This is a genomic window from Pseudomonas sp. Z2-11, from assembly GCF_054161305.1.
Window position 1 is genome coordinate 1,606,485 of record NZ_CP096395.1, and the last position, 56,256, is coordinate 1,662,740.

Annotated in this window: 56 protein-coding genes (1 of these 56 cut by a window edge); 31 read left to right on the forward strand and 25 right to left on the reverse strand. The window is 61.0% G+C overall.

What is annotated here, in order from left to right; all coding sequences use genetic code 11:
* Positions 1-62: 62 nt before the first annotated feature.
* From M1E16_RS07190 to M1E16_RS07200, 3 genes are all read right to left on the reverse strand, one after another.
* Positions 63-689, reverse strand: coding sequence for a LysE family translocator (locus tag M1E16_RS07190; protein ID WP_434603144.1), 627 nt, complete (start codon positions 687-689; stop codon positions 63-65).
* Positions 690-753: 64 nt separating this feature from the next.
* A complete protein-coding gene (locus M1E16_RS07195; protein ID WP_305496146.1) occupies positions 754-2,103 on the reverse strand; it encodes an NCS2 family permease in 1,350 nt (449 codons plus the stop codon).
* Positions 2,104-2,440: 337 nt separating this feature from the next.
* Positions 2,441-2,878, reverse strand: a complete 438-nt coding sequence (locus tag M1E16_RS07200; protein ID WP_458129534.1) for a MarR family winged helix-turn-helix transcriptional regulator — start codon at positions 2,876-2,878, stop codon at positions 2,441-2,443.
* Positions 2,879-2,959: 81 nt separating this feature from the next.
* Here M1E16_RS07200 and M1E16_RS07205 point away from each other — a divergent pair, with 81 nt between their 5' ends.
* Positions 2,960-4,126, forward strand: a complete 1,167-nt coding sequence (locus M1E16_RS07205; RefSeq protein WP_458129535.1) for an aminotransferase-like domain-containing protein — start codon at positions 2,960-2,962, stop codon at positions 4,124-4,126.
* Between the two features lie 142 nt (positions 4,127-4,268).
* Here the strand turns inward: M1E16_RS07205 and M1E16_RS07210 are convergent, their stop codons facing one another.
* From M1E16_RS07210 to M1E16_RS07230, 5 genes are all read right to left on the reverse strand, one after another.
* Positions 4,269-4,640, reverse strand: a complete 372-nt coding sequence (locus M1E16_RS07210; protein WP_458129536.1) for a glutathione S-transferase N-terminal domain-containing protein — start codon at positions 4,638-4,640, stop codon at positions 4,269-4,271.
* 103 nt (positions 4,641-4,743) lie between these two features.
* Positions 4,744-5,289, reverse strand: a complete 546-nt coding sequence (gene folE, locus M1E16_RS07215; RefSeq protein ID WP_305496142.1) for a GTP cyclohydrolase I FolE — start codon at positions 5,287-5,289, stop codon at positions 4,744-4,746.
* Positions 5,290-5,366: 77 nt separating this feature from the next.
* Entirely contained in the window at positions 5,367-5,924 is a 558-nt protein-coding gene (locus M1E16_RS07220; RefSeq protein WP_434603147.1) for a Smr/MutS family protein, read from the reverse strand.
* A 74-nt stretch (positions 5,925-5,998) separates the two neighbouring features.
* Positions 5,999-6,319 carry a hypothetical protein gene (locus M1E16_RS07225; RefSeq protein WP_305496140.1) on the reverse strand — a complete coding sequence of 107 codons (321 nt, stop codon included), beginning with the start codon at positions 6,317-6,319 and terminating at the stop codon, positions 5,999-6,001.
* A gap of 129 nt (positions 6,320-6,448) precedes the next feature.
* Positions 6,449-7,039 carry a cysteine hydrolase family protein gene (locus M1E16_RS07230; RefSeq protein WP_434625321.1) on the reverse strand — a complete coding sequence of 197 codons (591 nt, stop codon included), beginning with the start codon at positions 7,037-7,039 and terminating at the stop codon, positions 6,449-6,451.
* 253 nt (positions 7,040-7,292) lie between these two features.
* Between M1E16_RS07230 and prmB the strand changes: the two genes are divergently transcribed.
* Positions 7,293-8,201, forward strand: a complete 909-nt coding sequence (gene prmB, locus M1E16_RS07235; RefSeq protein WP_458129537.1) for a 50S ribosomal protein L3 N(5)-glutamine methyltransferase — start codon at positions 7,293-7,295, stop codon at positions 8,199-8,201.
* Between the two features lie 168 nt (positions 8,202-8,369).
* On the opposite strand, the gene M1E16_RS07240 is transcribed toward prmB, so the two are convergent.
* Together M1E16_RS07240 and M1E16_RS07245 are read right to left on the reverse strand one after the other, a co-directional pair.
* Entirely contained in the window at positions 8,370-9,158 is a 789-nt protein-coding gene (locus M1E16_RS07240) for a hypothetical protein (protein ID WP_434569433.1), read from the reverse strand.
* A 118-nt stretch (positions 9,159-9,276) separates the two neighbouring features.
* Positions 9,277-10,242 carry an alpha/beta hydrolase gene (locus M1E16_RS07245; RefSeq protein ID WP_458129538.1) on the reverse strand — a complete coding sequence of 322 codons (966 nt, stop codon included), beginning with the start codon at positions 10,240-10,242 and terminating at the stop codon, positions 9,277-9,279.
* Positions 10,243-10,371: 129 nt separating this feature from the next.
* Between M1E16_RS07245 and aroC the strand changes: the two genes are divergently transcribed.
* From aroC to mtnC, 5 genes are read left to right on the forward strand one after another with little or no spacing between them, the layout of a single operon-like run.
* A complete protein-coding gene (aroC, locus tag M1E16_RS07250; RefSeq protein ID WP_434653288.1) occupies positions 10,372-11,463 on the forward strand; it encodes a chorismate synthase in 1,092 nt (363 codons plus the stop codon).
* 34 nt (positions 11,464-11,497) lie between these two features.
* Positions 11,498-12,643: an MFS transporter gene (locus M1E16_RS07255; protein ID WP_458129539.1), complete on the forward strand. Its 1,146-nt coding sequence runs from the start codon at positions 11,498-11,500 to the stop codon at positions 12,641-12,643.
* Positions 12,640-13,260 (forward strand): methylthioribulose 1-phosphate dehydratase, encoded by a 621-nt coding sequence (locus M1E16_RS07260; RefSeq protein WP_434569429.1) that lies wholly within the window; start codon positions 12,640-12,642, stop codon positions 13,258-13,260. Before M1E16_RS07255 ends, M1E16_RS07260 begins: the two co-directional genes overlap by 4 nt.
* 18 nt (positions 13,261-13,278) lie before the next feature.
* Positions 13,279-13,824 carry a 1,2-dihydroxy-3-keto-5-methylthiopentene dioxygenase gene (locus M1E16_RS07265; RefSeq protein ID WP_305496132.1) on the forward strand — a complete coding sequence of 182 codons (546 nt, stop codon included), beginning with the start codon at positions 13,279-13,281 and terminating at the stop codon, positions 13,822-13,824.
* A 4-nt stretch (positions 13,825-13,828) separates the two neighbouring features.
* Positions 13,829-14,512 carry an acireductone synthase gene (gene mtnC, locus M1E16_RS07270; protein WP_434625309.1) on the forward strand — a complete coding sequence of 228 codons (684 nt, stop codon included), beginning with the start codon at positions 13,829-13,831 and terminating at the stop codon, positions 14,510-14,512.
* Positions 14,513-14,598: 86 nt separating this feature from the next.
* On the opposite strand, the gene M1E16_RS07275 is transcribed toward mtnC, so the two are convergent.
* Positions 14,599-14,877 (reverse strand): DUF3509 domain-containing protein, encoded by a 279-nt coding sequence (locus tag M1E16_RS07275; RefSeq protein ID WP_186637286.1) that lies wholly within the window; start codon positions 14,875-14,877, stop codon positions 14,599-14,601.
* Positions 14,878-15,232: 355 nt separating this feature from the next.
* Here M1E16_RS07275 and M1E16_RS07280 point away from each other — a divergent pair, with 355 nt between their 5' ends.
* From M1E16_RS07280 to M1E16_RS07295, 4 genes are all read left to right on the forward strand, one after another.
* Positions 15,233-17,056, forward strand: a complete 1,824-nt coding sequence (locus M1E16_RS07280; RefSeq protein ID WP_458129540.1) for a long-chain-acyl-CoA synthetase — start codon at positions 15,233-15,235, stop codon at positions 17,054-17,056.
* Positions 17,057-17,149: 93 nt separating this feature from the next.
* Positions 17,150-17,668 carry an ankyrin repeat domain-containing protein gene (locus M1E16_RS07285; RefSeq protein WP_434569426.1) on the forward strand — a complete coding sequence of 173 codons (519 nt, stop codon included), beginning with the start codon at positions 17,150-17,152 and terminating at the stop codon, positions 17,666-17,668.
* A gap of 90 nt (positions 17,669-17,758) precedes the next feature.
* Positions 17,759-18,289: a hypothetical protein gene (locus tag M1E16_RS07290; RefSeq protein ID WP_434653282.1), complete on the forward strand. Its 531-nt coding sequence runs from the start codon at positions 17,759-17,761 to the stop codon at positions 18,287-18,289.
* 70 nt (positions 18,290-18,359) lie between these two features.
* Positions 18,360-18,551, forward strand: a complete 192-nt coding sequence (locus M1E16_RS07295; RefSeq protein ID WP_053149901.1) for a PLDc N-terminal domain-containing protein — start codon at positions 18,360-18,362, stop codon at positions 18,549-18,551.
* A 60-nt stretch (positions 18,552-18,611) separates the two neighbouring features.
* On the opposite strand, the gene M1E16_RS07300 is transcribed toward M1E16_RS07295, so the two are convergent.
* The 9 genes from M1E16_RS07300 to gcl form a co-directional block, all read right to left on the reverse strand.
* Complete coding sequence (locus M1E16_RS07300) at positions 18,612-19,811, reverse strand: MFS transporter (protein WP_434625304.1); 1,200 nt, start codon at positions 19,809-19,811, stop codon at positions 18,612-18,614.
* A 253-nt stretch (positions 19,812-20,064) separates the two neighbouring features.
* Positions 20,065-21,063 carry a sulfate ABC transporter substrate-binding protein gene (locus tag M1E16_RS07305; RefSeq protein WP_434569423.1) on the reverse strand — a complete coding sequence of 333 codons (999 nt, stop codon included), beginning with the start codon at positions 21,061-21,063 and terminating at the stop codon, positions 20,065-20,067.
* A gap of 93 nt (positions 21,064-21,156) precedes the next feature.
* On the reverse strand, positions 21,157-21,981 hold the full coding sequence (locus M1E16_RS07310) for an ion transporter (RefSeq protein WP_434625300.1): 825 nt from the start codon (positions 21,979-21,981) through the stop codon (positions 21,157-21,159).
* A 21-nt stretch (positions 21,982-22,002) separates the two neighbouring features.
* Complete coding sequence (locus M1E16_RS07315; protein ID WP_458129541.1) at positions 22,003-22,902, reverse strand: urea transporter; 900 nt, start codon at positions 22,900-22,902, stop codon at positions 22,003-22,005.
* A gap of 124 nt (positions 22,903-23,026) precedes the next feature.
* Positions 23,027-24,442 (reverse strand): pyruvate kinase, encoded by a 1,416-nt coding sequence (pyk, locus tag M1E16_RS07320; protein ID WP_305496123.1) that lies wholly within the window; start codon positions 24,440-24,442, stop codon positions 23,027-23,029.
* Positions 24,432-25,712 carry a glycerate kinase type-2 family protein gene (locus tag M1E16_RS07325; RefSeq protein ID WP_458129542.1) on the reverse strand — a complete coding sequence of 427 codons (1,281 nt, stop codon included), beginning with the start codon at positions 25,710-25,712 and terminating at the stop codon, positions 24,432-24,434. The genes pyk and M1E16_RS07325 overlap by 11 nt, the downstream gene beginning before the upstream one ends.
* Before the next feature lie 158 nt (positions 25,713-25,870).
* Positions 25,871-26,761, reverse strand: coding sequence for a 2-hydroxy-3-oxopropionate reductase (locus M1E16_RS07330; RefSeq protein ID WP_458129543.1), 891 nt, complete (start codon positions 26,759-26,761; stop codon positions 25,871-25,873).
* Positions 26,762-26,925: 164 nt separating this feature from the next.
* Positions 26,926-27,708, reverse strand: a complete 783-nt coding sequence (gene hyi / locus M1E16_RS07335; RefSeq protein ID WP_458129544.1) for a hydroxypyruvate isomerase — start codon at positions 27,706-27,708, stop codon at positions 26,926-26,928.
* Positions 27,709-27,838: 130 nt separating this feature from the next.
* Positions 27,839-29,614 carry a glyoxylate carboligase gene (gene gcl, locus M1E16_RS07340; protein WP_305496119.1) on the reverse strand — a complete coding sequence of 592 codons (1,776 nt, stop codon included), beginning with the start codon at positions 29,612-29,614 and terminating at the stop codon, positions 27,839-27,841.
* Positions 29,615-29,880: 266 nt separating this feature from the next.
* Here gcl and M1E16_RS07345 point away from each other — a divergent pair, with 266 nt between their 5' ends.
* Together M1E16_RS07345 and M1E16_RS07350 are read left to right on the forward strand one after the other, a co-directional pair.
* Complete coding sequence (locus tag M1E16_RS07345; RefSeq protein ID WP_458129545.1) at positions 29,881-30,321, forward strand: GlcG/HbpS family heme-binding protein; 441 nt, start codon at positions 29,881-29,883, stop codon at positions 30,319-30,321.
* A 213-nt stretch (positions 30,322-30,534) separates the two neighbouring features.
* Positions 30,535-30,993 carry an REP-associated tyrosine transposase gene (locus tag M1E16_RS07350; RefSeq protein WP_458129546.1) on the forward strand — a complete coding sequence of 153 codons (459 nt, stop codon included), beginning with the start codon at positions 30,535-30,537 and terminating at the stop codon, positions 30,991-30,993.
* A 130-nt stretch (positions 30,994-31,123) separates the two neighbouring features.
* Here M1E16_RS07350 and M1E16_RS07355 read toward each other — a convergent pair whose 3' ends face one another.
* The gene (locus M1E16_RS07355; protein WP_305496116.1) at positions 31,124-31,729 is read right to left on the reverse strand and encodes a TetR/AcrR family transcriptional regulator; all 606 of its coding nucleotides are present in this window, start codon (positions 31,727-31,729) and stop codon (positions 31,124-31,126) included.
* Positions 31,730-31,860: 131 nt separating this feature from the next.
* On the opposite strand from M1E16_RS07355, the gene M1E16_RS07360 reads away from it, so the two are divergent.
* On the forward strand, positions 31,861-32,775 hold the full coding sequence (locus M1E16_RS07360; RefSeq protein WP_458129547.1) for a DUF808 domain-containing protein: 915 nt from the start codon (positions 31,861-31,863) through the stop codon (positions 32,773-32,775).
* A 132-nt stretch (positions 32,776-32,907) separates the two neighbouring features.
* Here the strand turns inward: M1E16_RS07360 and M1E16_RS07365 are convergent, their stop codons facing one another.
* Together M1E16_RS07365 and M1E16_RS07370 are read right to left on the reverse strand one after the other, a co-directional pair.
* Positions 32,908-33,696, reverse strand: coding sequence for an MlaA family lipoprotein (locus M1E16_RS07365; protein WP_434569412.1), 789 nt, complete (start codon positions 33,694-33,696; stop codon positions 32,908-32,910).
* Positions 33,689-34,987, reverse strand: coding sequence for an alpha/beta fold hydrolase (locus M1E16_RS07370; protein ID WP_434625282.1), 1,299 nt, complete (start codon positions 34,985-34,987; stop codon positions 33,689-33,691). Before M1E16_RS07370 ends, M1E16_RS07365 begins: the two co-directional genes overlap by 8 nt.
* 427 nt (positions 34,988-35,414) lie before the next feature.
* Between M1E16_RS07370 and M1E16_RS07375 the strand changes: the two genes are divergently transcribed.
* The 3 genes from M1E16_RS07375 to M1E16_RS07385 all read left to right on the forward strand — a co-directional run bounded on the left by M1E16_RS07375 (position 35,415) and on the right by M1E16_RS07385 (position 38,554).
* The gene (locus M1E16_RS07375; protein ID WP_458129548.1) at positions 35,415-36,269 is read left to right on the forward strand and encodes a glycine betaine ABC transporter substrate-binding protein; all 855 of its coding nucleotides are present in this window, start codon (positions 35,415-35,417) and stop codon (positions 36,267-36,269) included.
* Positions 36,270-36,587: 318 nt separating this feature from the next.
* A complete protein-coding gene (locus M1E16_RS07380; protein ID WP_434603183.1) occupies positions 36,588-36,899 on the forward strand; it encodes a DUF485 domain-containing protein in 312 nt (103 codons plus the stop codon).
* Positions 36,896-38,554, forward strand: coding sequence for a cation acetate symporter (locus tag M1E16_RS07385; RefSeq protein ID WP_434569409.1), 1,659 nt, complete (start codon positions 36,896-36,898; stop codon positions 38,552-38,554). The genes M1E16_RS07380 and M1E16_RS07385 overlap by 4 nt, the downstream gene beginning before the upstream one ends.
* Before the next feature lie 330 nt (positions 38,555-38,884).
* Here the strand turns inward: M1E16_RS07385 and gltA are convergent, their stop codons facing one another.
* Positions 38,885-40,174: a citrate synthase gene (gene gltA / locus M1E16_RS07390; protein ID WP_003172803.1), complete on the reverse strand. Its 1,290-nt coding sequence runs from the start codon at positions 40,172-40,174 to the stop codon at positions 38,885-38,887.
* 365 nt (positions 40,175-40,539) lie between these two features.
* Between gltA and sdhC the strand changes: the two genes are divergently transcribed.
* From sdhC to M1E16_RS07445, 11 genes are all read left to right on the forward strand, one after another.
* Entirely contained in the window at positions 40,540-40,914 is a 375-nt protein-coding gene (sdhC, locus tag M1E16_RS07395; RefSeq protein WP_003179220.1) for a succinate dehydrogenase, cytochrome b556 subunit, read from the forward strand.
* Positions 40,908-41,276, forward strand: a complete 369-nt coding sequence (gene sdhD / locus M1E16_RS07400; RefSeq protein WP_003179222.1) for a succinate dehydrogenase, hydrophobic membrane anchor protein — start codon at positions 40,908-40,910, stop codon at positions 41,274-41,276. The genes sdhC and sdhD overlap by 7 nt, the downstream gene beginning before the upstream one ends.
* Before the next feature lie 3 nt (positions 41,277-41,279).
* Complete coding sequence (sdhA, locus tag M1E16_RS07405) at positions 41,280-43,052, forward strand: succinate dehydrogenase flavoprotein subunit (RefSeq protein ID WP_458129549.1); 1,773 nt, start codon at positions 41,280-41,282, stop codon at positions 43,050-43,052.
* Positions 43,053-43,063: 11 nt separating this feature from the next.
* Complete coding sequence (locus tag M1E16_RS07410) at positions 43,064-43,768, forward strand: succinate dehydrogenase iron-sulfur subunit (RefSeq protein ID WP_039594133.1); 705 nt, start codon at positions 43,064-43,066, stop codon at positions 43,766-43,768.
* Between the two features lie 262 nt (positions 43,769-44,030).
* Entirely contained in the window at positions 44,031-46,862 is a 2,832-nt protein-coding gene (locus M1E16_RS07415; RefSeq protein ID WP_434625240.1) for a 2-oxoglutarate dehydrogenase E1 component, read from the forward strand.
* A 44-nt stretch (positions 46,863-46,906) separates the two neighbouring features.
* On the forward strand, positions 46,907-48,130 hold the full coding sequence (odhB, locus tag M1E16_RS07420; protein WP_305496107.1) for a 2-oxoglutarate dehydrogenase complex dihydrolipoyllysine-residue succinyltransferase: 1,224 nt from the start codon (positions 46,907-46,909) through the stop codon (positions 48,128-48,130).
* Positions 48,131-48,241: 111 nt separating this feature from the next.
* Positions 48,242-49,678, forward strand: coding sequence for a dihydrolipoyl dehydrogenase (gene lpdA / locus M1E16_RS07425; protein WP_434569407.1), 1,437 nt, complete (start codon positions 48,242-48,244; stop codon positions 49,676-49,678).
* 196 nt (positions 49,679-49,874) lie between these two features.
* Positions 49,875-51,041, forward strand: a complete 1,167-nt coding sequence (sucC, locus tag M1E16_RS07430) for an ADP-forming succinate--CoA ligase subunit beta (protein WP_305496105.1) — start codon at positions 49,875-49,877, stop codon at positions 51,039-51,041.
* Positions 51,041-51,925 (forward strand): succinate--CoA ligase subunit alpha, encoded by an 885-nt coding sequence (gene sucD, locus M1E16_RS07435; protein ID WP_305496104.1) that lies wholly within the window; start codon positions 51,041-51,043, stop codon positions 51,923-51,925. The genes sucC and sucD overlap by 1 nt, the downstream gene beginning before the upstream one ends.
* Positions 51,926-52,377: 452 nt before the next feature.
* On the forward strand, positions 52,378-53,691 hold the full coding sequence (gene brnQ, locus M1E16_RS07440; RefSeq protein ID WP_305496103.1) for a branched-chain amino acid transport system II carrier protein: 1,314 nt from the start codon (positions 52,378-52,380) through the stop codon (positions 53,689-53,691).
* Between the two features lie 228 nt (positions 53,692-53,919).
* The gene (locus tag M1E16_RS07445) at positions 53,920-54,657 is read left to right on the forward strand and encodes a DUF599 domain-containing protein (protein WP_434603187.1); all 738 of its coding nucleotides are present in this window, start codon (positions 53,920-53,922) and stop codon (positions 54,655-54,657) included.
* A 72-nt stretch (positions 54,658-54,729) separates the two neighbouring features.
* Here M1E16_RS07445 and M1E16_RS07450 read toward each other — a convergent pair whose 3' ends face one another.
* Complete coding sequence (locus tag M1E16_RS07450; protein WP_030138335.1) at positions 54,730-54,981, reverse strand: hypothetical protein; 252 nt, start codon at positions 54,979-54,981, stop codon at positions 54,730-54,732.
* Between the two features lie 158 nt (positions 54,982-55,139).
* On the opposite strand from M1E16_RS07450, the gene M1E16_RS07455 reads away from it, so the two are divergent.
* The 3 genes from M1E16_RS07455 to htpG form a co-directional block, all read left to right on the forward strand.
* Entirely contained in the window at positions 55,140-55,616 is a 477-nt protein-coding gene (locus M1E16_RS07455) for a PaaI family thioesterase (protein WP_434653257.1), read from the forward strand.
* The gene (locus M1E16_RS07460) at positions 55,613-56,074 is read left to right on the forward strand and encodes a PaaI family thioesterase (RefSeq protein ID WP_458129550.1); all 462 of its coding nucleotides are present in this window, start codon (positions 55,613-55,615) and stop codon (positions 56,072-56,074) included. The genes M1E16_RS07455 and M1E16_RS07460 overlap by 4 nt, the downstream gene beginning before the upstream one ends.
* Positions 56,075-56,161: 87 nt before the next feature.
* Positions 56,162-56,256, forward strand: the beginning of a protein-coding gene (gene htpG / locus M1E16_RS07465; protein ID WP_458129551.1) for a molecular chaperone HtpG. 1,810 nt of this gene lie beyond the right edge of the window; 95 of the gene's 1,905 nt are visible here — the first part of the coding sequence; the start codon lies at positions 56,162-56,164; its stop codon lies beyond the right edge, outside the window.

Here is a 56,256-nt window from a genome sequence, read left to right on the forward strand (position 1 = left end):
AAGGTTTCGTGAATACCAGTAATCCAGTGTAGGAGCGAGCCTGCTCGCGAAGCTTTTGCTTTTCAGCGGCTCAACAAAGAAGCCGCCCCCGCCCCACTGAACAACCCCGCACTGACCCGGTTGAACCAGCTCTGACCCTTGCCGGTACGCAGATACCGGGCGGCGCCGTGGGCACCCAGGCCATAGGCCAGCTTGCACAGCAGGTCGAGCACGGTCCAGGTGGCGATCATGATCAGCAGTTGCGGCAGGAATGGCTGTTCGGCGCTCAGGAATTGCGGCAGGAACGCCGCGAAGAAGAGGATGTCTTTCGGGTTGCTCGCGCCCAGCACGAATGCCCGGCCGAACAGCGCGCGAAACCTTGGAGTGGCGGTAGCCTGGGGCACTTCGGCGCCCTGGGATGGCTGACGCGATTGCTGCCAGCTCTGCCAGGCGAGGTAGAACAGATACAGCGCGCCGACGATTTTCAGGGCGCTGAACAATTGTTCCGAAGCCAGCAATAGCGCCCCGAGCCCCAGCGCTGAGGCGCTCAACAGGCAGATCGAGGCGACCACCCCACCGAGGAACGCCGGATAAGAACGGCGCAGACCGTAGTTGAGGCTGTTGCTGATCATCAGCAGCGACAGCGGGCCGGGGATGAGGATCACCACCAAGGCGGCGCCACTGAACAACAACCAGGTTTCCAGATTCATTGCTTTGCTCCTGATGCACAAAAGCCTCACCCGACGGGGTGAGGCGGATACAGACGGGGCCCGTCTACAAGAAGATGAACTTGGCGATAAAGATCGCGCATAGCACCCACAGGCTGACGGATATTTCCTTGTGTTTACCGGTGCCGGCCTTCAGTACAACGTAGGTGATGAAACCCAGCGCGATGCCATCGGCGACCGAGAAGGTCAGCGGCATCATGATGGCGGTGACGATGGCTGGAATACTGTCGGTCGCTTCGTCCCACTCGATGTGGGCCATGCCGCCCATCATCAGCATGGCCACATAAATCAAGGCGCCGGCCGTGGCGTAGGCAGGAATCATCCCGGCCAGCGGGGCAAAGAACATGGCGGCAATAAATAGCACACCGACCGTCACCGCCGTAAGCCCCGTGCGGCCGCCGGCTGCGACGCCGGCCGCGCTTTCCACGTAGCTGGTCACCGGCGGAACACCGACCATCGCGCCGAATACGCTGGAGGCGCTGTCGGCCTTGAGGGCCTTGGACAGGTTTTCGATCTTGCCGTCGGGCTTTACCAGGCCGGCGCGCTGGGCGACGCCCATCAAGGTGCCGGCGGTGTCGAACATATGCACGAACAGGAAGGCCAGCACCACACTGATCATGCTGACGTTGAACACGCCGGCGACGTCCATCGCCATCCAGGTCGGAGCCAGGCTCGGCGGCGTCGACATCACGCCGTTGTATTGCACCAGTCCCAGGCCCCAACCGGCCAGGGTCACGGCAATGATGCTGATCAGGATCGCGCCGAACACGCGGTGATAGCTCAGCACGGCGATCATCAGGAAACACACGGCGGCCAGCAGCGGTCCTGGCTCATGCAAGGAACCCAGCTTGATCAACGTCGCCGGGCTGTCGACGATGATTCCGGCGGTCTTCAGGCCGATCAGCCCGAGAAACAATCCGACCCCCGCGCCCATGGCGTAGCGCAGGCTCACCGGAATGCTGTTGAGCAACCACTCACGCACCCGCGACAGGGTCAGGAACATGAACAACACCCCGGAAACGAACACCGCGCCCAGCGCGGTTTCCCAGTTGTAGCCCATGGTCCCGACGACCGTGTAGGTGAAAAAAGCATTCAGGCCCATGCCCGGCGCCAGGCCTACCGGCCAATTGGCATACAGGCCCATCAACAGGCAACCCAGGGCGGCGGCAATGCACGTAGCGACGAATGCAGCGCCGTGATCAATGCCCGCGTCGGCCATGATGTTGGGGTTGACGAAGATGATGTAGGCCATGGTGATGAAGGTCGTCAGGCCGGCAATCAGCTCGGTCTTCACCGTGGTGCCATGCAAGCTGAGTTTGAAGATTCGCTCCAGCCAGCCACTGCGTAATGGCGGCGAAAGGTCCAAGGTCTGGGCTTCGGGTTTGCGGCTTTCCACAGCGAGTACTCCTCAAGAGTCTTATTGTTATTTCAGCACCGCGTGCTCCCTGAGGAGGGCTGCGAGGCATTGAGGCGGTAAGGCTGGCGAAGTAGTTGACCTTTTGGTCAGGAACTCGCACGAAGCGAATTATGCTTTTGTATACAAATAAAGCAAATAATGTTTTCTGTTTTGTTGACGAAATATCTGTACATAGGGATATATCGTTCTTGAAGACGCCTTCGCGAGCAGGCTCGCTCCCACATGGGGAGCCTTGTCGAACACAAATGCCGTGTTCAACGAGATCACTGTGGGAGCGAGCCTGCTCGCGAAGGGGGCGCATGGCTAAACGAGTTCCCTAGTCGCTGGATTTCCCCAACCCCAGATTCACCGCCAGCCACCCATCCACCGCCGCTTCACCCGCCTCGGCAAACACCCGTTCAAGCAATTTCACCTGCTCGCGCCGTAACGCCTGTTCAAAGCGCGCGCCCTCGGCGGTCAGTTCCAGCAGCCGCTTGCGCTTGTCGGTCTCGGAGGCAACGCTGTTCACCAGATGCATCTCCATCAATTGCCGCAGCGGCATGTTCAATGCCTGTTTGCTCACGCCAAGCAGCGCCAGCAGCTCCTTCACACTCAATGATGGATAACGGGCGATGAAAAAAACGATGCGCTGATGCACGCGGCTCAAGCCCCGGCGCTCAAGCATTTCATCGGCTTTGGCGGTGAACGCCTGGTAACCGAAGAAGAACGCTTCCATGGCCATTTGTTGGGCGGTCGGATTTTTAAGGTCAAGCATGTTGACGTTTCCAGAGGCGGCGCGGTAATTTCGGTCAAACAGTTTGACTCATTTTTCCGACGCCTCGCTACAGGTGACCCCATGGCTTTTTCCGAACGTGTCTCGCGCCTCAAAAGTTCTTTGATCCGGGAAATTCTCGCCGCGGCGCAGCGCCCGGAGGTGATGTCGTTTGCCGGCGGCCTGCCGGCCGAAGCCATGCTGCCAAAGGTGCAGTGGGAGGACATGCCGCTGTCCATGGGCCAATACGGCATGAGCGAAGGTGAGCCGGCCTTGCGTGAAGCGCTGGCAGCGCAGGCGCGATCGTTGGGCCTGGCTTGTGAGGCCGGTCAGGTATTGGTCGTGAGCGGTTCCCAGCAAACCCTCGATCTGGCGGCAAAGCTGCACATTGACGTCGGCACCGAGATCCTGCTCGAAGCGCCGACCTACCTTGCTGCTTTACAGATTTTCCAGTTGTTCGGCGCCAATTGCATCACCGTGCCCCTTGAAGCGGATGGCCCGGACCTTGAGCAGTTGCGGGCCCGGCTGCAGCAGCATCGACCGGCGTTCATCTACCTGATCCCAACGTTCCAGAACCCTTCGGCGGTACGCTACAGCGAGGCCAAGCGCGATGCGGTCGCGGCACTGCTGGACGAATTCGGCGTGACGCTGGTGGAAGACGAGCCCTATCGCGAACTGACCTTCGATGGTGGCAGCGCCACGCCAATTGCCGGCCGTTTGAAAACGGCCAGCTGGATCTACACCGGCACGGTGTCGAAGACGCTGCTGCCTGGGTTGCGTGTGGGTTACCTGATTGCCAGCCCGGACCTGTTCCCGCATCTGCTACGGCTCAAGCAGTCAGCGGACCTGCACACCAATCGCATCGGCCAGTGGCAGGCGTTGCAATGGATCGGCACCGAGCAGTACCGCAGCCATTTGAGTGATTTGAGGGCTTTCTACCGGGACCGCCGCGACAGGTTCCAGACCGCGCTGCAAAAACATTTCGCCGACATTGCCGACTGGAACGTGCCCCAGGGCGGGCTGTTTTTCTGGCTGACCCTCAAGCAACCGCTGGATACCCGGACCTTGCTTGCCGCAGCCCTGGCGGAGGACGTGGCGTTCATGCCGGGAGAGCCGTTTTTTCCCGAACCGGACAAGCATCCCGGGCACTTGCGGTTGAATTTCAGTCATATCGATCCGGCGCGGCTGGATGAAGGGCTCAGGCGACTGGCGGGGGTGGTGCGGGGGGCTTTGGCTGCCGAGGCGGCTTGAGGCTTGGGTTGGATCGAACGGCCTCTTCGCGAGCAGGCTCGCTCCCACACGGATCTCTGGGTGATTGCAAACTTGTAATCAACACCGGCCTCCTGTGGGAGCGAGCCTGCTCGCGAAAGGACCATCAACCCCGGCAAAAATCTCAGACCGCCGAAAACCGCTTGTCCAGATAATCAATGATCACCTTGGACTCATACATCCAGGTGGTCTCGCCATTCTCTTCGATGCGCAGGCAAGGCACCTTGATCCGGCCGCCCTGTTCCAGCAGCGTCTGGCGATCCTGCTCGTTGTTTTTCGCATCGCGCAGGGCCACGGGCACGTTGAGGCGGTGCAGGGCGCGGCGGGTCTTCACGCAGAACGGGCAGGCATGGAACTGATAAAGCGTCAGGCTGCGGGCCGCCTGGTCGACTTGCGCCTGGGCCTCGGCCGAGCGCTTTTTCTTGCCGGGGCGAGTGATGAAATCGATGAAGATGATGAGCTGGCCCAGACCAACTCGAAGCGCTTTGACGATCACGGTGCAAGCCTCGAAGCAGGGAAGAAGAGGGCGCGCAGCTTACCTGATTTTTGCCAGGCGAAAAAAAACCGGCGATCAATGCCGGTTTTCTTGATGCATCGCGTTACTTGATCAGGCTGAGGAATTCCATGCGGGTCGCCGCGTTTTCACGGAATTCACCGAGCATCACCGAAGTGATCATCGAAGAATTCTGTTTTTCCACACCGCGCATCATCATGCACATGTGCTTGGCCTCGATCACCACCGCCACGCCCATGGCCCCCGTCACCTGCTGGACCGCATCGGCGATCTGGCGGCTGAGGTTTTCCTGGATCTGCAGGCGACGCGCATACATGTCGACGATACGCGCGACTTTCGACAGGCCCAGCACCTTGCCACTCGGGATGTAGGCCACATGGGCCTTGCCGATGAAAGGCAACAGGTGGTGCTCGCACAGCGAGTACAACTCGATGTCCTTGACCAGCACCATTTCGCTGTTGTCGGAGCTGAACAAGGCACCGTTGGTGACTTCTTCCAGGGTCTGTTCATAACCGCGGCAAAGGTACTGCATGGCCTTGGCAGCGCGCTTGGGCGTGTCGAGCAGGCCCTCGCGGGAAACGTCCTCGCCGAGTTGGCCGAGAATCGCGGTGTAATTCTGTTCCAGAGACATGAAACTACCTGTGGGATTTTACGCAAAGGGCAAGGGTACGGTGGCGGACACGGCGCTGCAAGCTCGGCAATCGAGGGTTACTCGTCGCGACCTTCCATCATGGTGCGCTTGAGCATCACGTAGACCGCCCCGGCGCCGCCGTGCCTGGCCTGGCAGGAGGTGAAGCCGAGCACTTGCGGGTGCTGGCGCAGCCAGGTGTTGACGTGGCTCTTGATCATCGGTCGCTTGCCGTCCAGCCGCACCGCCTTGCCGTGGGTCACGCGCACGCAGCGGATTTCGAATCGGGTGGCTTCGGCGAGGAAGGCCCAGAGGGTTTCCCGGGCCTTTTCGACAGTCATGCCGTGCAGGTCGAGGCTGCCTTCGAAGGGGATCTGACCGACCTTCAGCTTGCGCATCTGGCTTTCCTGGACCCCGTCGCGCGCCCACATCAACTCGTCTTCAGGACCGACGTCGATGACGAACTGATCGGACAGGCCATCCACGGTTGTTGCATCGGTGCGCACGGTGGCGGCCTGGCGCAACTTGGCGATCTGCGCCCGATCGGCCTTTGGCTTGCCGGTTTCGGCGCGATCGTGTTTGATCGGTTTTACGCCCTGGATCGCACTTTTGAACAGGGAAAAGTCGTCGTCTTGCATGTCAGCCTCCGCGAAGGCCGGCCAGTTTACCCAACTCCGCTGGGATAGGGCGCGACAAAACGTCGGATGGCGGATCAGTCGTGTTTTTTCATCAGATGGGGAGCCATGGCCAGCTCCAGGGATTGGCGGGCGCGGCGGCGGCAACGGCGCCAGAGCCAGATGCCCAACAGCAGAACCAACAGACCGATTGCCAGGATGATCGCCGAGCCGAGCGGGGTGGCGTTCAACTCGCCCAGCGCGGGCGGACGGCCGAGCAGGCTGGCGGCGCCGGCCATCGCCAGCAGCACACCGAGCGTTGCCAGCAGCGCCGCGATCCCCGCGCCGATACGAAATCGCCAGTTGCTCGGGCCCTTGGGCCGCAAGCGACGTGCGTCAAAACCATCGGATAACTTCATTCCGACCTTCCTCAATGGGTATCGGCCCTTCGACCGGAAGATGTTCGGGTTGTTCCTGAAGCCGGGACAATTGCAGCAAATGAGACGTTTTTGCGGATGAGCGGCGCAACCAGCCGCTCATCAGCGCTGTCAGATGAAGTCGCGGGTCATGGCCAGGGTGGCGAAGTTGTCCGCCATGATCGCCATTTCAGTCTGGTGTACGTGTTCGGCGCTCAGCACGCCGCCCTTGTGCGGCAGATCACGAGTGGCGCAGGCGTCTTCGACCAGGGTGCAGCGAAAGCCCAGGTTCTTGGCGGCGCGCACGGTGGTGCTGACGCTGGAATGGCTCATGAAACCGCAGACGATCAGATCCAGTGGGCCGAAATCTTCCAGGCGCTTCTTCAGTTCGGTGCCGTGGAAAGCACTCGGCAAGAGCTTTTCGATAATGGTTTCGTCGTCCCGCGGCTCAAGGCCTGGAATGAATTCCCCCCGTTCGCCCTGTGGATCGAACAGCCCGCCGTGGGTACCGAGGTGGCGTACATGCACGATCGGCCGGCCGGCGGTGCGGGCTGCGCCGAGCAGTTGCTTGATGTTCGCGACCGCCGCATCCATGCCGCTGAGGGCCAGGGGGCCGGCGAGATACTCTTTCTGGGCATCGATGATGATCAGCGTCGCTTGACTCAGGTTGGCCGCTGCATAACCGCGGCCGCTGAGTTGAAACATCGTTTTTGGAACGGACATTCTGGGGCTCCTTCGAGTGGGGCTTTTGCGACATTCTCCTCCGGCTGAGCGGTTCTGTGAATCGCTTCCATCGCAAGGGCCGTCGTTGCTGGCCTACAGCCTTGTCAAGATCGGCATCTTATTCAACGGGCGGTGCAAAAAATGGAAAGATCCTACGGCTGGATCGGAGTTTTTCGTTTCTCGCGGGGGGTGTTTGGGAGAGTGCGGGTTTGGCTGGTAGACTCGCCCGTCGATTTCTCTGGAGTTTGCCGCTGTGATCACTTCCCGCCTTCGTACCCTGCGCGACCATATTCGTTGGGCCGTCAGCCGTTTCCATGGCGAGGATCTGTTCTTTGGCCATGGCACCGACAATGCCTGGGATGAGGCTCGCCAACTGGTGTTGGGCGCGCTGCATTTGCCTTGGGAAATTGCCGACAGCTATCTGGATTGCCGTCTCGAAGACGAAGAGCTGGTGCATGTACAGCGCCTGCTGCGCCGACGTATTGCCGAGCGCATTCCGACTGCCTACCTGCTCGGTGAAGCGTGGTTCTGCGGAATGTCCTTCATCGTCGACGAACGCGTGCTCATCCCGCGTTCGCCCATCGGCGAGCTGATTGAAAAACGCTTCGAGCCCTGGCTGGGCCAGGAGCCTGCGCGGATCCTCGACCTGTGCACCGGTTCCGGCTGCATCGGGATCGCCTGTGCCTATGAATTCCCGGAGGCCGAAGTGGTGCTGGCCGACCTGTCGTTCGAAGCGCTGGAGGTGGCCAATCAGAATATCGAGCGCCATGGCGTCGATGAGCGGGCGTTCACAGTCCAGGGCGATGGTTTCGATGGCTTGCCGGGGCAACGTTTCGACCTGATCGTGTCGAACCCGCCTTACGTCGACGCGGAGGATTTCGCCGACATGCCCCAGGAATACCAGCACGAACCTGAGTTGGGCCTGGCCTGTGGCGATGACGGCTTGAACCTGGTTCGCCGGATGCTGGCCGAGGCGGCCGACCATCTGACCGAGAAGGGCCTGTTGATCGTCGAGGTGGGCAACAGCCAGGTGCATGTCGAGGCGCTGTACCCGGAGGTCGACTTCGCCTGGCTGGACTTCGAACGCGGCGGGCATGGCGTGTTCATGCTCAGCGCCGAACAGTGCCGTGAGCACCAGGCGTTGTTTGCCTCAAGGGTTTGACGCTGGGCTGCCTTTGTGGCGAGGGAGCTTGCTCCCGCTGGGCTGCGCAGCAGCCCCCGCTTCAAAGGTTTGAGATAGGAGTCGCCAGGTTTACGACTGCTGCGCAGCCGAGCGGGAGCAAGCTCCCTCGCCACGGTCGCCGCAGTCCCTGTGGGCGCGAGCTTGGATTCAATGCCGCGTCGCAATCCAGATCAGCAATCCCGCCTGGAACATCGCAAACGCCACCAGGCAAGTGATGGTAAAGCGCAAGCCGGTGTCTTCGCGCTTGAACTTGTTGACCTTCTCTTCCTGCTTCTTGAGTTTGACTTCCTGCTCCGCCAGGTTCTGCTCGGCTTGTTGCAGCATCTGCGCGGCTTCGAGAATCTCGACGAACTGCAGCTTCTCGGTGTTCCAGTCGCCCACCAGGTCGCCAACCTGGGCGGCCTTGACGCTGCCCTTGAGATGCTGGGCGTCGGCGTAGACCACCTCGAAGCCGTGGGCCTTGAGGAAGTGATCGCGGCGCAGGCGCGTGTCTTCGTTCAGCGCGTCCTTGTTGTTCAGGTCGCTGCCGTCCACCCGATAGCTCGACCAGCGCTTCTTCGCCCAGGTGATGCCCTGAGCGGCGAGAAAGCGTCCGAGCCCACGATTCAAAGGCTCGACTTGCAAGTTGTCAGGGGAGAAAGACAGACGTTTCTCGACGTGGTCGGCCCAGACGTCCAGATGGTTCTGTTCCTTGCGCACCCGTTGGCCCGGCAACTTGATGCTCATGCGCAGCAAACTGCGCTCCTTGCTGTGACGCTCGGCGTAGCTGAACTCGACAAAGCGCAAGGGCCGCACACCGGTGGCGCGATCGGTCTTGAGCGGGGCCAGCCGGAGCATTTTATGCTGCTCAGCCTGCACATCCGCCCAAGGCTGCTCCACCGCAGGCGCGGCGGCCGGTTCGGCGACGGTGTCGGGAGAAGTTTGAGTCTCAGTCATAACGGCAAAATCCTGTCCAGGCCGGCTTGTCGACAGCCATTGCGCTGCCCGACGTCGGTTTATCGGCCGTTTTCGCCAGGACTGGAGGGCAATTGGCCGGTATGGCGATCAAGTCCGCTCAACGGGAACCGATCGAGCCGATAAAGCGCAGGATCTGCACACCCAATTCAGCCGCCAGGGGCAGATTGGGGTCTTTATAGGACGCCAGTTGCCGCTTCACGTCGTTGGGCACAATGCGCATCACATGGTTCATGCCCTCGATCAGGGCCAATTGTGCGTCAGGCTTGGCGGCTTTCAGCTGCCTGGCATCCTCGACGCTGACCTGGATGTCATGGCTGCCCTGGATGATCAGCGCCGGCATCTTCAATGCCGCGAAGGCTTGGGCCGGGTCCTGGCGGAACAACGAGATCAGGTAAGGCTGCACACTGGGACGGAAAATCACCTGCAGCTGCGCAGGAACGTCCGCGTCGGGGCGCCCGGCCTTGAGGCTGTCGAGTAGCTCGTTGCTGCGCAACATCAGCGCCGGTGGCAAGCGGCTGCTCAGTTGTTGCCGTAGCACCTGGTCGATCGGCCGTGCACTGCCGGACACCGAAATCACTGCCACAGCGTTGGCCTGGGGCGCGGCGAGGCTGGCGATCAGCGCGCCTTCGCTGTGGCCCAGCAGGATCAACGGGCCCAGTCGCGGATCGGCGGCGAGCTTGTGGCCCCAGGCCACGGCATCGGCGACGTAGGCCTCGACGCTGAGGTTGCGCTCGTCCGGCGTGGCGGCGAGGCTGGCGGCCACGCCGCGCTTGTCGTAGCGCACGCTGGCGATGTTGTGCCTGGCGAGTACCCAGGCCAGGCGCTTGAGGCTGTCGTTGCGCCCGCCCTCGGGGTTGTTTCCGTCACGATCCGTAGGACCTGAGCCGGAAATGATCAGGACAACGGGCACCGGCGTGTCGGACTTGGGCAGCAGCAGCGAGCCGAAAAGTTCACCGTTGCCGGTGTCGAGGCTGATGGGGCGTTGCAGGACGGTGGCCTGGGCCAGGCCGCTGACCAGGCCTGTCAAGAGGGCAAGACTCAAGGCAAACAGTTTTAACATCATGACGCCATTAGTTGCGAAGGTGCCGGTTGGACTGGCGCGCACCGATAAGGTTCGAGGATGAACTACTCGGGGAGCCTGCGTATACTGGCGCCCATCTCGATTTTTCAGCGATTCCACGGAGCACCCTGCATGTCCGGCAATACCTACGGCAAGCTGTTCACCGTCACCACCGCGGGCGAAAGCCATGGCCCGGCGTTGGTCGCCATTGTCGATGGCTGCCCGCCGGGCCTGGAGATTTCCCTGGAGGACCTGCAGCGTGACCTTGATCGCCGCAAGCCCGGCACCAGCCGCCACACCACCCAGCGCCAGGAAGCCGATGAAGTCGAAATCCTCTCCGGTGTGTTCGAAGGTCGCACCACCGGTTGCGCCATCGGCCTGCTGATTCGCAACACCGACCAGAAGTCCAAGGACTACTCGGCCATCAAGGACCTGTTCCGCCCGGCCCACGCCGACTACACCTACCATCACAAATACGGCGAGCGCGACTACCGTGGCGGCGGTCGCAGTTCGGCCCGGGAAACCGCCATGCGCGTAGCGGCCGGGGCAATCGCCAAGAAGTACCTGGCCAGCCAGGGCATCGTCATCCGTGGCTACATGAGCCAGCTGGGCCCGATCGAAATCCCGTTCAAGACCTGGGATTCGGTGGAGCAGAACGCCTTCTTCAGCCCCGACCCGGACAAAGTCCCCGAGCTTGAAGCCTACATGGACCAGCTGCGCCGGGACCAGGATTCGGTCGGCGCGAAAATCACCGTGGTCGCCGAAGGCGTGATGCCTGGCCTGGGCGAGCCGATCTTCGACCGTCTCGACGCCGAACTGGCGCACGCGCTGATGAGCATCAACGCAGTCAAGGGCGTGGAGATCGGCGCCGGTTTCGCCTGTGTCGCCCAGCGTGGCACCGAACACCGCGACGAGTTGACTCCCCAGGGATTTCTGAGCAACAACGCCGGCGGCATCCTTGGCGGCATCTCTTCGGGCCAGCCGATTGTCGCTCACCTGGCGTTGAAGCCGACGTCCAGCATCACCACGCCGGGACGCTCGATCGACATCCACGGCAACCCGGTGGATGTCATCACCAAGGGCCGCCACGACCCTTGCGTGGGCATTCGCGCAACGCCGATTGCCGAGGCGATGATGGCGATCGTGCTGATGGATCACCTGTTGCGTCATCGCGGACAGAACGCCGACGTTCGGGTCGGCACGCCGGTGTTGGGTCAGCTTTGATGGCTGGCCTGCCGACCGCCGTGGCCTGACCACCATGGCGGCAGTGCCGTACTGGCGGCTTTCCAGCTTCTATCTGTTTTACTTTGCGCTGCTCGGTTCGACCGCGCCGTTCCTGGCGCTGTATTTCGATCACCTCGGGTTCAACGCCGCGCGCATCGGCGAGCTGGTGGCGATTCCCATGCTGATGCGTTGCGTCGCGCCGAACCTCTGGGGCTGGCTGGGTGACTACACCGGCCGGCGCCTGGCAATCGTGCGGTTTGGCGCGATCTGTACGCTGCTCAGTTTCTCGCTGATCTTCATCGACAAAAGCTACGCCTGGCTGGCGATGGTCATGGCGCTGCATGCGTTCTTCTGGCACGCGGTGCTGCCGCAATTCGAGGTCATCACCCTGGCCCACTTGAGCGGGCAGGCGGCGCGCTACAGCCAGATCCGCCTGTGGGGCTCCATCGGCTTCATCATCACCGTGGTCGCGCTCGGTCGGTTGTTCGAATGGTTGAGCCTGGACATCTATCCCGTGGCGCTGGCGTTGATCATGGGTGGCATCGTGCTCAGCAGTTTCTGGGTGCCCAACGCCCAGCCCGTTCAGGGGCCGCGGGTGGCCGGGGACGGTTTCCTGCGGCAGTTGCGCAATCCGGGGGTGCTGGCGTTTTATGCCTGCGTCGGCCTGATGCAACTGAGCCATGGGCCGTATTACACCTTCCTGACGTTGCACCTGGAACGCCTGGGCTACAGCCGCGGATTGATCGGCGTGCTCTGGGCCGTCGGCGTGGTCGCGGAAGTGCTGGTTTTCCTGCTGATGAGCCGGATCCTGGCGCGGTTTTCCGTGCGCCGGGTGTTGATGGCCAGCTTCCTGTTGGCGGCGCTGCGCTGGTTGCTACTGGGGTCGTTGGCGGAGTTTCTCTGGGTGCTGTTGCTTGCCCAGGTCCTGCACGCAGCGACCTTTGGCAGCTTTCACGCCGCTGCCATCCATTTCGTGCAACGTAGCTTCGGCTCCCGCCAGCAAGGTCAGGGGCAGGCGCTATACGCCGCGCTGGCCGGAACCGGCGGTGCCCTGGGTGCGTTGTATTCCGGCTACAGCTGGAATGCCCTGGGCGCCGGTTGGACTTTCAACATCGCCAGTCTCGCAGCCTTCGCTGCAGCCGTTATCATTGCCACACGCATGCAAGAGGACAGGCCATGAGCCTTACCCGTGAACAACTCACCCGGGAAATCATCGACGCCGGGCGTTTTCTGTATGGTCGCGGCTGGTCCCCGGCCACCAGCAGCAATTATTCGACCCGGTTGTCTTCCGACCAGGCCCTGCTCACCGTTTCCGGCAAACACAAAGGGCAACTGGGCGTCGACGATGTGCTCGCCACTGACCTGGATGGCAACAGCCTGGAGCCGGGCAAGAAACCGTCTGCCGAAACCCTGTTGCACACGCAGCTGTATCGCTGGCGGCCGCAGATCGGCGCGGTGCTGCACACCCATTCGGTGAATGCCACGGTGCTCTCGCGCTTGACCGGCGCAGCCTTCATCGACTTCGAGGACTACGAGCTGCAAAAGGCCTTCAGCGGAGTCACGACCCATGAGTCCCAGGTTCGCGTGCCGATTTTCGACAACGACCAGGACATCGCGCGCCTCGCCGCCAAGGTTCAGCCCTGGCTCGACGCGCACCCCGATTGCGTCGGTTATCTGATCCGTGGGCACGGCCTGTACACCTGGGGGCCGGGCATGAACGATGCGCTGCGGCAAATCGAGGCGTTCGAGTTCCTGTTTGAATGCGAGCTCAAGACTCGCACAGTCCTGAACCGTTAAATTGCTGGAGCCATGACCATGAGCAGCCTGTCCGTCTATCACGTTTCAAGTCCCGAGATTCCGAACAAGGTCCTGACCCATTTCGAAGACATCGCCGCGACCCTCGCCGAAAAAGGCGTGCGCTTCGATCGTTGGGAAGCCGCGACGAAGATCCAGCCCGGCGCCAGCCAAGAGGAAGTGATTGGTGCCTACCGGACCCAGATCGACAAGCTCATGACCGAGCGCGGCTATGTCACGGTGGATGTCATCAGCCTCAACAGCGACCACCCGCAAAAAGCCGAACTGCGCGCCAAGTTTCTGGATGAGCACCGTCACGGCGAGGACGAAGTCCGCTTTTTTGTCGCCGGTCGTGGCCTGTTCACCTTGCACATCGACGACTACGTCTATGCGGTACTGTGCGAAAAGAACGATCTGATCTCGGTGCCCGCCGGTACGCCGCACTGGTTCGACATGGGCGAACACCCACATTTCGTCGCCATTCGGCTGTTCAATAACCCGGAAGGCTGGGTCGCCAAGTTCACCGGTGATGAAATCGCCAGCCGTTTCCCGCGCCTGGAGGACTGAGCCCGTGACAATCAAGGCCATTCTCACCGACATTGAAGGCACTACCAGCGCGGTCAGTTTTGTATTCGACGTGCTGTTTCCCTATGCCGCCCGACACCTGCCGGATTTTGTCCGGCACAACGCCGGGCGCGCCGACGTCGCGGAGCAACTGGACGCCGTGCGCCGCGACAGTGCCGAGCCGGACGCGGACGTCGAACGGGTCATCGCGATCCTGCTGGGCTGGATTGCCGAAGACCGCAAGGCCACGCCTCTCAAGGCCTTGCAGGGTATGGTCTGGGAGCAGGGATACACGGCCGGCCAGTTGAAAGGGCACGTTTATCCTGACGCGGCGCAGGCGCTCGAAGCCTGGCATCAGCAAGGTTACCGGTTGTTTGTCTATTCCTCAGGGTCGATCCAGGCACAGAAGCTGATTTTTGGCTGTTCCGAGGCTGGCGACCTGTCGCCGTTGTTCAGCGGTTATTTCGACACCACGTCGGGAGCCAAGCGGGACGCGCAGTCGTATCGGCGAATCAGCGAGGCGATGGGGATCGCGCCGCAGGAAATCCTGTTTCTGTCGGATATCGTCGAGGAACTGGACGCGGCCAGGAATGCCGGAATGGCAACCTGTGGATTGGCCCGCGAGGGCGGTGATCTGGCCGGCCACACGACGGTTGAAAGCTTCGCGCAGATCGAACCTTCGCGCTTCTGAACGCCTTCTCGCTGCTGAAAAAATCAGGCCATGGAACCGCTGGGTTCCATGGCCTGTCTTTGTTCAGAGCTTGAAGCTGGTTGCTGTCAGGCGCTGTGATAGGTCGGCAGCGCGAAACGGTGCTGGCTCTGCAGCATGGCGACCGGTGGCAGTTCGCTGGCCTGTTCAGCCAGATCGCGGCGAATGGCACTGATCGCCCAGGAGAGTTGATCCCCGGCATGCAACTGAGCGTAGGAAATCGTACGCTTGAACAGTTTGCCATCGCTGTTGCGCAAGGTCAGCAGAATGCCGCCGTCCGGGCGAGGCTGCGTGGTGACTTCGTAGTTGGAAAACAGCGATGCAAACTTCTCTTGAATCATGTTCATAGTTGACTGCTCCATGGTATGGCAAACCGTGGAGGGGTAGTTGCAGTGTCTATGCCAGCATTGGAATTATAAAAAATATCTTTAAAAACAATAGGTTAATCTTTTCAGGGTTTTTTGCATTCGTGCATCTTGCATGAACGGCCATCGTGCATCCTGCATTTTGCGGGGATGCTCGATTATTTTTGGAACCAAACCGCATCCTGGCGCTCCCGCTTCGCCTGTTCCCCGCAGCGGATACAAAACATTGCAAAAACCGCATGTACAGCACCGGAATCGCTGGCGTAATTTCCCTCCAGATTCGCCCAACCCATAACAAGAACCGCGGCCCACAAGGTCGAACGGGGAAGGATCGTCCATGAGTCGTACACCCAGCGACGCTATTACCTGGGGCATGATGCTGCGCAAACTGCCCGTCATCGCCAGAGTTGTTCCGCGAATCATCAAAGGCCTGAAACTCGCCAACGTCCAGGACCCCACCCAGCCTTGCGGCCTTGGTTGGTGTTTCGAACAGGCCACGCAACGCAATCCCCTCGGCCCGGCGCTGCTCTGCGGCGACACGGTGCTGTCTTATGCACAGGTCAATGAACAGGCCAATCGCATTGCCCATTACTTGCTGGCGCAAGGTATTGGCAAGGGCGACTGCGTGGCGATTGTTCTGGAAAACCGCCCGCAGTTGCTGATTACGGTGTTGGCGGTGGCGAAGGTCGGGGCGGTGAGCGCGATGATCAATACATCGCAAACCGGAGACGCCCTGGTGCACAGCCTGGCGCTGGTCGCGCCGGTGGCGGTGGTGGTCGGGGATGAACGGGTCGCTGTCTTCAACGACGTGCGCGGCCGAACGGCGCTGGCGGATGCGCGGACCTGGTGGGTTGCCGACCAGGATAGTGGCGCGGTTCCGTGCGGATTCGTCGACCTGATGGTCGGCAGCGAGGATTACCCAGGCGATAATCCGCTTGGCAGGCAGGTGTTTTTCAACGACCCCTGTTTTTATCTCTACACCTCGGGCACCACCGGGTTACCCAAGGCCGGCGTATTCCGCCATGGACGCTGGATGCGCACCTCCACCAGTTTTGGCCTGATCGCCCTGGACATGCAGCCCGATGACGTCGTTTATTGCACGCTGCCGCTGTATCACGCCACCGGCCTGTGTGTGTGCTGGGGCGCGGCAGTTTGCGGTGCCTCGGGGTTCGCCATCCGCCGCAAGTTCAGCGCCAGCCAGTTCTGGAGCGACGTGCGTCGCTACCGGGCGACCACGTTGGGTTATGTCGGCGAACTGTGTCGCTACCTGATCGAGCAGCCCGCCAGCGCCGACGACCGGCGGCATGAGGTCCGGAAGATGATCGGCAACGGCTTGCGCCCGGGCGCCTGGCTGGCCTTCAAGACCCGCTTCGGGATTGGCCATATCTGTGAACTGTATGCGGCCAGCGACGGCAATATCGGCTTCACCAACATCCTGAACTTCGATAACACGGTCGGGTTTTCCCTGATGGGTTGGGAACTGGTGCAGTACGACCATGACAGCGGTGCGCCCTTGCGCAACCTGCAAGGGCGCATGCAGAAAGTCCCAAAAGGCGAGCCGGGCCTGCTGCTGGCGCGCATCGACGACAAGGCGCCGCTGGATGGCTACACCGATCCGGCCAAGACCGAAAAAACCGTCTGCCGGGACGTCTTCGTCCCAGGCGATTGTTATTTCAACACCGGCGACCTGCTGCGCAATATCGGCTTCGGCCACGGGCAGTTCGTTGATCGCCTCGGCGACACCTATCGCTGGAAAGGCGAAAACGTCTCCACCACCGAAGTCGAAAACGTGCTCCTGCAACATCCACAGATCGCCGAGGCGGTGGCCTACGGCGTGGAGATCACCGGCACCAACGGCCGCGCCGGGATGGCCGCGATCACCCCGGCCGAGTCCCTGGCGACCCTGGATTTCAGCGAGCTGCTGCAATTTCTGCAAGGCAAGCTGCCGGCCTACGCGGTGCCGCTGTTCCTGCGGATCAAGGTGAAGATGGAAACGACCGGCACGTTCAAGTATCAGAAAACCCGTCTCAAGGCCGAAGCCTTTGACCCCTGCCTCACGGGCGAGGAACCGATCTACGCCTGGCTCCCCGACACCTCGACCTACGTGCGGGTGGACCGCCAACTGGCGACGCAGATCCAGGGTGGGCAGTACCGCTATTGATTGTGGCTATGGCTCTTGCAGAGAAAAAAGGGATGACAGGCTTTGAGTCCCTCGGGAAACTAGCGGCTTTGCAAAAGCCAGAGGAAGTTGTCCATGTCCGATACAAGCCGCCAGATGACCCCGGAAGAGGCTGCGGAGTTTGCCGAGCAGGTATTCAACGTCGCTCGTCAGGGCGATGCCGCGATGATGGCCGCGCTGTTGAGCAAGGGCCTGCCGCCAAACCTGCGCAATCACAAGGGCGACACCTTGCTGATGCTGGCCGCGTACCACGGGCACGTGGAGACGGTAAAAGTGCTGCTGGAGAATAAGGCCGATCCGGAAGTCCGCAACGACAACGGCCAGAGCCCGATTGCCGGTGCGGCGTTCAAGGGGGATCTGGCGGTGGTTTCGGCCCTCGTCGATGGCGGCGCGCAAGTCGAAGGCTCCTCGTTCGATGGCCGCACGGCGCTGATGATGGCGGCGATGTTCAACCGGGTGGAAATAGTCGATTACCTGATCAGCAAAGGCGCCGACCCGAAGGCCAAGGATGCCAACGGCGTCTCGGCGCTGGACGCGGCCAGGACCATGGGCGCGGTGGACACCACGGCGCAGTTGGAAAAGTTGTTGGGCTGAAGCCTGGCTCCCTGGCCACAGGGTTCCTGACTTGACCTGGGGTGATGCGCTATCCTGCGCGCCAGAAAATTCAGCCACAGGATCCGCCCCATGAAAGCCGCACTCGTCGAACTCATCAGCAAAATCAGCTCCGGCTGCCTGGGCGAGGCGGACATCGAGAAAATCGCCGACGAAGCGGCCCAGGCCTACGCCGACCCGGTGACGTTCCTGGCGGCGAACCCGGACATCAACTATGACGACAGCTTCCCGATCCCGCTGGGGGAGTGGGTGGTGGTAGGCAGTCTGCCGGACACCGTGCTGTTCCAGGCCGACTCCTACGTCGACCTGTTCGAGCAGATCGTCGCCTCGTTCGGCCCTGGCGTCGCGTTCAACCTCAAGCCCAAGCAACTGGCGAAGACCGAGGCGCTGACCGCGCTCAATCGTATCCAGATCCAGATGAGCAGCCTGAACAAGGAGAGCGGCGGCTACGTGCTGATGAACTTCAGCCAGTTGCTCGACGATGAATTGCAGATGGTGCTGGTGTACGGCAACGACGTGCCGCGTGTGCTGGAACTGTGTGGCGAAGTCGGCATCGCCACGGCCCCCGCCCTGGAAGCGCTCAAGATCGCGGTTCACGTCTGAAACAATAAACGGAACCCTTGCCCGGACCCCGCTATCCTAAGTGTGCATACCACCATTCGGGAGCGACACCATGGGTTCCACTTTCAACGGCCTGATTGGCCTGATCATCCTGGCGCTCGATATCTGGGCGATCATCAATGTGCTCAAGAGTGGCGCGGGCACCGGGGCGAAAGTCCTGTGGGTGCTGCTGATTCTCCTGCTGCCGGTGTTGGGCCTGATCATCTGGGCGATTGCCGGGCCGCGGGGCAACGTGCGGGTCTGACCGCTCCATGAAAAAAGCCCGACAGGTCCTGGCCTGTCGGGTTTTTTTTGCTCGACGGTATCAGGCCGTCGCCAGCGAAGCCTTCTGCGAAGCACTCAGGAAACGCAACAGGGCCAGCAACGGGAAGGCGCTACCGATGATCACTACCCACAGCCAGCCGCCATGCTCGTAGACGGCGCTGGCGATGGACGAACCGAAAGCGCCGCCAACAAAGATGCTGGTCATGTACAGCGCGTTCAGGCGGCTGCGGCTTTTTGCGTCAAGGGCGTAGATGGTGCGCTGGCCCAGGACCATGTTCATCTGCACGCAGAAATCCAGGACCACGCCGGTCACCGCGAGGCCGATCACGCTATAAGCGGGATGGATGAATGCCGGCAGGAAACTCAGGCTGGCGAACAGCATGGCCAGCAGCGAAGCAATTCGGGTGTGGCCGGCGTCCGCCAGGCGGCCGGCAATCGGCGCGGCGACGGCACCGATGGCGCCGACCAGCGCAAACAGCGCAATTTCAGTCTGGGACAGGCCATGGTTGCGCGACAGCTCCAGGGGGACGGCGGTCCAGAACAGGCTGAACGTGGCAAACATGCACGCCTGGTACAAAGCCCGCTGGCGCAACTGCGGCTGCTGGCGTAACAGGGTGCCGAGCGAGCCCAGCAGTTGCGCGTAGGAGGCGCGGTGCTCGGGCTGGCGCTTGGGCACGGTGAATGCCAGGACGATGCTGATTGCCGCCATCAACGCGGCGGCGATCATGAACATCGCCCGCCAGCCAAGGTGATCGGCGACAAGGCTGGACACCGGCCGCGCCAGCAGGATCCCCAACAGCAGCCCGCCCATGATCCCGCCCACGACCCGCCCCCGGGATTCTTCCGGCGCCAGGTGCGCCGCCAGCGGAATCAGCACTTGTACCGAGACGGAACTGAACCCCACCAGCAATGACACCAGCAGGAACACGTTCGGCTGCTCGGTAAACGCCGCGCCCAGCAGGCTGGCGATTGCCACCACGGTGGTGAGAATCATCAAGCGCCGGTTTTCCAGCAAATCCCCCAGCGGCACCAGGAAAAACAGGCCCAGGGCGTAGCCGATCTGGGTCAGCGAGACGATCAGGCTGGCCATGGTGCTGGACAGGCCGACGTCGGGCGCGATCAGTTCGATGATGGGTTGGGCGTAGTAGATATTGGCAACGATGGCGCCGCAGCAGAAGGCAAACAGCAAGACCATGCCCCGGGTCAGGGCAGCGGGCGAGGCGGGTGAATGAGCACTCATGGCAATCTCATCGATCGATTGAAAGGGATGGCGAGAGGCTAAAGACTTGCAGGGCTCTGGAACAGGGCTTGGGGTTGATAGCAGTCATGCCTGCGGTTGATGGTAGAACGCGCCAGAGGGAATGTGAAAGTGCTCTTGTGGCGAGGGAGCTTGCTCCCGCTCGGTTGCTCGGCAACCGCCTGAATGGGGCTGCTACGCAGCCCAGCGGGAGCAAGCTCCCTCGCCACAGGACCGCGTTCAGCTCACTATTGCCTTACTGCCCGCTATAGATCTGGTCAAAAATCCCGCCGTCGTTGAAGTGGGTCTTCTGCACGGTGCGCCAGTCGCCGAAGGTTTTTTCCACCGAGAGGAAATCCACTTTCGGGAAACGGTCGGTGTATTTGGCCAGCACCGCCGGGTCGCGAGGACGGAGGTAGTTGGCGGCGGCAATTTCCTGGCCTTCGGGCGACCACAGGTATTTGAGGTACTCCTCGGCGGCGGCGCGCGAGCCTTTCTTCTCGACGACTTTATCCACAACGCTGACCGGTGGTTCGGCTTCGGCGGAGACGCTTGGGTAGACCACTTCGAACTGGTCGCGACCGAATTCACGGGCGATCATTTCCGCTTCGTTCTCAAAGGTCACCAGCACATCGCCGATCTGGTTGGTCATGAACGTAGTCGTCGCGGCACGACCGCCGGTGTCCAGCACAGGGGCCTGCTTGAACAGCTTGCCGACGAAATCCTTGGCCTTGTTCTCATCGCCGCCATTCTTCAGCACATAGCCCCAGGCCGAAAGGTAGGTATAGCGGCCGTTGCCCGAGGTTTTCGGGTTGGGCACGATCACTTGCACGCCGTCCTTGAGCAGGTCCGGCCAGTCCTTCAGCGCTTTCGGATTGCCCTTGCGCACGATAAACACGGTGGCCGAGGTGAACGGCGCGCTGTTGTTCGGCAGGCGGGTGACCCAGTTATCCGGAACCAGCTTGCCGTTGTCGGCCAAGGCATTGATGTCAGTCGCCATGTTCATGGTGATGACATCCGCTGGCAGCCCATCGATTACCGAGCGCGCCTGCTTGCTCGAACCGCCAAAGGACATCTGCACGGTGATGCTTTCGTTGTGCTCGGCCTGCCAGTGTTTCTGGAACGCGGCGTTGTAGTCCTTATAGAAATCCCGCATCACGTCGTAGGAAACGTTGAGCAGAGTCGGGGCGGCGTGGGCCAGGCTGCCGAACGCCAGGCCGGCGGCGAGGAGGGATGCGCCAAAGAAATTCTTCACTGCGAGGTCCTTTTTATTGGCAAGGGATGCGGGCGATAAGCCAGCACCCTAGCGATTAGCTTATAGGTCATCAAGAATTAAAAAGTGCTTTGCTTATTCCAATTTTTTAAACAGTGCGTTACCGCAACGAGAACAGAACGCAGCGCCATGGTCGTGGTTGTTTTTGCTGCACACCGGGCAATTGTGCTTGAGCTGGTCACCGCGCATGGCGGTGGCCAGTTCCGCAGTGAAGATACCCGTCGGCACGGCGATGATCGAGTAGCCGGTAATCATCACCAGGGACGAAACCACTTGGCCCAGCGGCGTTTTCGGCACGATGTCGCCGAAGCCTACGGTGGTCAATGTCACGATAGCCCAATAGATGCCCTTGGGAATGCTGGTGAAACCATGCTCCGGGCCTTCGATGACATACATCAGGGTGCCAAACACCGTCACCAGGGTCGACACGCTGACCAGGAACACGATGATTTTCTGCTTGCTGCCGCGCAGTGCGGCCAATAGATAGTTGGCCTGCTTGAGGTAGGGGCTGAGCTTGAGAACGCGGAAAATCCTCAGCATGCGGATGATCCGTACGATCAGCAGGTACTGGGCATCGCTGTAGTACAACGCGAGGATGCCCGGCACGATCGCCAGCAGATCCACCAGGCCATAAAAGCTGAACGCATAGCGCAGCGGCTTGGGCGAGCAGTACAGGCGCAGGCCGTATTCAACGATGAAAATCAACGTGAAACCCCACTCGATGTAGGCCAGCAGGGCCGCGTAGTTCTTGTGCACGCTGTCGATGCTGTCGAGCATCACGATCACCAGGCTCGCGAGGATGATCAACAGCAGCGTGCTGTCGAAGCGCCGGCCGGCCACCGTGTCGGTCTGGAAAATGATCACGTAGAGGCGTTCACGCCAGTTGTTGTTGCTGTCCATAACCTTCGCCTGAACCAATGATCAGCGCAGCCTAGGGTGATTGCCCCGCAGAGCGCAAGGCGCGATGTCGAGACAGGCTGGGTGCCAAAGCCGCGCGGTGGCATGCACCAGCCAGCACGCGAGAATGAAAGGCGCCGTCAGCGGCGCCACGCCCAGCGCCGCGAAACCCGGTGCGAGAAGGACCGCCAGCAGCACGCCCGCCAGCGGCTGCCATGGCCCGCGTGCGTGTTGGCCCAGGGCCAGGGCCGCTAACGCCGGGTTGTAGCCGCCCAGGCCGGACAAGGCGTGCGGGCAATCGTGCAGCCAGGCAAAGGCAAAGCCTGCGACGGAACCGAACAGCGCCCAGCCGACGGCGCGACGGTTGGCGATCAGCAGGCCGATGGTGATCAGCACACCAGCCAGGGGCTGGTCGAGAAACATGACCTGGCCCAGGCCGTTCAGCGGGGCAAGCAACAGGTTGGGGAGTGTCTGCTCCAGTGCAGCGGGCAAGGGCGCAGGCGGGGCGAGACCCAGCAGCAACCAGCCGAGCCCGACAAAAGGCGCGGTGTAGGCGGGCAGGCAGCGTGGGCCTCGGGTGCGCTTGAGCCACTGCTGGGTCAGCATTGCGCTGAGGCCGCCAGCGGCGATGATCAATGGCGGCAACAGGGCTGACCAAGGCAATGCCAGGCTCAGCAGCAAACCCAGCAGGATGCCGTTATAGCTGAACAGCCCGGCCTGCCGATCCTCCTTGGCATAACCACGTCGCTGGGCCGTCAGCAATCCGGCCACGCCGCCCAGTAGCGCGCCGCCGAACAACGCTGGCGCGGTGAGCAGAATCGCCAGGAGGCAGAACAGGCCGCACAGGGGATGGCGCTGGAGGAAAATCTGGCTGAAGCCGTTGAGCAGGGCGGTGGCCCAGTCTGGGCTGTGGGTGTTGGGCATGGTTGGTGTGTGTCAGAGGGATCGGGTCGACTTCATCGCGAGCAGGCTCGCTCCCACACTGGATTTGCGGCGATCACAAAACCCTGTGGGAGCGAGCCTGCTCGCGAAGGAGCCAGTACAGGCGCTAGATGAGGGTCTCGATACGCAGCGAGTTGGTCGACCCCGGCTGCCCGAACGGCACGCCGGCGGTAATCAGCAGGGTGTCGCCACGCTGGGCCATGCCCTGGGCCTGGGCGATTTCCAGCGCGGTGGAACACACTTCGTCCACCTGCCGCAGCCGATCGTTGACCACCGAATGCACGCCCCACGCGACGGTCAGGCGACGGGCCGCCTGCAGGTTGGGCGTCAGGTTGAGGATCGGCACCGTCGGCCGTTCCCGCGCCGCGCGCAGGCTGGAGCTGCCCGACTCGCTGTAGTTGACCAGCACCGCCACAGGCAGCACGTTGCTGATCCGGCGGATCGCGCAACTGATGGCGTCCGACACCGTGGCCTCGGCTTTCGGTCGGCTGACGTCGAGTTGTGCCTGGTAGTCCGGGCCGTTTTCCACTTGGCGGATGATCTTGCTCATCATCTGCACAGCTTCGAGGGGATAGTCGCCCGAGGCGGTTTCCGCCGACAGCATCACCGCGTCGGCACCTTCGGCCACGGCGTTGGCGACATCGGTGACTTCGGCGCGGGTCGGCGCCGGGGAGAAGCGCATCGACTCAAGCATCTGTGTCGCCACCACCACCGGTTTGCCGAGGGCGCGGCAGGTGCCGATGATGTTTTTCTGAATCTGCGGCACGCTCTCGGCCGGCACCTCGACGCCCAGGTCACCTCGGGCAACCATGATCGCGTCGCTCAGTTCGGCGATTTCCCGCAGTTGCGCGACGGCCGAGGGCTTCTCGATCTTGGCCATCAGGAACGCCTTGTCGCCGATCAGTGCGCGGGCTTCGCGGATGTCCTCGGCACGCTGTACGAATGACAGCGCCACCCAGTCCACGCCCAGCTCCAGGCCGAAGCTCAGGTCGCGGCGGTCCTTGGCGGTCAGCGGGCTCAGGTCGAGCACGGCCTGGGGCACGTTCACGCCCTTGCGGTCCGACAGTTCGCCACCGTTGAGCACCTCGGTATCGATGGCGTCGGTGTGTCTGGCGGTTACCCGCAGGCGCAGCTTGCCGTCATCGAGCAGCAAGTCCATGCCCGGCTCCAGCGCCGCGATGATTTCCGGGTGGGGCAGGTTCACCCGACGCTGATCGCCCGGCGTCGGGTCCAGGTCCAGGCGCAAGGCTTGACCGCGTTGCAACAGCACCTTGCCATCGGCGAACTTGCCGACCCGCAGTTTTGGTCCCTGCAGGTCCATCAGGATGCCCAGCGGATAATTGAGCTGCTGCTCGACTTCGCGGATCCACTGGTAGCGCTGGGCGTGGTCGGCGTGGTCGCCGTGGCTGAAGTTCAGGCGAAAGATGTTCACTCCGGCCTGCACCAGTTCGCGGATGTCATCGATCCCACGGGTGGCGGGGCCGAGTGTCGCGAGGATCTTGACCTTCTTGTCAGGCGTCATTTTTCGGGTTCTCGAGGATCAGGATGGCGCGAAAATCGTTGACGTTGGTGCGGGTCGGCTCGGTGACGATCAACCCGTCCAGCGCGGCGAAGTAGCCGTAGCCGTTGTTGTTATCCAGTTCATCGCTGGCGTTCAGGCCCAGCTCGGTGGCGCGGCGATAGCTGTCCGGGGTCATGATGGCGCCGGCGTTGTCTTCGGAGCCGTCGATGCCGTCGGTGTCGCCCGCCAGTGCATAGATGCCGGGGTGGCCCTTGAGGCTGTCGGTCAGGCTCAGCAGGAACTCGGCGTTGCGCCCGCCACGGCCATTGCCGCGCACGGTGACCGTGGTTTCGCCGCCGGAGAGGACCACGCACGGCGCAGCCAAGGGCTGGCCGTGCAGGGCGATTTGCCGGGCGATGCCGGCGTGGACCTTCGCCACGTCCCGGGATTCGCCTTCCAGGTCACCGAGGATCAATGGGCTGAAACCGGCCTGGCGAGCTTTCACCGCCGCGGCTTCGAGGGATTGCTGAGGGCGGGCGATGAGCTGGAAATGACTGCGCGCCAGGCTCGGGTCGCCGGGCTTGACGGTCTCCGATTCCGGACTTTGCAGCCAGGTGCGCACCGAGGCCGGGATCTCGATGCCGTAGCGCTTGAGAATCGCCAGCGCGTCGGCCGAAGTGCTGGGGTCGGCCACGGTGGGGCCGGAGGCGATAACCGTGGCGAGATCGCCGGGCACATCGGAAATCGCGTAGGTGTAGACGGTGGCCGGCCAGCAGGCCTTGCCCAGTCGGCCACCCTTGATCGCCGAAAGGTGCTTACGCACGCAATTCATCTCGCCAATGGTGGCGCCGGACTTGAGCAGGGCCTTGTTGATCGATTGCTTGTCGGCCAGGGTGATGCCGGCCGCCGGCAAGGCCAGCAACGCCGAGCCCCCGCCGGACAGCAGGAAGATCACCCGGTCGTCTTCGTTGAGGTTGCTGACGAGTTCGAGCACCCGTCCGGCCACTTCCAGGCCAGCGGCGTCCGGTACTGGATGAGCGGCCTCGACCACTTCGATTTTCTCGCAGGGCGCGCCATGGCCGTAGCGGGTCACCACCAGGCCGCTGACTTCGCCGTGCCAGCAGCGCTCGACCACTTGCGCCATGGCCGCGGCGGCCTTGCCGGCACCGATGACGATCACCCGACCGCTGCGGTCTGCGGGCAGGTACTGTTCGAGGACGTGCTGCGGATGGGCCGCGTCGATGGCCGTGGCAAACAGCTCGCGCAGCAATTGTTGCGGATCGACCGACATGGCGGGCTCCCGATTTTTATTATTGGCTGAGGCGACTCGGTTACCTGTGGGAGCGAGCCTGCTCGCGAAGGCGGTCAACCTGCCAATCAAGCGTTGACTGACACACCGCTTCGCGAGCAGGCTCGCTCCCACAGGGGCAGGGCAGGGCAGGGCAGGGCCTATTTGTCGCGAATCGAGAAATTGGCCATATGCTCCAGCCCCTTGATCAACGCCGAGTGGTCCCAATTGCTGCCACCCATGGCCGCGCAGGTGCTGAACACTTGCTGGGCGTTGGCGGTGTTGGGCAGGTTGATGTTCAGCTCCCTGGCGCCTTGCAGGGCCAGGTTCAGGTCCTTCTGGTGCAGGCTGATGCGGAAGCCCGGGTCGAAGGTGCCCTTGATCATGCGCTCACCGTGCACTTCGAGGATCTTCGACGAGGCGAAACCGCCCATCAACGCTTCACGGACCTTCGCCGGGTCGGCGCCGTTCTTCGAGGCGAACAGCAGGGCCTCGGCCACGGCCTGGATGTTCAGCGCGACGATGATCTGGTTCGCCACCTTGGCGGTCTGGCCATCGCCGTTGCCGCCCACCAGGGTGATGTTCTTGCCCATCGCCTGGAACAGTGGCAGCGCGCGCTCGAACGCGGCGCTGTCGCCACCGACCATGATGCTCAGGGTCGCGGCCTTGGCGCCGACTTCACCGCCCGATACAGGGGCGTCGAGGTACTGCGCGCCTTTTTCATTGATCTTCGCCGCGAACGCCTTGGTGGCGGTGGGGGAGATCGAACTCATGTCGATCACCACCTTGCCCGCGCCCACGCCGGCCGCTACGCCATCGGCGCGGAACAGCACATCCTCGACCTGCGGTGTGTCCGGGACCATGACGATGATGAACTCGGCCTCCTGGGCGACTTCCTTCGGGTTGGCCAGCGCCACCGCGCCGCCTGCCACGAGGTCGGCCGGGGCAGCGTCGTGATGCTGGGTCAGGAACAGGCTGTGACCGGCCTTTTGCAGGTTCAGTGCCATGGGGTGGCCCATGATGCCGGTGCCGATGAATCCGATTTTAGCCATGTGGAAAATCCTCTCTTGTTTAAGATGCCCCGCGGACTCTGTGGCGAGGGAGCTTGCTCCCGCTGGGCCGCCAAGCGGCCCCAGAAATCCATCGGTGAAAAAACATGCGTCTGCTTCGCAGCCGAGCGGGAGCAAGCTCCCTCGCCACAAAAGCTCGTGTCAGGTCAGATCGCGTTATGGCTTTTCAACCAGCCCAGTCCCGCTTCGGTGGTGGTGAGCGGCTTGTATTCGCAGCCGACCCAACCCTGATAACCAATGCGATCCAGGTGTTCGAACAGGAACCGATAATTGATCTCTCCGGTGCCGGGCTCGTTGCGGCCCGGGTTGTCCGCCAGTTGCACATGGTTGATCTCGCCCAGGTGCGCCGACAGCGTCCGGGCCAGGTCGCCTTCCATGATTTGCATGTGATAGATGTCGTATTGCAGGAACAGGTTGGCGCTGCCCACCTGTTCGCGGATCGACAGGGCCTGGGCGGTGTTGTTCAGGAAGAAACCCGGGATGTCGCGGGTATTGATGGCTTCCATCACCAGCTTGATGCCGGCGCCCTGGAGCTTTTCGGCGGCGTACTTCAGATTGGCGACGAAGGTTTTTTCCGCCAGCGCTTCGTCGCACTTCTGCGAACGGATCCCGGCCAGGCAATTGACCTGGGTGTTGCCCAACACCTTGGCATAGGCAATCGCCAGGTCGACCCCGGCGCGGAACTCCTCGACCCGATCCGGCAGGCAGGCGATACCGCGCTCACCCTTGGCCCAGTCGCCGGCCGGCAGGTTGAACAGCACCTGGGTCAGGCCATGGGCATCGAGCAGGGTCTTGAGTTCAGCGGAGCTGTGGTCGTAGGGAAACAGGTATTCGACACCACTGAAACCGGCCTTGGCGGCCGCTTCGAAACGGGCGAGGAAATCCTGCTCGGTAAACAGCATGGACAGGTTGGCGGCGAAACGCGGCATGGTGGTCTCCAGTAAATAGTGGGCAGGCCTCCCTTGTGGGGGCGAGCCTGCTCGCGAAAGCGGTATGTCATTCAACATTCAATGAAGGGTAGATCGCCTTCGCGAGCAGGCTCGCTCCCACAGGAGAAGGTCAGTCGAGCAATGAAATCGCGGTGGGTGCATCGTTGCCCACCAGCGCCAGGTCTTCAAATTCATTGACGGCGTTGATCTCGGTGCCCATGGAAATGTTGGTCACCCGCTCAAGGATGATCTCGACGATCACTGGCACCCTGAACTCTTCGATCATCTCCTGGGCCTTGCGCAGCGCTGGCTGGATACCTGACGGCTCGAACACCCGCAATGCCTTGCAACCCAGGCCCTCGGCCACGGCGACGTGGTCCACGCCATAACCGTTGAGCTCCGGGGCGTTGAGGTTGTCGAACGACAACTGCACGCAGTAGTCCATGTCGAAGCCGCGCTGGGCCTGGCGGATCAAGCCCAGGTAGGAGTTGTTCACCACGACGTGGATGTAGGGCAGCTTGAATTGCGCACCCACCGCCAGTTCTTCGATCATGAACTGGAAATCATAGTCGCCCGACAGCGCCACGACCTTGCGATCCGGATCGGCCTTGACCACTCCCAGCGCGGCCGGAATGGTCCAGCCCAGGGGACCGGCCTGGCCGCAGTTGATCCAGTGGCGTGGTTTGTAGACGTGGAGGAACTGCGCCCCGGCGATCTGCGACAGACCGATGGTGCTGACATAGCAGGTGTCCTTGCCGAACACCTGGTTCATTTCCTCATAGACGCGCTGCGGCTTCACCGGCACGTTGTCGAAATGGGTCTTGCGCTGCAGGCTGGCCTTGCGTTGCTGGCAATCCTGAAGCCAGGCGCTGCGGTTCTTCAGCTTGCCGGCGGCTTGCCATTCGCGGGCCACTTCGATGAACACGGTCAGGGCCGAGGCTGCGTCGGAAACGATACCCAGGTCGGGGGTGAACACCCGGCCGATCTGGGTCGGTTCGATGTCGACGTGAATGAATGTGCGGCCTTCGGTGTAGACGTCCACCGAACCGGTGTGGCGGTTGGCCCAACGGTTGCCGACGCCCAGCACCACGTCCGACTTGAGCAAGGTGGCGTTGCCGTAGCGGTGCGAGGTTTGCAGGCCGACCATGCCGACCATCAACGGATGATCGTCCGGGATCGTGCCCCAGCCCATCAAGGTCGGGATCACCGGGATGCCGGTGAGCTCGGCAAACTCCACCAGCAAGTCGCTGGCATCGGCATTGATGATGCCGCCACCCGCCACCAGCAATGGGCGCTCGGCCTGATTCAGCATCGCCAGGGCCTTCTCGATCTGCACTCGGTTGGCGGCCGGCTTGGCCAGGGGCAGCGGCTGATAGGCGTCGATGTCGAATTCGATCTCGGCCATCTGCACGTCAAACGGCAAGTCGATCAGCACCGGGCCCGGACGGCCGGAGCGCATCTCGAAGAAAGCCTTCTGAAAGGCGTAGGGCACCTGTCCCGGCTCCAGCACGGTAGTCGCCCATTTGGTCACGGGCTTGACGATGCTGGTGATATCCACCGCCTGGAAATCTTCCTTGTGCATGCGGGCGCGGGGCGCTTGCCCGGTGATGCACAGGATCGGAATCGAGTCGGCCGAAGCGCTGTAGAGGCCAGTGACCATGTCAGTGCCCGCCGGCCCCGAAGTACCGATGCACACGCCGATGTTGCCGGCCTTGGTCCGGGTGTAGCCCTCGGCCATGTGCGAGGCGCCTTCAACGTGGCGAGCGAGGACATGATCGATGCCGCCAACCTTTTGCAGGGCAGAGTACAGCGGGTTGATCGCGGCACCCGGGATGCCGAAGGCGGTGTCCACGCCTTCACGGCGCATCACCAGGACGGCGGCTTCGATTGCTCTCATTTTGCTCATTGTTTTGTGCCTCTTACGTTTTGTAATTGTATACAAGTGGCTGTGGATCGGAGTTTATTCACGGCAGGCGGCTAAGGTCAATTGATTTTCTCAAGCAGCTGTTTGGTTCGCCAGATGCCAGATTTACTGATGCCTTTTGTCGTTTAATGCGGATAGTGAAAAATATTGTATACAAAAACTATGTTTGTTGTGTTCTATTTGCTGAATTCGGTTTTGCTGAAAGTAAAGCCTCGAGGCTCTCCCATGACTAAAGAAGGACAGCACCCATGAGCGATCTCACCTTGAAAATCGCCGTCAGCCTGGCGGGGCAAGCCCTTGCCGCAGGCCGCGAGATAAGCGCAGCCCCCTTGACCGTCGCGGTCCTGGACAGCGGCGGACACCTCGTAGCCTTGCAGCGCGAGGACGGCGCGAGCCTGTTGCGCCCGCAAATCGCTATCGGCAAGGCCTGGGGCGCGATCGCTCTGGGCAAGGGCTCACGCCTGCTGGCCCAGGACGCCCAGCAGCGCCCGGCGTTCTTTGCCGCTTTGAATGGCTTGGGCCAAAGCAACATCGTGCCGGCACCGGGCGGAGTGTTGATCAGGGATCAGGACGGGAAGGTGCTGGGGGCGATTGGTGTCAGCGGGGATGTTTCGGATGTGGATGAGCAGGTGGCTCTCAGGGCGGTGGAGGTGTCGGGGTTGAGGGCGGATGCGGGGGTTGCTGTTTGATCATGCGCTGAATCGACTGGCGTATTCGCGAGCAAGCCCGCTCCCACAGGGTCTGGTAACCGACACAAAATGTATGGACATCGCAGATCCCCTGTGGGAGCGGGCTTGCTCGCGAATGCAATCGACCCTACACATCCGGCAAAAAAGCTGACCACGACACTTCATTTCCCAGCGCTAACCTTTCAGGATTCGTTAGGGAAGGAGGGCGACGGAATGCCTGCACGCTCAGCTTCACATCGCCTGCGTATCGGTCGCTATGCGGAGCAAAATCGCATCTACTTATTGACTGCCAATACGCTGGCGCGCGAACCGGTCTTCAAAGACCATGGTTTGGGCAGGATCGTCGTTCAGGAGTTCAGGGAGGCACAAGAGCAGGGCATCGCGGACTCCCTCGCATTTGTCGTCATGCCTGATCATGTCCATTGGTTGATTCGACTGCATCAAGGGTCCTTGGGGCAGTTGATGTGCCAAGTAAAATCCATCAGTGCCAAGGGGATCAATGAGGCGACTGGCAGGGCCGGCAGCCTTTGGCAGGCGGGCTACCATGATCGGGCGTTGCGTCGGGACGAAGATCTGAAAATAATGGCGCGCTATGTCGTCGCCAACCCACTGCGGGCAGGCCTGGTGAAGCGGCTTGGCGACTATCCGCTGTGGGATGCCATTTGGCTTTGACATGAAATCGAGTCGCCGCCAATCGCGAGCAAGCCCGCTCCCACAAGGTCTGGCGACCGACACAAAATGTATGAGAATTGCAGATCCCCTGTGGGAGCGAGCCTGCTCGCGAATGGGGCGCCGCGGTGATTCAGCCCACCTCACACCCCTTCAAAACCAACCGGATAATCGTCTGCGCCGCCGCTTCGTAATCCGCTTCGTCGAGCTTGGCCTTGCCGGTCACGGCGCTGATCTGCCAGTCGAAATCGGCGTAGGTCTGGGTGGCGGCCCAGATGCTGAACATCAGGTGGTTGGGGTCGATGGGAGCGATCTGGCCGCGGTCGATCCAGGTCTGGATGCAGTCGATGTTGTGCCGGGCCTGGGCGTTGAGTTGTTCGACCAGGTCGGCGCTAAGGTGCGGGGCACCGTGCATGATTTCACTGGCGAAGACTTTCGAGGCGAAGGGCAGGTCGCGGGAGATGCGGATCTTGGAGCGGATGTAGTGGCTCAATACTTCGCCCGGCTCGCCGTCAGCGTTGAAGGGCGTGGAGGCCTGGAGGATCGGCTCGATGATGCTTTCGAGGACCTCGCGGTAGAGGTTTTCCTTGGATTTGAAGTAGTAATAGACGTTGGGTTTGGGCAGGCCCGCCTTGGCCGCGATGTCGCTGGTTTTGGTCGCGGCGAAGCCCTTGTCGGCAAACTCTTCGCTGGCGGCACGCAGGATCAGTTCTTTGTTGCGCTCGCGGATAGTGCTCATAAACCCTGGGGTTCCTTGCCGGTTCTGGCGGTGGCGCATGGTAGCACCGGCCTCGCGGGCCGCTCAAGAATGCCCCAAGGCGGCGCCGCTCGCGGTATGCTGCGCAGCATTATTGTTCAAGGAGCCCCTCCATGGCTGGAAGCAGTTTGCTGGTTTTGATCGACGACATCGCCACCGTGCTCGACGATGTGGCGCTGATGACCAAGATGGCCGCCAAGAAAACCGCCGGCGTGCTCGGCGACGACCTGGCGCTCAATGCCCAGCAAGTCTCTGGTGTGCGGGCCGAGCGGGAGCTGCCGGTGGTCTGGGCGGTGGCCAAGGGTTCCTTCATCAACAAGCTGATCCTGGTGCCGTCGGCGCTGGCAATCAGTGCCTTCGTGCCTTGGCTGGTGACACCCCTGTTGATGGTGGGCGGTGCCTACCTGTGTTTCGAGGGGTTCGAAAAACTCGCCCACAAGTTCCTTCACAGCAAGGCTGAAGACCAGGCCGGGCATGCGCAACTGGTGGAGGCGGTGGCCGACCCGGCGGTGGACCTGGTGGCCTTCGAAAAGGACAAGATCAAAGGCGCGGTTCGCACCGACTTCATTCTCTCGGCGGAAATCATCGCCATCACCCTTGGCACTGTCGCCGATGCGCCGCTGACCCAGCAGGTTATCGTGCTGTCGGGCATTGCGATTGTCATGACTGTCGGCGTGTACGGCCTGGTGGCGGGGATCGTCAAGCTCGATGACCTGGGCTTGTGGCTGACCCAAAAGCCTGGCCAGGCCGCCAAAAGCATCGGCGGCGCCATCCTGCGCGCCGCGCCCTACATGATGAAAAGCCTGTCGGTGATCGGTACGGCGGCGATGTTCCTGGTGGGCGGCGGCATCCTGACCCATGGCGTACCGGCGGTGCATCACTGGATCGAAGGCGTGGCGGCTGGTGCCGGCGGCGCCGGGTTCATCGTGCCGATGCTGCTCAATGCGGTGGCGGGAATTGTCGGGGGGGCTGCAGTGTTGGCGGGTGTGCTCGTCGTGGGCAAAATCTGGAAAGCGCTGAAAGGCTGAATCCGGCAACACAAAACAACTGTGGGAGCGAGCTTGCTCGCGATAGCGGTGTATCAGCCAATGCAAATGTAGCTGAACCGACGCCATCGCGAGCAAGCTCGCTCCCACAATGGGTTTTGCGGTGTCCGAAAGTTACTCGGCGATCTGCAACTTGCGCGACTCGGTGTACACGTACCGCACCTTCTCATACTCGAACGGCGAGTTCAGCTGCCCGTAGCGGAAGCTGGTCTGGTAGCGCCTGTCCACGCCGCGCAACAGCAGCAGTTCCGGGTGGTTGGAGCTGACCTCCGAGACGTTCAGGAAGTTGATCGCCGATTCCGCGGTGTAATCCACCAGCAGGCCCGAAGTGTCGCGCAGGTTCGAAGGACCGAAGATCGGCAGCACGAAATACGCGCCGCCGGGCACACCATAGAAACCCAGGGTCTGGCCGAAGTCCTCGCTCTGACGCGGCAGGCCCATGGCCGTGGCCGGGTCCCAGAGGCCGGCGATGCCTACGGTGGTATTGAGGAGCAGGCGCGCCGTGGTTTCCATCGAACGCTTGCCCTTCAATTGCAGCAGGCTGTTCATCAGGTTCGGGACGTCCCCCAGGTTGTTGAAGAAATTGCTGACGCCGGTGCGCACGAAGCTCGGGGTGACGTAGCGGTAGCCGTCGACAACAGGGAGGAAGACCCATTCGTCAAAGCGGTAGTTGAAGTGGTAGACGCGGCGGTTCCACGATTCCAGCGGGTCGTAGACGTTCAGGGCGTTGAGCGTCGAGCGTTCGAATTCGCGCTGATCCAGGCCGGGGTTGAACTTGAGTTTGGTCAGCGGCTCCTTGAAGCCGTCCGAATCCACCACCACGGGGGCATTGGCCTTGCTGTCATCGGCGTGGGCCATGCCCGCGCTCATTAACGCGGCGATAAGCAGGAGGTATTTAGCCACGGAAGAACTCCAGCATGGCGTCGCTGTTGACGCGGTAGTTAAGGTTGCCGCAATGGCCGCCCAGTGGATAAACGGTCAGGCGGTCGCCAAAAGTCTTGCGCAGAAAGCCGAGGTCGCCCGGGCCGAGAATCACATCGTCGGCGTTGTGCATCACCGCGATTTTCGTGCTGGCCTGCAGATAATCCTTCAACGCGTACAGACTCACCTGGTCAACCAGTTGCAGCAGGCTGCCGCCGTCGGTGCGCGCGCGCCACATCGGGATCACCTGCTCGGTGAGGTAGCAGTCGAAATCGCATTGCAGCGCGCGCTTGAGGAACGGCGTCAGGCTGGTGCTTTCAGTGATCGGGAACTTCGGCGGGATGATCAGGCCGCGACGGTTGATCAGGTCTGAGGTAAAGGCGATGTCGGCCGCCGAGAAACGGAACGAGGTGCCGATCAGCATCGCCATTTGCTCGTTGCTCAAGTGTTGCTTGGACTGCTGGAAGTCATAGAGCAGGGCATCGTTGAGGTCGATGTAGCCTTTCTGCTGGAAGTAGCGGGTCAGTTTGTTCAGTACCAGTTCATAGAATGTCGTGGTGCTGTTGATGCCCTTGACCTCGGTCTGGACCAGCTTGTCCAGGTTGGTGATTGAGGTGTAGAGGTTCACTGGCGGGTTCAGCAACAAGACTTTCTTGAAGTTGAAACTGCGCCGGGTCTCGTCCAGGTGCGCAACGAAGGCCGCGTCCAGGGCGCCGAGGCTGTAGCCGGTCAGGTAGTACTCGGTGACGGGCACTTTCGGATTTTGCGCGCGCACGGCCTGCATCACGCGATACATGTCTTCGGCGTCTTCCTTGGTGATGCCCGGTGTGGCGAAGCGCGAAGCGGCACTCATGAAGTCGAAACTGGTGGGCGATGATAGCTGCACCACGTGGTAGCCGGCCTTGTAGTAGAGGCGCTTCAAATACTCGTTGAGTGTGCTGTCATACCGCGCGCCGGTGCCGGCGATCAGGAAGATCAGCGGCGCGGGTTTGTCTTGGGTGGCCATGCGGTAGGTGAGGCTTTTCACCGGCCAGAAATTGTCCGGCAGGATGAATTCGCGCTCCGGACGCAGGGTCAGGCTCTGGTCCGACTGGTTGATGTCCTCATTCAGCGGCAGCTCCGGGCGCAGGTCCGGCGGCGTGGTGGCGATGGTCGCCTCGAACGGGTTGGTCAAGGGGTAGCCATAGCTGGCGGCGTCGACATCCACCGCCAGCGCGGACGCACTCAGGATAAGGCCGCCGGCGAGGGCAGCGAAGCGCAAGGAACGGAGCATGTCTGGATCCCTTAGAGGAAGGTGCCGAATGAAGTTCGCAGCCTATGACCACCGAAGTGAAGCCAAGTGCCATGACGGCTGCAAAACAAGCGCGGACGGGTCGCGATAGTAGCGGGACGATACACGTTGAGGCGTGGTGACCGCTAGTGACCTGGCGGCTCGCCTGGTTCAGGCATGCAAGATTTGATCGAAATCCGCGGTCTGAAACGCCCGGAATGGCTTGCTGGCTTTCTGATGTCGTTTCTCGCTGCCTCAGGGTCGCAGACAGAGCAGGTTCCAGATCGGCGCAGGTTGATGATCAGCCTGTCAGTACTCCACTGGCGTTCGAACCGGTTTGCAGGTGAGCGTGATGGGGGCGCTGTGCACCATAACAATACGTTGACGCTGCTCGGCATCCGTCGGGCGCAGCACTTTCGGGGAAGTAACGATGAAGATGCGACGACTCTTGGGCGCAGGTGCCGCACTGGTACTGGCGATCAGCTCCACCCTGGCCAGCGCCGAAACCAAAACCCTGAGCATTGGTTATGTCGACGGCTGGTCCGACAGCGTCGCGACCACCCATGTGGCGGCCGAAGTGATCAAGCAGAAACTCGGTTATGACGTGAAGCTGCAAGCGGTGGCGACCGGGATCATGTGGCAGGGCGTGGCCACCGGCAAGCTCGATGCAATGCTTTCGGCCTGGCTGCCGGTGACTCACGGTGACTACTGGACGAAAAACAAGGACAACGTGGTCGACTACGGCCCGAACTTCAAGGACGCCAAGATCGGCCTGATCGTGCCGGAGTACGTCAAGGCCAAGTCGCTGGAAGACCTCAAGACCGACGATTCCTTCAAGAAACGCATCGTCGGCATCGACGCCGGTTCAGGCGTGATGCTCAAGACCGAACAGGCGATCAAGGACTACGACCTGACCGGTTATCAACTCAAGGCCAGTTCCGGCGCCGGCATGATCGCCGAGCTGACCCGTGCCGAGAAGAAACAAGAGTCCATCGCCGTCACCGGTTGGGTGCCGCACTGGATGTTCGCCAAGTGGAAACTGCGCTTCCTGGAAGATCCGAAGGGTGTCTACGGCGCGGCTGAAACCGTAAACAGCATCGGCAGCAAAGGCCTGGAAGCCAAGGCGCCGGAAGTGGTCGCGTTCCTGAAGAAGTTCCAGTGGGCCTCGAAAGACGAAATCGGTGAAGTCATGCTGGCGATCCAGGAAGGCGCCAAGCCGGACGCCGCCGCCAAGGATTGGGTTGCCAAGCACCCGGACCGCGTGAAGGAGTGGACCGGCAAGTAATCGGCCTGGTCTGACTGTTCCGAAAAACCGCATGAGTTGTTCATGCGGTTTTTTTGTGCCCGTGATTCTTGAATTTGACGCACCCCTGTGGGAGCGAGCCTGCTCGCGAAGCGATCTGCCAGCTGACCTTGCATTTGACCCGCAAGCAGCTTTCGCGAGCAGGCTCGCTCCCACAGAGGGCACGGGCAATTGCGAAAATATCCGGGAAACTGGCAAAACCGTCATGTCGTTCTAATACTAAGGTCGTCTGGAACCTGGCCTTGAGCCGCATAGAGTAGGGTCGTTCCAACTTAAATCTGTGCTGCGAGGATAAAAACAATGAACGACAGCATTTACCTCTCGATACAAAACAGCCCGCGCTTCAAGGAGCTGGTGAGTAAAAGGGAAAAGTTCGCCTGGATTCTCTCGGCGATCATGCTAGGGCTTTACTCGGGATTCATCCTGCTGATTGCCTACGGGCCGCACATTCTCGGGGCCAAGATATCCCCGGAGTCCACCATCACCTGGGGCATTCCCATCGGGATCGGCCTGATTCTCTCGGCTTTCGTGCTGACCGGCATTTACGTACGACGCGCCAATGGCGAGTTCGACGACCTGAACAATGCGATTCTCAAGGAGGCTCAGCAATGATCCGGCGTCTACTGGCTCTTTTGAGCATCGCTGCGTTCGCACCGAGCGTCTGGGCGGCTGATGCCGTGGCGGGGGCTGTGCAGAAACAGCCCCTCAACGTCGCGGCTATCCTGATGTTCGTGGCCTTCGTCGGCGCGACTCTGTACATCACCTACTGGGCATCCAAGAAAAACAACTCGGCGGCCGACTACTATGCGGCCGGCGGCAAGATCACCGGCTTCCAGAATGGCCTGGCGATTGCCGGCGACTACATGTCGGCGGCGTCCTTCCTGGGTATTTCCGCGCTGGTGTTCACGTCCGGTTATGACGGCCTGATCTACTCCATCGGCTTCCTGGTGGGCTGGCCGATCATTCTGTTCCTGATCGCCGAGCGTCTGCGCAACCTGGGTAAATACACCTTTGCCGACGTGGCGTCCTATCGCCTCGGGCAAACCCAGATCCGCAGCCTGTCGGCTTGCGGTTCGCTGGTGGTGGTGGCGTTCTACCTGATCGCGCAAATGGTCGGTGCCGGCAAGCTGATCCAGCTGCTGTTCGGCCTGGACTACCACGTTGCGGTGATCCTGGTCGGTATCCTGATGTGCCTCTACGTGCTGTTCGGCGGCATGCTGGCCACCACCTGGGTACAGATCATCAAGGCCGTGTTGTTGCTGTCGGGTGCTTCGTTCATGGCGCTGATGGTGATGAAGCACGTCAACTTCGACTTCAACATGCTGTTTGCCGAAGCGGTCAAGGTTCACCCTAAGGGTGAAGCGATCATGAGCCCTGGCGGCCTGGTGAAGGACCCGATCTCGGCCTTCTCCCTTGGCCTGGCGCTGATGTTTGGTACCGCTGGCCTGCCACATATCCTGATGCGCTTCTTCACCGTGAGCGACGCCAAGGAAGCTCGCAAGAGCGTGCTGTATGCCACCGGCTTCATCGGCTACTTCTACATCCTGACCTTCATCATCGGCTTCGGCGCGATCCTGCTGGTCAGCACCAACCCGGCCTTCAAGGACGCGGCAGGTGCCTTGCTGGGCGGCAACAACATGGCGGCGGTGCATCTGTCCAACGCGGTTGGCGGCAGCATCTTCCTGGGCTTCATCTCGGCGGTGGCGTTCGCGACCATCCTGGCGGTGGTAGCGGGGCTGACCCTGGCCGGTGCCTCGGCGGTGTCCCATGACCTGTATGCCAGCGTGATCAAGAAAGGCAAGGCCAACGAGAAGGATGAGATTCGGGTTTCGAAAATCACCACTATCTGTCTGGCGGTGCTAGCGATCGGCCTGGGTATCCTGTTCGAGAAGCAGAACATCGCGTTCATGGTGGGCCTGGCGTTCTCCATCGCGGCGAGCTGCAACTTCCCGGTACTGCTGCTTTCGATGTACTGGAAGAAACTGACCACCCGTGGCGCGATGATCGGCGGCTGGCTGGGCCTGGTCAGTGCCGTGGGCCTGATGGTCCTCGGCCCGACCATCTGGGTGCAGATCATGGGTCACGAGAAGGCGATCTTCCCGTACGAATACCCAGCGCTGTTCTCGATGGCCATTGCGTTCGTCGGCATCTGGTTCTTCTCCATCACCGACAAGTCGGCTGAAGGTGCAAACGAGCGGGCGCTGTTCTTCCCGCAATTCGTGCGTTCGCAGACTGGCCTGGGGGCGAGTGGGGCAGTGAATCACTGAGGCAGCGGCAAGTTGAAAGCTTCAAGTTGAAGCGTAGTGTTTGATGCAATACCCCGGTCGAGAGGCCGGGGTATTTTTTTTGTGTGGGATTTATGAGCGCAGGCCTGCCGCTATCGCGAGCAAGCTCGCTCCCACAGGGGATCTCCAGTGAACACAAGCCTGGGGTTCACAACAGGCCAACTGTGGGAGCGAGCTTGCTCGCGATAGCGTCGGGTCTGCCAATGCGGCTTCCGCATCAGATAAAAAGAGGCATAAACAAAACAGCCCCCGCTCTTATATAAGAAGCGGGGGCTGTTTCGGTGCAGCTTGGGATCTATTGCAAGGCAAGCCTTACTTGCGGTCTTCCAGCTTGGTGATGTCACGCGACTCGTAGCCGGTGTACAGCTGGCGAGGGCGGCCGATCTTGTACGGGCTGGAGAGCATTTCCTTCCAGTGGGAGATCCAGCCGACGGTCCGCGCCAGGGCGAAGATCACGGTGAACATGCTGGTCGGAATGCCGATCGCCTTGAGGATGATCCCCGAGTAGAAGTCGACGTTCGGGTACAGCGAGCGCTCGATGAAGTACGGGTCGGTCAGGGCGATCTCTTCCAGGCGCATGGCCAGTTCGAGTTGCGGATCGTTCTTGATCCCCAGTTCCTTGAGCACTTCGTCGCAGGTCTGCTTCATGACGGTGGCGCGCGGGTCGCGGTTCTTGTAGACCCGGTGGCCGAAGCCCATCAGCTTGAACGGATCGTTCTTGTCCTTGGCCTTGGCGATGAACTTGTCGATGTTCGAGACATCGCCGATTTCATCGAGCATGGTCAGTACCGCTTCGTTCGCGCCGCCGTGGGCAGGGCCCCAGAGCGCGGCGATACCGGCGGCGATACAGGCGAACGGGTTGGCACCCGACGAGCCGGCCAGGCGCACGGTGGACGTGGAGGCGTTCTGCTCGTGATCGGCATGGAGGATGAAGATGCGGTCCATGGCCTTGGCGAGCACCGGGCTGATCGGTTTGATCTCGCACGGGGTGTTGAACATCATATGCAGGAAGTTCTCTGCATAGGTCAGGTCATTGCGCGGGTACATCATGGGCTGGCCCATGGAGTACTTGTAGACCATGGCTGCCAGGGTCGGCATCTTCGCCACCAGGCGGATCGCGGAGATTTCGCGATGCTGGGGGTTATTGATGTCCAGGGAGTCGTGGTAGAAGGCCGAAAGGGCGCCGACAACACCGCACATGACGGCCATCGGGTGGGCATCGCGACGGAAGCCGTTGAAGAAGGTCTTCAACTGCTCGTGAACCATGGTGTGGTTCTTCACGGTGCTGACGAACTGGGCCTTTTGCTCTGCGGTTGGCAGCTCGCCGTTGAGCAGCAGGTAGCAGGTTTCCAGGTAGTCCGATTTTTCAGCCAGTTGCTCGATCGGGTAGCCGCGGTGCAGCAGGATGCCGTTGTCGCCGTCGATATAGGTGATTTTCGACTCGCACGAGGCGGTCGACATGAAACCTGGGTCAAAGGTGAAACGGCCCGTGGCCGTCAGGCCCCGTACGTCGATTACATCGGGACCAACGGTGCCGGTTAAAATGGGCAGCTCGACGGGGGCTGCGCCCTCGATGATCAACTGCGCTTTTTTGTCAGCCATGTGGCCTCCTATTAATGCTTGGAATCATCAGACAGACCCCCCACGCAGGGCCCGCACCACTATAGTGAGATAAATCCGAATGTCAATTTGCCTAAAGTCTTGCTCCAGAAGGCTTTAACCGGACTTTTTCCGCGAAATTGCCTGCCGTTTACGCCTTTTGCCCTGCATGTGCAATGCGCTATTAGGGGAAGGTGAACGCGTTGTCATTAGTAGCCTAACTGTCTATACTCGGCCACCGACCGCCAGGGGCTTTTGGGCCTGCTTTCTTGGGGGTCGTCACTCCCTGGGTGGTGAGTACCTGACCAGTGCGCGCCCCAACAACTTTGCCCTGATTGTTAGGGGCTCTTCAGTGTGAAAAAAAAGCCGTGAAAAGCCAACGACCTGTAAACCTAGACCTAAGGACCATCAAACTCCCAGTCACTGCTTACACGTCCATTCTTCACCGTATTTCCGGTGTCATCCTCTTCGTCAGCCTGGCCATCATGCTTTATGCATTGGACAAGTCGCTCGATTCGGAAGAAGGCTTCGGTCAGGTGAAAGCGTGTCTGACCAGTCCGCTAGCCAAGCTAGTGATTTGGGGCATCCTGTCCGCCTTGCTGTATCACCTGGTAGCCGGCGTGCGCCACTTGATCATGGACATGGGCATCGGTGAGACGCTGGAAGGCGGCAAGCTGGGCTCGAAAATCATTATCGCCGTGTCTGCGGTGCTGATCGTTCTGGCAGGAGTCTGGATATGGTAACCAACGTCACGAACCTTTCGCGTTCGGGCCTCTATGACTGGATGGCGCAGCGTGTCTCTGCGGTCGTTCTCGCGGCTTATTTCATCTTCCTGATCGGATATGTGGTAGCCAACCCCGGCCTGGGCTATGCCCAATGGCACGAACTGTTTGCAAACAACTGGATGCGTATCTTCAGTCTGCTGGCACTCGTCGCACTCGGCGCTCACGCCTGGGTCGGCATGTGGACCATCGCGACCGACTACCTGACGCAGATGGCGTTCGGCAAGTCGGCGACTGCCGTACGTTTCCTCTTCCAGGCAGTATGCGGCGTTGCGATGTTCGCTTACTTCGTCTGGGGTGTGCAGATTCTCTGGGGTATCTGATTCATGGCTAACATTCCAACGATTTCTTTCGACGCCATCATCATTGGTGGTGGCGGTGCCGGCATGCGCGCAGCGCTGCAACTGGCACAGGGCGGTCACAAGACTGCCGTGATCACCAAGGTTTTCCCGACCCGTTCGCACACTGTTTCCGCCCAGGGTGGCATCACTTGCGCCATCGCTTCGGCCGACCCGAACGATGACTGGCGCTGGCACATGTACGATACCGTCAAGGGTTCCGACTACATCGGTGACCAGGACGCTATCGAATACATGTGTCAGGAAGGCCCGGCTGCTGTTTACGAGCTGGACCACATGGGCATGCCGTTCTCGCGTACCGAACAGGGCCGTATCTACCAGCGTCCGTTCGGCGGCCAGTCCAAGGACTACGGCAAGGGCGGCCAGGCTGCACGCACTTGCGCTGCGTCCGACCGTACCGGTCACGCACTGCTGCACACCCTTTATCAGGGCAACCTGAAAGCCGGTACCGTGTTTCTGAACGAGTACTACGCTGTCGACCTGGTGAAGAACCAGGACGGCGCCTTCGTCGGCGTGATCGCGATCTGCATCGAAACCGGCGAAACCACCTACATCCGCGCCAAGGCCACCGTGCTGGCGACCGGCGGTGCGGGCCGTATCTACGCGTCCACCACCAACGCCCTGATCAACACCGGTGACGGCGTCGGCATGGCCCTGCGTGCCGGCGTGCCGGTGCAGGACATCGAAATGTGGCAGTTCCACCCGACCGGCATCGCCGGCGCTGGTGTACTGGTCACCGAAGGCTGCCGTGGTGAAGGCGGTTACCTGATCAACAAGCACGGCGAGCGTTTCATGGAGCGTTATGCTCCGAACGCCAAGGACCTTGCCGGTCGTGACGTCGTGGCTCGTTCGATGGTTAAAGAGATCATTGCCGGTAACGGCTGTGGCCCGAACGGCGACCACGTGATGCTCAAGCTCGACCACCTCGGCGAAGAAGTGCTGCACAGCCGCTTGCCAGGTATCTGCGAACTGTCCAAGACCTTCGCTCACGTCGATCCAGTCGTTGCGCCGGTTCCAGTGGTTCCAACCTGCCACTATATGATGGGCGGCGTTGCCACCAACATTCATGGCCAGGCAATCACCCAGAACGCCGAAGGCGTGGACGCAATCATCCCTGGCCTGTTCGCAGTGGGTGAAGTGGCGTGCGTATCGGTGCACGGTGCCAACCGCCTGGGCGGCAACTCGCTGCTCGACCTGGTGGTATTCGGCCGCGCTGCCGGTCTGCACCTGGAAAAAGCGCTGACCGACGGTATCGAATACCGCGACGCCAGCGACACCGACATCGACGTGGCCCTCAAGCGTCTGGCCGGTCTCAACGAGCGTACCGAAGGCGAAGACGTCGCCACCCTGCGTCGCGAGCTGCAAAGCTGCATGCAGAACTACTTCGGTGTGTTCCGTACCGGCGAATACATGCAGAAGGGTATTGCCCAGCTGGCGCAATTGCGTGAACGAATCGCCAACGTGAAGATCAACGATAAGTCGCAGGCGTTCAACACTGCCCGTATCGAAGCGCTGGAACTGCAGAACCTGCTGGAAGTGGCCGAAGCCACCGCCATCGCGGCTGAAGTGCGTAAAGAGTCCCGTGGTGCCCATGCCCGCGAAGACTTCGAAGACCGTGACGACGAAAACTGGCTGTGCCACACCTTGTACTTCCCGGGTGAAAAACGCGTCGCCAAGCGTGCCGTGAACTTCTCGCCGAAGACTGTTCCGACTTTCGAACCTAAAGTCCGGACTTATTAAGGGTGACCGCTATGTTGCAAGTCAGTGTGTATCGCTACAACCCTGATCAGGACGCCGCGCCGTTCATGCAGGACTTCCAGGTCGATACCGGTGGTAAAGACCTGATGGTGCTGGACGTGCTGGCCTTGATCAAAGAGCAGGACGAAGGTTTTTCCTATCGTCGCTCGTGCCGCGAGGGCGTTTGCGGCTCCGACGGCATGAACATCAACGGCAAGAACGGCCTGGCCTGCATCACGCCGCTGTCGGCGGTGGTCAAGGGCAACAAGCTGATCGTTCGGCCGCTGCCAGGTCTGCCGGTCATCCGTGACCTGGTCGTCGATATGAGCATCTTCTACAAGCAATACGAGAAGGTGAAGCCATTCCTGCAGAACGACACGCCGGCTCCGGCCATCGAGCGTCTGCAGTCTCCTGAAGAGCGTGAAAAGCTCGACGGTCTGTACGAGTGCATTCTGTGCGCCTGCTGCTCGACCTCGTGCCCATCGTTCTGGTGGAACCCGGACAAATTCCTGGGCCCGGCCGCCCTGCTGCAAGCGTATCGCTTCCTGGCAGACAGCCGTGACACCAAGACGTCCGAGCGTCTGGCCGCACTGGATGACCCGTTCAGCGTATTCCGCTGCCGCGGGATCATGAACTGCGTCAACGTCTGCCCGAAAGGCCTGAACCCGACTAAGGCCATCGGTCACGTACGTAACATGCTGCTGCAAAACGGCGTGTGATTCAGCTGCTGTACCCGTAGAACCGCTGTACCCGTAAAGGCGAGGGCGTGGGCTTCAACCCACGTCCTGGCTATAACCAGAGCAGCCACTCACAAAGCGGCCGTTCTTATTTTGAAGAAATGAGACAAGCAGGGGCATCCGGGCTGGTACCCGGACTATCAGCGTGATCCTAAGTGGCTTGTTTTAGTCGCTGCACTCGGACTTCTGCAAGTTTGCTCGGTGTTTTCGCCGGTGGTGTTCCCCTAATCGAGGGTGACCAAGCATGCAAGAAAGCGTGATGCAGCGCATGTGGAACAGTGCCCACCTCTCCGGTGGTAACGCTGCCTATGTGGAAGAGCTCTACGAGCTCTACCTGCACGACCCTAACGCTGTGCCAGAAGAATGGCGCACCTACTTTCAGAAGTTGCCGGCTGACGGTAACTCTGCCACCGATGTTTCGCACTCGACGATTCGCGATCATTTCGTGCTGCTGGCAAAGAACCAGCGCCGCGCCCAACCGGTGTCTGCCGGCAGCGTGAGCTCCGAGCATGAGAAGAAGCAAGTTGAAGTACTGCGACTGATCCAGGCCTACCGGATGCGCGGCCACCAGGCAGCCCAGCTGGACCCGCTGGGGCTGTGGCAGCGTCCTGCACCTGCAGACCTGTCGATCACTCATTACGGCTTGACCAATGCCGATCTTGATACGACCTTCCGTGCCGGCGACCTGTTCATCGGCAAAGAGGAAGCGAGCCTACGCGAAATTCACGAAGCGTTGCAGCAGACATATTGCCGCACCATCGGCGCTGAATTCACGCACATCACCGATTCCGAGCAGCGCCAGTGGTTCCAGCAGCGTCTGGAAAGCGTTCGTGGCCGTCCGACTTACTCCGCCGACATCAAGAGCCACTTGCTCGAGCGCGTCACTGCCGGTGAAGGTCTGGAGAAATACCTGGGTACCAAATACCCGGGCACCAAGCGTTTCGGCCTGGAAGGCGGTGAAAGCCTGATTCCGATGCTCGACGAGCTGATCCAGCGTTCCGGCTCCTACGGTACCAAGGAAGTCGTCATCGGCATGGCCCACCGTGGTCGCCTGAACGTACTGGTCAACACCTTCGGCAAGAACCCGCGCGAGCTGTTCGACGAGTTCGAAGGCAAGAAGAAGGTCGAGCTGGGTTCCGGTGACGTGAAATACCACCAGGGCTTCTCGTCCAACGTGATGACCACCGGTGGCGAAGTCCACTTGGCCATGGCCTTCAACCCGTCCCACCTGGAAATCGTTTCCCCGGTGGTCGAGGGTTCGGTCCGTGCCCGCCAGGATCGTCGCAACGACCCGACCGGTGAAAAGGTCCTGCCGATTTCCATCCACGGTGACGCGGCATTCGCCGGTCAGGGCGTGGTCATGGAAACCTTCCAGATGTCGCAGACCCGCGGCTTCAAGACTGGCGGTACGGTTCACATCGTCATCAACAACCAGGTCGGTTTCACCATCAGCAACCCGCTGGACTCGCGTTCCACCGAGTACGCTACCGACGTCGCGAAAATGATCCAGGCGCCGATTCTCCATGTGAATGGTGATGACCCGGAAGCCGTGCTCTTCGTGACCCAGCTGGCCATCGACTACCGCATGCAGTACAAGCGCGACGTGGTGATCGACCTGGTCTGCTACCGTCGTCGCGGCCACAACGAGGCCGACGAGCCAAGCGGTACCCAGCCACTGATGTACCAGCAGATCGCCAAGCAGCGCACCACCCGCGAGCTGTACGCCGATCGCCTGACCCAGAGCGGCGTTCTGGATGCCGCGCGCATCCAGGAAAAAGTCGATGAATATCGCAACGCCCTGGACAACGGCCTGCACGTTGTAAAAAGCCTGGTCAAGGAACCGAACAAGGAACTGTTCGTGGACTGGCGTCCTTACCTGGGCCACGCCTGGACCGCGCGTCACGACACGCGCTTCGACCTCAAGACCTTGCAGGAACTGTCGGCCAAGCTGCTGGAAATCCCGGAAGGCTTCGTGGTCCAGCGCCAGGTCGCGAAGATCTACGAAGACCGCCAGAAGATGCAAGCCGGCGGCCTGCCGATCAACTGGGGTTACGCCGAAACCATGGCGTACGCGACCCTGGCGTTCGAAGGTCACCCGATTCGCATCACCGGCCAGGACGTAGGCCGCGGTACTTTCTCGCACCGCCACGCGGCGCTGCACAACCAGAAAGACGCCAGCACCTACATCCCGCTGCAACACCTGTACAAAGGCCAGCCACGTTTCGACCTGTACGATTCGCTGCTGTCCGAGGAAGCCGTCCTGGCGTTCGAATATGGCTATTCCACCACCGAGCCGAATGCGCTGGTGATCTGGGAAGCCCAGTTCGGCGACTTCGCCAACGGTGCCCAGGTGGTGGTCGACCAGTTCATCACCAGCGGCGAGCACAAGTGGGGTCGTCTCTGCGGCCTGACCATGCTGCTGCCACACGGTTATGAAGGGCAGGGGCCGGAGCACTCTTCGGCACGTCTGGAGCGTTACCTGCAATTGTGCGCCGAGCACAACGTCCAGGTTTGCGTACCGACGACCCCGGCGCAGATCTACCACCTGCTGCGTCGCCAGGTCATCCGTCCGCTGCGCAAGCCGCTGATCGTGCTGACGCCCAAGTCGCTGTTGCGCCACAAGCTGGCGATTTCCACGCTCGAAGACCTGGCCGAAGGCTCCTTCCAGACCGTTATCTCGGAAATCGATACCCTGGACGCGGCGAAGGTGACTCGCCTGATCCTGTGCAGCGGCAAGGTCTACTACGATCTGCTGGAAAAACGTCGTGCCGAAGGCCGCGAAGACATCGCCATCGTGCGTATCGAGCAGCTTTACCCGTTCCCGGAAGACGACCTGATGGAGGCTATCGCGCCTTACACCAACCTCACCCACGTGGTGTGGTGTCAGGAAGAACCGATGAACCAGGGCGCTTGGTACAGCAGCCAGCATCACCTGCGTCGCAGCATCGGCAACCATAACAAGGCCCTGGGCCTGGAGTACGCCGGTCGTGACGCTTCTGCCGCCCCTGCGTGTGGTTATGCGTCGATGCACGCCGAGCAGCAGGAAAAACTGCTGCAAGATGCCTTCACTGTTTAACGCCTTCGTGCTGACTGAAACCGAATTTTAAGGACCCACAGATAATGGCTATCGAAATCAAAGCCCCGTCATTCCCGGAATCGGTTGCCGATGGCACCGTTGCCACCTGGCACAAGAAACCAGGCGAGGCCGTCAAGCGTGACGACCTGATCGTCGACATCGAGACCGACAAGGTCGTGCTGGAAGTATTGGCCGAAGCCGACGGCGTGCTGGGCGCAATCATTGCCGAAGAGGGCGCCACCGTTCTGTCGAACCAGGTCCTGGGCTCGATCGAAGAGGGCGGCGCTGCCGCCGCCGCTCCAGCCGCTGCTGCTGCACCGGCTGCCGCTCAGGCCGCTGCTCCTGCTGCATCGGGCGAAGACGATCCAGTCGCTGCCCCTGCTGCTCGCAAGCTGGCTGAAGAGAACGGTATCAACATCGCTTCCGTTGCCGGCACCGGCAAGGGTGGTCGCGTGACCAAGGAAGACGTGGTTGCAGCTGTTGCCGCCAAGAAAGCCGCACCGGCCGCAGCACCAGCCAAGCCTGCCGCGCCTGCCGCTTCCGCACCAGTGTTCGCTGCCGGCGACCGCGTGGAAAAACGCGTACCGATGACCCGCCTGCGTGCCAAGGTTGCCGAGCGTCTGGTCGAAGCCCAGTCGAACATGGCGATGCTGACCACTTTCAACGAAGTCGACATGACCGAAGTCATGGCCCTGCGTTCGAAGTACAAGGATCTGTTCGAGAAGTCCCACAACGGCGTACGCCTGGGCTTCATGTCGTTCTTCGTCAAGGCTGCCACCGAAGCGCTGAAACGCTTCCCGGCCGTCAACGCGTCGATCGACGGTTCCGACATCGTCTATCACGGCTACGCCGATATCGGTGTCGCGGTCTCCAGCGACCGTGGCCTGGTGGTTCCGGTACTGCGCAACGCCGAACTGATGAGCCTGGCCGAAATCGAAGGCGGCATCGCCACCTTCGGCAAGAAGGCCCGTGACGGCAAGCTGTCCATCGAAGAGATGACCGGCGGTACGTTCACCATCACCAACGGTGGTACATTCGGTTCGATGATGTCGACCCCGATCGTCAACCCGCCACAAGCGGCTATCCTCGGCATGCACAACATTCTGCAGCGTCCGATGGCGATCAATGGTCAAGTCGTGATTCGTCCGATGATGTACCTGGCACTGTCCTACGATCACCGCCTGATCGACGGCAAAGAAGCCGTGACGTTCCTGGTAACCATCAAGAACCTGCTTGAAGATCCGGCTCGTCTGCTGCTGGATATCTGATTTTCGCCGCGAGGGCCGGTCTGTTGACCGGCCTCTTGCTGAAACAACCGGTTTCGTCCCTCGACGGTCACCACAAGTGACCGTCCGGTTTGATTCGAAAAGGAATGACTCATGACTCAGAAATTCGACGTGGTAGTGATTGGTGCGGGCCCTGGCGGCTACGTAGCGGCCATCAAGGCTGCGCAACTGGGCCTTACCACTGCCTGCATCGAGAAATACACCGACAAGGAAGGCAAGCAAGCCTTGGGCGGTACTTGCCTGAACGTCGGTTGCATTCCTTCCAAGGCGCTGCTGGACAGCTCCTGGAAATACAAGGAAGCGAAAGAAAGCTTCAACGTTCACGGTATCTCTACCGGTGAAGTGAAAATGGACGTCGCCGCGATGGTTGGCCGCAAGGCCGGCATCGTCAAGAACCTGACCAGCGGTGTTGCCACCCTGTTCAAGGCCAACGGCGTGACTTCCATCGAAGGCCACGGCAAGCTGCTGCTGGGCAAGAAAGTCGAAGTGACCAAGCCAGACGGCTCGGTTGAAGTGATCGAAGCCGAAAACGTCATCCTGGCGCCAGGCTCGCGTCCAATCGACATCCCGCCGGCTCCGGTCGACCAGAACGTCATCGTCGACTCCACCGGTGCCCTGGAATTCCAGACCGTGCCAAAACGCCTGGGCGTGATCGGCGCTGGCGTGATCGGCCTGGAACTGGGTTCGGTATGGTCGCGCCTGGGCGCTGAAGTGACCGTGCTCGAAGCCCTCGACACCTTCCTGATGGCCGCCGACACCGCGGTTTCCAAGGAAGCGCTGAAGACCCTGACCAAGCAAGGCCTGGACATCAAGCTGGGCGCTCGCGTGACCGGCTCCAAGGTCAACGGCGAAGAAGTCGTGGTCAACTACACCGACGCCAACGGCGAACAGACCATCACGTTCGACAAGCTGATCGTAGCGGTCGGCCGTCGTCCGGTGACCACTGACCTGCTGGCCGCCGATTGCGGCGTGGAAATCGACGAGCGCGGCTTCATCGCGGTCGATGACCATTGCGCAACCGCCGTACCGGGCGTCTTCGCCATCGGTGACGTGGTTCGCGGCATGATGCTGGCGCACAAGGCGTCCGAAGAAGGCATCATGGTTGTCGAACGCATCAAGGGCCACAAGGCCCAGATGAACTACGACCTGATCCCATCGGTTATCTACACCCACCCGGAAATCGCATGGGTTGGTAAAACCGAGCAGGCCTTGAAAGCCGAAGGCGTTGAAGTTAACGTCGGCACCTTCCCGTTCGCCGCCAGCGGCCGCGCCATGGCAGCCAACGACACCGGCGGTTTCGTGAAAGTCATCGCCGACGCCAAGACCGACCGCGTATTGGGCGTTCACGTCATTGGCCCAAGCGCTGCCGAGCTGGTACAGCAAGGCGCGATCGGTATGGAATTCGGCACCAGCGCTGAAGACCTGGGCATGATGGTCTTCTCCCATCCGACCCTGTCCGAAGCCTTGCACGAAGCGGCCCTGGCCGTGAATGGCGGCGCCATCCACGTGGCCAACCGCAAGAAGCGTTAACGGATAATAAGAAACCACGGCGGTGCGGCCCGTCGCGAGCCTTGCGTGCAAGACTCACCGCGGAATGTCCGCTGGACGCAGTCTTGCGTAGCGGCACCGGTTAACCGGAACGCTACGCAAGCAGCAGTCACAGGTGGTGCGGCACCACAACGGTGCAGCACCGAATGCGCAGTACCTAACGAAGACGGTAATAAGCATGAATCTTCACGAGTATCAGGGTAAGCAGCTGTTCGCTGAGTACGGCCTGCCAGTATCCACCGGTTACGCGGTAGACACCCCGGAAGCGGCAGCAGAAGCTTGCGACAAGATCGGCGGCAGCGAATGGGTTGTCAAAGCCCAGGTTCACGCCGGTGGTCGCGGTAAAGCGGGCGGCGTCAAGCTGGTTCGCAGCAAAGAAGACGCCAAAGCCTTCGCACAGCAGTGGCTGGGCAAGCGTCTGGTGACTTACCAGACTGACGCCAACGGTCAGCCAGTCACCAAGATCCTGGTTGAATCGTGCACTGATATCGCTAAAGAGCTGTACCTGGGCGCTGTCGTTGACCGTTCGAGCCGTCGTATCGTGTTCATGGCTTCCACCGAAGGTGGCGTGGACATCGAGAAAATCGCTCACGACACCCCTGAAAAAATCCTCAAGGCCACCATCGATCCACTGGTTGGCGCACAGCCATTCCAGGGTCGCGAGCTGGCTTTCCAGCTGGGCCTGGAAGGCAAGCAGGTTGCCCAGTTCGCCAAGATCTTCGTTGGCCTGGCCAAACTGTTCCAGGATCACGATCTGGCCCTGCTGGAAGTGAACCCGCTGGTGATCAAGGCCGACGGCGATCTGCACTGCCTCGATGCCAAGATCAACATCGACGCCAACGCCATGTACCGTCAGCCTAAGCTGAAGACTTTCCACGATCCGTCGCAGGACGATCCGCGCGAAGCGCACGCTGCCAAGTTCGAACTGAACTACGTAGCGCTGGAAGGCAACATCGGCTGCATGGTCAACGGTGCCGGCCTGGCCATGGGTACCATGGACATCGTCAACCTGCATGGCGGCAAGCCAGCCAACTTCCTCGACGTGGGCGGCGGTGCTACCAAGGAACGCGTTACCGAAGCGTTCAAGATCATCCTGTCCGACTCCAACGTCGCTGCAGTACTGGTCAACATCTTCGGCGGCATCGTTCGCTGCGACATGATTGCCGAAGGCATCATTGGCGCCGTGAAAGAAGTCGGCGTGAAAATCCCGGTTGTTGTGCGCCTTGAAGGCAACAACGCTGAACTGGGCGCTAAAGTACTGGCAGAAAGCGGTTTGAACATCATCGCTGCTACCAGCCTGACCGACGCTGCTCAACAAGTCGTCAAAGCTGCGGAGGGCAAATAATGAGCGTCCTGATCAACAAAGACACCAAGGTTATCTGCCAGGGCATTACCGGTTCGCAAGGTAGTTTCCACACCCAGCAAGCCATCGAATACGGCACCCAGATGGTCGGCGGTGTAACGCCGGGCAAAGGCGGCACCGAGCACCTGGGCCTGCCAGTGTTCAACACCGTGAAAGACGCTGTAGCTGCCACTGGCGCCACCGCCAGCGTGATCTACGTTCCAGCTCCTTTCTGCAAGGACTCCATCCTGGAAGCAGCATTCGGCGGCATCAAGCTGATCGTCTGCATCACCGAAGGCATTCCTACCCTGGACATGCTGGATGCCAAGGTCAAGTGCGACGAACTGGGTGTTACCCTGATCGGCCCTAACTGCCCAGGCGTGATCACTCCAGGCGAATGCAAGATCGGCATCATGCCAGGTCACATTCACTTGCCAGGCAAGGTCGGTATCGTTTCCCGTTCCGGCACCCTGACCTATGAAGCCGTGAAGCAGACCACTGACGCCGGTTTCGGTCAGTCCACTTGCGTCGGCATCGGCGGTGACCCGATCCCGGGCTCCAACTTCATCGACATCCTGAAGCTGTTCCAGGAAGACCCGAAGACCGAAGCGATCGTCATGATCGGTGAGATCGGCGGTTCCGCTGAAGAAGAAGCCGCTGCCTACATCAAGGCAAACGTGACCAAGCCGGTCGTTTCCTACATCGCTGGTGTGACTGCCCCTGCGGGCAAGCGCATGGGCCATGCGGGTGCAATCATCTCCGGCGGCAAAGGCACTGCGGACGAGAAGTTCGCTGCGCTGCAAGACGCAGGCGTGAAAACCGTGCGTTCGCTGGCAGACATCGGCAAGGCCCTGGCCGAGCTGACTGGCTGGGAAATGAAGAAGTAAGCTTCGGCTGACCCTTCGTTCCAGCAACAAAGGCCACCTTCGGGTGGCCTTTGTCGTTTCTGGTTCGCTCTTGTGGCGAGGGAGCTTGCTCCCGCTCGGCTGCGTAGCAGTCGTAAACTGGGCAGCGCATTTTGTCTGATAAATACAGGCGCCTGAATGAGGGCTGCTGCGCAGCCCAGCGGGAGCAAGCTCCCTCGCCACGGGGGGGCATTGCTGCGACTGGTGGAAAAATAGATACGTAAATGCGACACAGCAATGTCGTGTATCGGATAGTTCGCCCTGTAACAGTGCGTTTTTCACTTGAATTCGTTAGGCTAGCAGCCATTTTTGCGACCGCTGCCCACAAGGAAGCGACGCGCTAAACGGGTCGGTCTCATACGGATCGGCAGCATTTCCCTCACCCATAAGGGAAATCCCTCTCTAAATTCCGATTCAGTAGTGTGGTTTCCTTAATGAAAGTGTTGAAAGGCCAGGACATCCTGGCGCTTGGTTTCATGACATTTGCCCTGTTCGTCGGGGCCGGCAACATCATCTTCCCGCCTATCGTCGGTTTGCAGTCCGGGCCTCATGTCTGGATGGCGGCGCTGGGCTTTCTCATCACGGCGGTCGGGCTGCCGGTGATCACGGTCGTTGCGCTGGCCAAGGTCGGTGGCGCGATGGACGCCTTGAGCAGCCCCATCGGCAAGATCGCCGGTGGTTTGCTGGCAGCGGTGTGCTACCTGGCGGTCGGCCCGCTGTTCGCCACCCCGCGAACGGCCACCGTATCGTTCGAAGTCGGCCTGGCACCGCTGACCGGCGAGAGCCCGTTGGCGTTGTTCCTGTACAGCGCGGTGTACTTCCTGGTGGTGTTCTTCATCTCGCTTTATCCGGGCCGTTTGCTGGACACCGTCGGGCGCTTTCTCGCGCCGCTGAAAATCATCGCCCTGGCAGTGCTGGGCATCGCCGCGTTTGCCCTGCCGGCGGGCGACATCGGCGTGGCGACTCCCGAATACGTGGCGGCGCCGTTTTCCCAAGGCTTCATCAATGGCTACCTGACCATGGATACCCTCGGTGCCTTGGTGTTCGGCATCGTCATCGTCAACGCCATCCGTTCCCGGGGCGTCGAGTCTCCGGCCTTGATCACCCGCTACGCCATCATCGCCGGGCTTATCGCCGGGGTGGGGCTGGCGCTGGTCTATGTCAGCCTGTTCCGCCTGGGTTCGGGCAGCCATGAAGTTGCCGCGGGCGCGACCAACGGCGCGGCCGTCCTGCATGCCTACGTGCAACATACCTTCGGCAGCCTGGGCAGCGGTTTCCTCGCGGTGCTGATCTCCCTGGCGTGCCTGGTGACGGCGGTTGGCCTGACCTGCGCCTGCGCCGAGTACTTCAGCCGTGTCCTGCCGCTGTCCTACAAGACGCTGGTGATCATTCTGGCGGCGTTTTCGCTGCTGGTGTCCAACCTCGGGCTGACCAAGCTGATCGCTTTCTCGATTCCGGTCCTGACCGCGATCTATCCACCTTGCATCGCATTGGTCGCCCTGAGCTTCTGCAAGGACTTCTGGCATGAGCAGGGGCGCATCGTCGGCCCGGTCATGCTGGTGTCGTTCCTGTTCGGCTTGATCGACGCCCTCAAGGGCGCCGGGCTGGCGGATTGGCTGCCGACGCAGTTGGCCCACCTGCCGTTGAGCGACCAGGGCCTGGCCTGGCTGGTGCCTTCGGTCATGACCCTGGTGGTCGCGGTGGTCTGCGATCGACTGCTGGGCAAGCGCAGCGAAGCGTTGGCGTAAGCGGCTTCCAGCAGGCCCATCGGTAAAAACGAAATGCCCCGTATCAATCGATACGGGGCATTTTTATTGGGATGTCTTTTTCCGTGGACCTGTGGAGCGAGCCTGCTCCCGAAAGCACCCGAACGGCTGACATAGAAGCGAAAGTTATATCTCTATCGCGAGCAGGCTCGCTCCCACAGGGTTCGCTGATATTATTGCCGCAAGTTTTGTTTCATCACAGGGAACTGCATGTCATTCATCCAAGCCAACCTGATCCATCTGCTCGCCGCCGTCTGGTTCATCATCTGCTGGGCCGGCTATACCCGTTACGCCTCCTGGAAGGCCCGCGACACGGCGTGCCTGGCCAGCGTGATGCACCTGTACCGCGAAGACTGGATGCGTCGCATGCTGCTGCGCGACAACCGCATTGCCGATGCCAGCGTGATCGGCAACCTGGAGCGCAACGCGTCGTTCTTCGCCTCCAGCACGCTGATCATCCTGGCCGGTATCCTGACCGTGCTCGGGGCGTCGGACCGCGCGGTATCGCTGCTTGCGGACCTGCCGCTGGTACAACAGGCCTCCCAGGGCATGGCGGAAGTGAAGCTGCTGTGTCTTGCGCTGGTGTTCGTCTACGCGTTCTTCACGTTCAGCTGGTGCATGCGCCAATACAACTTCGCCGCGGTCCTGGTAGGTTCGGCGCCAATGATCGGCGAGCGGCATGTGTCCGAGCTGGAGCGCAAGGCCTTTGCTTCGAGGGCGGCGCGGGTCATTTCGATGGCGGCCAACCAGTTCAACTTCGGCTTGCGTGCCTATTATTTCGGCATGACCATGCTGGCATGGTTCGTCAGCCCCTGGCTGTTCATGCTGATGAGCGCCGGCGTGGTGTTTGTGTTGTATCAACGCGAGTTTCATTCGGATGTGCTGGACGTGATGGTCTACACGCCTACCGAAGCGCCGGTGCCCGAAACCGGCAAGGAAGCGGCTTGACGGCAGTTTTGTCGAATTGCAGGCAAAAGAAAACCCGCACCAGGCGGGTTTTCTTTTACCACTGAAACCGTATCAGTTGGTTTTAGGCGCGGTAGCAGGGGCTTGTTCCTGCTGGGCGGCACTGTTCGATTCAGACTGAGCTTTGGCAGCTTCGGCGTTTTCTTTCGCCGCGTCGTTCACTTTATCCTGTGCTTTGTTCATGTCTTGCTGAGCTTGTTCAGCGTGTTGGTTGGCATCTTGAGCCTTGTCCTCGGATTTTTTATCGCAGGCAGCGAGACCGAGGGAGGCGGCCAACATCAAGGCAATAGCAAAAGTCTTACGCATGGGGTGTTTCTCCTTATGGATATAACTACTGGCCTTTTGAGCGGGCCCCCTCTGGTTAAGTTCCTCTTTTGCTCTAGATATATAACTTTGCAGCGCAGCGGAACTTTATGGCCCACGGTGGTTGTTGGGCTTCTGCATACACAAGGGCATTAACACAAATGGCTGAGGATTCCGTTTTTGAGCGTGCGACACGCTTTTTATCCGCGCTGAGGCATTGCCAGGTGCTGGGTCTGACGCTGCACAGCGCCAGTTCCGAAGGGTTGACGGTAATGTTGCCGTACAGCCCCTCCATTGTCGGTAATCCGCTGACAGGCATCGTCCATGGCGGAGCGCTGACCACGCTGATGGATACCGCTTGCGGCATGTCGACCTTGTGCGTGCTGCCGCAATTCGAGGTCTGCCCGACCCTCGATCTGCGCATCGATTACATGCACGCGGCCATGCCTGATAAAGCCATCTATGGTTTCGCCCAGTGCTATAGGGTCACGCCGGACGTGATTTTCAGCCGGGGTTTTGCCTACCAGGATGATCCCGGGCAACCCATCGCCCATGTGGTGGGCACTTTCATGCGCCTGGGCGATAGCGCTCGGGGAATGAGAAAGGGTGGCCTGACGGCTGCGGCGCAAAAGCCATGACCGATATCACCGAGGAACAACTGCGCCAGGCCTGCGAGCAAGGCGACTACGCGCTGCTGCTGGCCTCGATTCCCTATGCGCGCCTCATCGGCGTCGAATGTTCTCGTCAGGGCGACGAGTTGCTGTTCTGCCTGCCGGCCAACAAGGACAACATTGGTAACCCTTTACTGCCCGCGATCCATGGCGGGGTGATTGCCGGTTTCATGGAGCTGTCGGCCGCCGTTCATCTGCTGATTGCGACCCGTGCGACCGGGGTGCCGAAGATCATCGATTTTTCCCTGGATTACCTGCGCGCCGGGCAGTTTCGTGACACCTATGCCCGGTGTCAGGTCTGGCGCCAGGGCCGGCGTGTGGCCAATGTGGCGATCACCGCCTGGCAGGAATCCGAAGCCGAACCGATTGCCACGGCTAGAGCCCATTTCAAGATCCCTGCACCCTCCAGGCCGACCGCCCCTTGAAATCATCACCGGTGCCCCCACCTTGTGGACATCCCGCCGCCAATCTCAGCGAGGCGGACACCACCATCCACTTGGAGTTTGATGACCATGAGCGTGGAAACTCAAAAGGAAACCCTGGGCTTCCAGACCGAGGTGAAGCAGCTGCTGCACCTGATGATTCACTCGCTGTATTCGAATAAGGA

Bases quoted from the DNA above. Each gene is read 5' to 3' on its own strand.
- M1E16_RS07190 (WP_434603144.1), bottom strand. From the start codon at position 689: ATGAATCTGGAAACCTGGTTGTTGTTCAGTGGCGCCGCCTTGGTGGTG.
- M1E16_RS07200 (WP_458129534.1), bottom strand. From the start codon at position 2,878: ATGCTTGACCTTAAAAATCCGACCGCCCAACAAATGGCCATGGAAGCG.
- M1E16_RS07205 (WP_458129535.1), top strand. From the start codon at position 2,960: ATGGCTTTTTCCGAACGTGTCTCGCGCCTCAAAAGTTCTTTGATCCGG.
- folE (WP_305496142.1), bottom strand. From the start codon at position 5,289: ATGTCTCTGGAACAGAATTACACCGCGATTCTCGGCCAACTCGGCGAG.
- M1E16_RS07220 (WP_434603147.1), bottom strand. From the start codon at position 5,924: ATGCAAGACGACGACTTTTCCCTGTTCAAAAGTGCGATCCAGGGCGTA.
- M1E16_RS07225 (WP_305496140.1), bottom strand. From the start codon at position 6,319: ATGAAGTTATCCGATGGTTTTGACGCACGTCGCTTGCGGCCCAAGGGC.
- M1E16_RS07230 (WP_434625321.1), bottom strand. From the start codon at position 7,039: ATGTCCGTTCCAAAAACGATGTTTCAACTCAGCGGCCGCGGTTATGCA.
- M1E16_RS07240 (WP_434569433.1), bottom strand. From the start codon at position 9,158: ATGACTGAGACTCAAACTTCTCCCGACACCGTCGCCGAACCGGCCGCC.
- M1E16_RS07245 (WP_458129538.1), bottom strand. From the start codon at position 10,242: ATGATGTTAAAACTGTTTGCCTTGAGTCTTGCCCTCTTGACAGGCCTG.
- aroC (WP_434653288.1), top strand. From the start codon at position 10,372: ATGTCCGGCAATACCTACGGCAAGCTGTTCACCGTCACCACCGCGGGC.
- M1E16_RS07255 (WP_458129539.1), top strand. From the start codon at position 11,498: ATGGCGGCAGTGCCGTACTGGCGGCTTTCCAGCTTCTATCTGTTTTAC.
- M1E16_RS07260 (WP_434569429.1), top strand. From the start codon at position 12,640: ATGAGCCTTACCCGTGAACAACTCACCCGGGAAATCATCGACGCCGGG.
- M1E16_RS07265 (WP_305496132.1), top strand. From the start codon at position 13,279: ATGAGCAGCCTGTCCGTCTATCACGTTTCAAGTCCCGAGATTCCGAAC.
- M1E16_RS07275 (WP_186637286.1), bottom strand. From the start codon at position 14,877: ATGAACATGATTCAAGAGAAGTTTGCATCGCTGTTTTCCAACTACGAA.
- M1E16_RS07280 (WP_458129540.1), top strand. From the start codon at position 15,233: ATGAGTCGTACACCCAGCGACGCTATTACCTGGGGCATGATGCTGCGC.
- M1E16_RS07285 (WP_434569426.1), top strand. From the start codon at position 17,150: ATGTCCGATACAAGCCGCCAGATGACCCCGGAAGAGGCTGCGGAGTTT.
- M1E16_RS07290 (WP_434653282.1), top strand. From the start codon at position 17,759: ATGAAAGCCGCACTCGTCGAACTCATCAGCAAAATCAGCTCCGGCTGC.
- M1E16_RS07295 (WP_053149901.1), top strand. From the start codon at position 18,360: ATGGGTTCCACTTTCAACGGCCTGATTGGCCTGATCATCCTGGCGCTC.
- M1E16_RS07300 (WP_434625304.1), bottom strand. From the start codon at position 19,811: ATGAGTGCTCATTCACCCGCCTCGCCCGCTGCCCTGACCCGGGGCATG.
- M1E16_RS07310 (WP_434625300.1), bottom strand. From the start codon at position 21,981: ATGGACAGCAACAACAACTGGCGTGAACGCCTCTACGTGATCATTTTC.
- M1E16_RS07315 (WP_458129541.1), bottom strand. From the start codon at position 22,902: ATGCCCAACACCCACAGCCCAGACTGGGCCACCGCCCTGCTCAACGGC.
- pyk (WP_305496123.1), bottom strand. From the start codon at position 24,442: ATGACGCCTGACAAGAAGGTCAAGATCCTCGCGACACTCGGCCCCGCC.
- M1E16_RS07325 (WP_458129542.1), bottom strand. From the start codon at position 25,712: ATGTCGGTCGATCCGCAACAATTGCTGCGCGAGCTGTTTGCCACGGCC.
- M1E16_RS07330 (WP_458129543.1), bottom strand. From the start codon at position 26,761: ATGGCTAAAATCGGATTCATCGGCACCGGCATCATGGGCCACCCCATG.
- hyi (WP_458129544.1), bottom strand. From the start codon at position 27,708: ATGCCGCGTTTCGCCGCCAACCTGTCCATGCTGTTTACCGAGCAGGAT.
- gcl (WP_305496119.1), bottom strand. From the start codon at position 29,614: ATGAGCAAAATGAGAGCAATCGAAGCCGCCGTCCTGGTGATGCGCCGT.
- M1E16_RS07345 (WP_458129545.1), top strand. From the start codon at position 29,881: ATGAGCGATCTCACCTTGAAAATCGCCGTCAGCCTGGCGGGGCAAGCC.
- M1E16_RS07350 (WP_458129546.1), top strand. From the start codon at position 30,535: ATGCCTGCACGCTCAGCTTCACATCGCCTGCGTATCGGTCGCTATGCG.
- M1E16_RS07355 (WP_305496116.1), bottom strand. From the start codon at position 31,729: ATGAGCACTATCCGCGAGCGCAACAAAGAACTGATCCTGCGTGCCGCC.
- M1E16_RS07360 (WP_458129547.1), top strand. From the start codon at position 31,861: ATGGCTGGAAGCAGTTTGCTGGTTTTGATCGACGACATCGCCACCGTG.
- M1E16_RS07370 (WP_434625282.1), bottom strand. From the start codon at position 34,987: ATGCTCCGTTCCTTGCGCTTCGCTGCCCTCGCCGGCGGCCTTATCCTG.
- M1E16_RS07375 (WP_458129548.1), top strand. From the start codon at position 35,415: ATGAAGATGCGACGACTCTTGGGCGCAGGTGCCGCACTGGTACTGGCG.
- M1E16_RS07380 (WP_434603183.1), top strand. From the start codon at position 36,588: ATGAACGACAGCATTTACCTCTCGATACAAAACAGCCCGCGCTTCAAG.
- M1E16_RS07385 (WP_434569409.1), top strand. From the start codon at position 36,896: ATGATCCGGCGTCTACTGGCTCTTTTGAGCATCGCTGCGTTCGCACCG.
- gltA (WP_003172803.1), bottom strand. From the start codon at position 40,174: ATGGCTGACAAAAAAGCGCAGTTGATCATCGAGGGCGCAGCCCCCGTC.
- sdhD (WP_003179222.1), top strand. From the start codon at position 40,908: ATGGTAACCAACGTCACGAACCTTTCGCGTTCGGGCCTCTATGACTGG.
- sdhA (WP_458129549.1), top strand. From the start codon at position 41,280: ATGGCTAACATTCCAACGATTTCTTTCGACGCCATCATCATTGGTGGT.
- M1E16_RS07410 (WP_039594133.1), top strand. From the start codon at position 43,064: ATGTTGCAAGTCAGTGTGTATCGCTACAACCCTGATCAGGACGCCGCG.
- M1E16_RS07415 (WP_434625240.1), top strand. From the start codon at position 44,031: ATGCAAGAAAGCGTGATGCAGCGCATGTGGAACAGTGCCCACCTCTCC.
- odhB (WP_305496107.1), top strand. From the start codon at position 46,907: ATGGCTATCGAAATCAAAGCCCCGTCATTCCCGGAATCGGTTGCCGAT.
- lpdA (WP_434569407.1), top strand. From the start codon at position 48,242: ATGACTCAGAAATTCGACGTGGTAGTGATTGGTGCGGGCCCTGGCGGC.
- sucC (WP_305496105.1), top strand. From the start codon at position 49,875: ATGAATCTTCACGAGTATCAGGGTAAGCAGCTGTTCGCTGAGTACGGC.
- sucD (WP_305496104.1), top strand. From the start codon at position 51,041: ATGAGCGTCCTGATCAACAAAGACACCAAGGTTATCTGCCAGGGCATT.
- brnQ (WP_305496103.1), top strand. From the start codon at position 52,378: ATGAAAGTGTTGAAAGGCCAGGACATCCTGGCGCTTGGTTTCATGACA.
- M1E16_RS07445 (WP_434603187.1), top strand. From the start codon at position 53,920: ATGTCATTCATCCAAGCCAACCTGATCCATCTGCTCGCCGCCGTCTGG.
- M1E16_RS07450 (WP_030138335.1), bottom strand. From the start codon at position 54,981: ATGCGTAAGACTTTTGCTATTGCCTTGATGTTGGCCGCCTCCCTCGGT.
- M1E16_RS07455 (WP_434653257.1), top strand. From the start codon at position 55,140: ATGGCTGAGGATTCCGTTTTTGAGCGTGCGACACGCTTTTTATCCGCG.
- M1E16_RS07460 (WP_458129550.1), top strand. From the start codon at position 55,613: ATGACCGATATCACCGAGGAACAACTGCGCCAGGCCTGCGAGCAAGGC.